The organism is Roseateles sp. P5_E4, from assembly GCF_054049255.1.
Genome location: NZ_JBFUMS010000018.1, coordinates 70,001 through 125,130, shown reverse-complemented (window position 1 = coordinate 125,130; position 55,130 = coordinate 70,001). Strand labels below are relative to the sequence as shown.

Here is a 55,130-nt window from a genome sequence, read left to right as displayed (position 1 = left end):
CCGAACTTCTTGGACAGCACGGTCGCGATTGCCGCGGTCAGCGTGGTCTTGCCGTGGTCAACGTGGCCAATCGTGCCCACGTTCACGTGCGGCTTGGTCCGTTCAAACTTGCCTTTTGCCATTTTCTTGACTCCAGAGAAAGAGCATTGCCAGTCGGTTGGTTTTGCGTTTCCTCGTGAACCGGAAATCCCTGGTGACTGGCAACCCAGGGCGATCCACGAGAAGACGGCGGCGCAAGCCTCAGGCTCGCGCCGGCTTCTGAATCAGTGGGGTCGGAGCTGCTACGCAGGTCCAACCCCAGACCATTACTTTCCGCGAGCGGTAATGATGGCGTCGGCCACGTTCTTCGGAGCTTCGCTGTAGTGCTTGAACTCCATCGTGTACGTGGCACGGCCTTGCGACATCGAGCGCAGGGTCGTCGAGTAGCCGAACATTTCCGACAGCGGGACTTCGGCCTTGATGGCCTTGCCGCCACCGACCATGTCGTCCATGCCCTGCACCATGCCGCGGCGGCTGGACAGATCGCCCATCACGTTGCCGGCATAGTCTTCAGGCGTCTCGACTTCCACGGCCATCATCGGCTCCAGGATCACCGGCGAAGCCCTGCGGCAGCCTTCCTTGAAGCCCAGGGACGCAGCCATCTTGAACGCGTTTTCGTTCGAGTCGACATCATGGTACGAACCGAAGGTCAGCGTGACCTTGACGTCCACAACCGGGAAGCCAGCCAGCACGCCGTTCGGCAGGGAGTCGATAACACCCTTTTCGACCGCGGGGATGTATTCGCGCGGCACCACGCCGCCCTTGATGGCGTCGACGAACTCGAAGCCCTTGCCAGCCTCCTGCGGCTCGACGGTCAGCACGACGTGGCCGTACTGGCCCTTGCCCCCGGATTGGCGCACGAACTTGCCTTCGACGTCCGAAGCCGTCTTGCGGATGGTTTCGCGGTAGGCCACTTGCGGCTTGCCGACGTTGGCTTCCACGCCGAACTCGCGCTTCATGCGGTCGACGATGATTTCCAGGTGGAGCTCGCCCATGCCGGAGATGATGGTCTGGCCCGACTCTTCATCGGTGCGCAGACGGAAGGACGGGTCTTCCTTGGCCAGGCGGCCCAGGGCGATACCCATCTTTTCCTGGTCGGCCTTGGTCTTGGGCTCGACGGCCTGCGAGATCACGGGCTCAGGGAAGACCATCTTTTCCAGCGTGATGATGCTGTCCGGGTCGCACAGGGTTTCGCCCGTGGTGACGTCCTTCAAGCCCACGCAGGCGGCGATGTCGCCGGCCAGAATTTCCGAGATTTCTTCACGCTGGTTGGCGTGCATCTGCAGGATCCGGCCGATGCGTTCCTTCTTGCCGCGGATCGGGTTGTAGACCGAGTCGCCCGACTTCAGCACGCCCGAGTAGACGCGCACGAAGGTCAGCTGGCCGACGTAGGGGTCGGTCATCAGCTTGAAGGCCAGCGCAGCGAACTTCTCTTCGTCGATACGTTGGCGCACGACCGGCTTGTCGTCATCGTCGGTGCCAGGCACCGGCGGGATGTCAGCCGGCGAGGGCATGAAATCGATGATGCCGTCGAGCATGCGCTGCACGCCCTTGTTCTTGAAGGCGGTGCCGCAGAACATCGGCTGGATTTCAGCGGCGATCGTGCGCTTGCGGATGGCCGAGACGATTTCCTCTTCGTCCAGATCACCCGACTCCAGGTACTTGTTCATCAGCTCTTCGCTGGACTCAGCGGCGGCTTCGATGAGGTTTTCGCGCCACTTGACGGCCTCGGCCTGCAGGTCAGCCGGGATGTCTTCGTAGTTGAACTTCATGCCTTGCGAGGCTTCGTCCCAGATGATCGCCTTCATCTTGATGAGGTCGATCACGCCGGTGAACTTGTCTTCGGCGCCGATGGGGATGACGACGGGCACCGGATTAGCCTTGAGACGCAGCTTCATCTGGTCGTAGACCTTGAAGAAGTTCGCGCCGGTGCGGTCCATCTTGTTGACGAACGCGAGGCGGGGCACCTTGTACTTGTTGGCCTGGCGCCAGACGGTTTCCGACTGGGGCTGCACGCCACCGACGGCGCAATAGACCATGCAGGCACCGTCCAGCACGCGCATCGAGCGCTCGACTTCAATCGTGAAGTCGACGTGCCCGGGGGTGTCGATGATGTTGATGCGGTGCTCGGGCCGAGCCAGGTCCATGCCCTTCCAGAAGCAGGTCGTGGCAGCAGAGGTGATCGTGATGCCACGCTCTTGCTCTTGCTCCATCCAGTCCATCGTGGCGGCGCCGTCATGCACCTCACCGATCTTGTGGTTCACGCCGGTGTAGTAAAGGATGCGCTCGGTCGTGGTGGTCTTGCCGGCATCGATGTGCGCAGAGATACCGATGTTGCGGTAGCGCTCGATGGGGGTTTTGCGGGCCATGGTTTGCTCCAGAAGACAGGAGCCGCCAGCGGGTTGGTAGAAACCCGAGGCGGCTGAAAGACAGTGAGTTTAGAAGCGGAAGTGCGAGAAAGCCTTGTTGGCTTCAGCCATGCGGTGAACTTCGTCGCGCTTCTTCATCGCGCCGCCACGGCCTTCAGCGGCCTCCAGCAGTTCATTGGCCAGGCGCTGGGCCATCGACTTCTCACCGCGCTTGCGGGCGGACTCCTTCAACCAACGCATGGCCAGAGCCATCCGGCGGACGGGGCGAACTTCCACGGGAACTTGGTAGTTCGCACCGCCGACACGGCGGGACTTCACTTCGACCATGGGCTTCACGTTGTTCAGGGCGACCATGAACACTTCCAGCGGATCCTTGCCGATCTTCTTCTCGACCTGCTCCAGGGCACCGTAAATGATGCGCTCAGCGACGGCCTTCTTGCCCGATTCCATGATGACGTTCATGAACTTGGACAGATCGACGGAGCCGAACTTGGGGTCCGGCAGGATTTCGCGCTTGGGTACTTCGCGACGACGTGGCATGGGATTCTTCCTTCTGCTTCAGTTGGAGGCGGCGTTTGCCGGACTCCGTTGGACAACCACCGACATCTGGGGTTATCCACTTACTCGGCTGACTGACATTTCAGCAGCCGCAACAACGTTGGTTCAGTCAATGCTGACTGAGCCGAACAAACGATTTACTTCTTCGGACGCTTCGCGCCGTACTTGGAACGCGATTGCTTGCGATCCTTGACGCCTTGCAGGTCGAGCGAACCACGGACGATGTGGTAACGAACGCCGGGCAAGTCTTTCACACGGCCGCCGCGCACGAGCACAACGCTGTGTTCTTGCAGGTTGTGGCCTTCACCGCCGATGTACGAGATGACCTCGAAACCGTTGGTCAGACGCACCTTGGCGACCTTACGCAGAGCCGAGTTCGGCTTCTTGGGCGTGGTGGTATAGACGCGGGTGCAGACACCGCGGCGCTGCGGGCAATTCTGCATCGCAGGCGACTTGGATTTGGTGACCTCGGCCTCTCGACCGTGGCGCACCAGTTGATTGATGGTTGGCATAAACGACTTGTTCCCGTTTGAAGTCTGTGAGCCTTCGCTGATTTTTAGGCACGCAGCAATGCGCCGCCCAAAAGGCAAAGAGCCGAGGATTGTAGACCGGCGGGGAATTCGGCACAAGGGTCTGCCCGGATGCATGCGCCATGCCCTGTAAGCTGACGACATGGCCGCCTCCACCCCGCCCGCCGCCTTACCCAGCTTCCCGTCTTCCGCTGCAGACAAGCCGGCCATCGTCATCGACACCCAGGTCGTGATGGACTGGCTGGTGTTCCGCGACTCACGCATTCAGGCTTTGATCACCGCGGTCACCTCGGGCACGTTGCGCTGGCTGGTAGCGCCACCCATGCGCGATGAGATCCGACATGTGCTGGGTCGCGGCGTCGCGGCGAGCTATGCGCCAGATCTGGTCTTCATCGAGGCACAGTTCGACGCCCACGCGCAGCCGGTCGAGACCATCGAGCCCCAGCCCCTGGCCTCGCGCTTGGTCTGCCGCGACCCCGACGACCAGAAATTCATTGATCTGGCACTCTCGAGCCGGGCGCGCTGGCTGATCTCACGCGACAAGGCCGTGCTGGCGCTGGCCAAGCGCGCCCGGCCGCGCGGGCTGCTCATCGTGACGCCGGAACGCTGGTCGCTCGAATGAGCCCACCAAATAAAAAGCCGCCCGCGGCTTGAACCGGGGGCGGCTTCGGAGGGCAGAACCCTCGGGGGCTTATTCAGCCGAGCTGTCGCCAGCGTCCACGCCAGCCATCTGTGCAGCAGCCAGCTCCTCGGCCTCCTGCAGCGCGATGGCACGGCGCTCGGCGTCGTCCATGGCTTCCTTGACGCGGCGCGCCTCGTGGAAGGCCATGCCGGTGCCCGCGGGGATCAAACGCCCGACGATGACGTTTTCCTTCAGGCCACGCAGCTCGTCGCGCTTGCCCATGATGGCAGCCTCGGTGAGCACGCGGGTCGTTTCCTGGAAGGAAGCGGCCGAGATGAACGAATCGGTCGACAGCGAGGCCTTGGTGATGCCCAACAGCACGTCCGCGTGGATGGCAATCATCTTGCCTTCCTTGCGCAGACGATCGTTGGTATCCAGCAGCTCCGAACGCTCGACCTGCTCGTTGAGGATGTAGGTCGAATCGCCCGGGTTGGTGATCATCACGCGACGCAGCATCTGGCGAACGATCACCTCGATGTGCTTGTCGTTGATCTTCACGCCCTGCAGACGGTAGACGTCCTGCACTTCGTCGACGATGTAGCGCGCCAGTTCCTCGATGCCCAGCAGGCGCAGGATGTCCTGCGGATCTGCGGCACCGTCGACGATCAGCTCGCCGCGGTTGACCACCTGGCCTTCGTGCACCAGGATGTTCTTTTCCTTGGGCACCAGTTCCTCGTGGGCCTTGCCGTCCGGGTCGGTGATCTGCAGGCGAATTTTGCCCTTGGTCTCCTTACCGAACGACACGGTACCGGTCTGCTCAGCGAGCACACCGACATCCTTCGGGCTTCGCGCTTCGAACAACTCCGCCACACGCGGCAGACCGCCGGTAATGTCACGGGTCTTCTGGCCTTCGACCGGGATACGGGCGAGCACTTCACCGGGCAGCAGCTCCTGGCCGTCGCGGATCTGGATCAGCGAGCCGACCTGGAAGCCGATGGCCACCGAGTGATCGGTACCCGGGATCTTGACCTCGTGGCCACCAGCGTCCAACAGCTTGACCTGGGGGCGGATCACCTTGGCCGCACCGCGGCGCTTCGGGTCGATGACGACCAGGGTCGACAGACCGGTCACCTCGTCCACCTGCTTGGCAACGGTCACGCCTTCCTCGACGTTCTCGAACTTCGCCTTGCCGGCGAATTCCGTGATGATCGGGCGGGTCAGCGGATCCCAGTTCGCGAGCACCACACCGGCCTTGATGGTCTGGCTGGCCTTGATGTTCAGGATCGCGCCGTACGGCACCTTGTGACGCTCACGCTCGCGGCCGTGCGGGTCGGAAATGACGATCTCGCCGGAGCGGGAAATCACCACCAGCTCGCCCTTGCCGTTGGTGACGTAACGCATCGTGGCGTTGAAGCCGATGATGCCGTCCGACTTGGCTTCGACGCTGGAGGCCACCGCTGCACGCGACGCCGCACCGCCGATGTGGAAGGTCCGCATCGTCAGCTGCGTGCCGGGTTCGCCGATGGACTGCGCGGCAATGACGCCGACAGCTTCACCGACGTTCACCAGGCCACCGCGGCCGAGGTCGCGGCCATAGCACTTGGCGCAAAGGCCGAAACGTGTGGCGCAGGTCAGCGGCGTGCGGACCTTGATTTCGTCGACACCAGCGGCTTCCAGCACGTCCAGCGTGTCTTCGTCCAGCATGTGGCTGGCACCCAGCAGCGAAATCTGGGTCTCGGGGTGCACAACATCGATCGCGGTGACGCGGCCGAGGACGCGGTCACGCAGCGATTCGATGACTTCACCACCTTCGACCAAGGCACGCATCGCCATGCCGTTGTCGGTGCCGCAGTCATTCTCGATGACCACCAGATCCTGGGTCACGTCGACCAGGCGACGCGTCAGGTAGCCGGAGTTCGCGGTCTTCAGCGCCGTGTCCGCCAGGCCCTTACGAGCACCGTGGGTGGAGATGAAGTACTGCAACACGTTCAGGCCTTCACGGAAGTTCGCCGTGATGGGGGTCTCGATGATGGAGCCGTCCGGCTTGGCCATCAGGCCGCGCATGCCAGCCAACTGGCGGATCTGGGCCGCGCTACCGCGGGCACCCGAGTCGGCCATCATGTAGATCGAGTTGAAGGACTCCTGGTCGACGGTCTTGCCATGACGGTCCACGGTCTTCTCGACCTTGAGGTGGTCCATCATCTTCTTGCCGATTTCGTCGCCGGCCTTGCCCCAGATGTCCACGACCTTGTTGTAGCGCTCGCCGGCCGTCACGAGACCCGAGACGTACTGCTGCTCGATCTCCTTGACTTCCTTCTCGGCGCGCTCGATCAGCGTGTGCTTCTGAGCGGGCACCAGCATGTCGTCGATGGCGATGGAGATACCGGCGCGCGTGGCGAGCTTGAAGCCGCTTTGCAGCAGCTTGTCGGCCAGCACGACGGTTTCCTTCAGGCCGCACTTGCGGAAGGAGGTGTTGATCAGCTTGCTGATTTCCTTCTTCTTGAGTGCTTTGTTGATGTTCGAGAACGGCAGGCCCTTGGGCAGGATCTCGGACAGCAAAGCACGGCCGACGGTGGTGTCCGTTAGCTTGGTCTCGGCCACGAACTCGCCCGTGTCCTTGTCCTTGGTCCACTCGACCAGACGCACGCTGATCTTGGCGGTGATCTCGACGGCACCGTTTTCCAGCGCACGGATCATCTCGGGAATGTCCGAGAAGATCATGCCCTCGCCCTTGCCGTTGGTGCGTTCGCGAGTCGCGTAGTACAGACCCAGCACCACGTCTTGCGACGGCACGATCGATGGTTCGCCGGAAGCCGGGAACAGCACGTTGTTGGAGGCCAGCATCAGCGTGCGGGCTTCCATCTGCGCTTCGATCGACAGCGGCACGTGGACGGCCATCTGGTCACCGTCGAAGTCGGCGTTGAAGGCCGAGCAGACGAGGGGGTGCAGCTGGATGGCCTTGCCTTCAATCAGCACGGGCTCGAAAGCCTGGATACCGAGGCGGTGCAGCGTCGGGGCACGGTTCAGCAGGACCGGGTGCTCCTTGATGACTTCTTCGAGGATGTCCCAGACCACCGGCGTGCCGGATTCGACTTCCTTCTTGGCAGCCTTGATCGTCGTCGCGATGCCCATGGCTTCGAGGCGCGAGAAGATGAAGGGCTTGAAGAGTTCGAGCGCCATCAGCTTGGGCAGGCCGCACTGGTGCAGCTTGAGCGTCGGGCCGACCACGATGACCGAACGGCCCGAGTAGTCGACGCGCTTGCCCAGCAAGTTCTGGCGGAAGCGACCGCTCTTGCCCTTGATCATGTCGGCCAGCGACTTGAGGGCACGCTTGTTCGCGCCGGTCATCGCCTTGCCGCGGCGGCCGTTGTCCAGCAGCGAGTCGACGGCTTCCTGCAGCATGCGCTTTTCGTTGCGCACGATGATCTCAGGGGCCTTCAGCTCGAGCAGGCGGGCCAGGCGGTTGTTGCGGTTGATGACGCGACGGTAAAGGTCGTTCAGGTCGGAAGTCGCGAAGCGGCCGCCGTCCAGCGGCACCAACGGACGCAGGTCCGGCGGCAGCACGGGCAGCACGTCCAGCACCATCCAGTTCGGCTTGATGCCGGACTTCTTGAAGGCCTCCATGACCTTCAAGCGCTTGGAGTTCTTCTTGACCTTGAGCTCGGAGCCGGTCATGTCGTTGCGCAGGCGATCGATCTCGATGTCGAGATCCATTTCCTGCAGCAGGTTCTTGATGCCCTCGGCGCCCATCAGCGCGATGAACTCGTCGCCGAATTCGATGCGCTTGGCGTCGTAGTCGTCCTCGCTCATGATCGAGAACTTCTTCAGCGGGGTCATACCCGGGTCGACGACCACATACGCTTCGAAGTACAGCACGCGTTCGATGTCGCGCAGCGTCATGTCGAGCACCAGGCCCAGACGCGACGGCAGGCTCTTCAGGAACCAGATGTGCGCGCAGGGCGCGGCCAGGTCGATGTGGCCCATGCGGTCACGACGGACCTTGGTCTGGGTGACTTCAACGCCGCACTTCTCGCAGATGACGCCGCGGTGCTTCAGGCGCTTGTACTTGCCGCACAGGCACTCGTAGTCCTTGATCGGGCCAAAGATCTTGGCGCAGAACAGGCCGTCGCGTTCCGGCTTGAAGGTGCGGTAGTTGATGGTCTCGGGCTTCTTCACCTCGCCGAACGACCAGCTGCGGATCTTCTCCGGAGAAGCCAGGCCGATCTGGATGGCATCGAAATGCTCATCGGGGGTGAATTGCTTGAATAGGTCGAGTAGTCCCTTCATGCATCTGCTCCTTAGTTCTTGACCAGTTCAATGTCGATGCCAAGGGAACGGATTTCCTTGACCAGAACATTGAAGGATTCCGGCATGCCGGCTTCGATGGCGTGTTCGCCCTTGACGATGGACTCGTACACCTTGGTGCGCCCGTTCACGTCATCGGACTTGACCGTCAGCATTTCCTGCAGGATGTAGGAGGCGCCATAGGCTTCCAGCGCCCAGACTTCCATTTCGCCGAAACGCTGGCCGCCGAACTGCGCCTTGCCGCCCAGCGGTTGCTGCGTGACGAGCGAGTACGGGCCAGTCGAACGGGCGTGCATCTTGTCGTCCACCAGGTGGTGCAGCTTCAGCACGTGCATGTAGCCGACGGTGACCGGGCGCTCGAACTGCTCGCCGGTGCGGCCGTCGCACAGCCAGGCCTGGGTGCGCGTAGCGGTCAGGCCCTTCTTGGCGGCAATGTCGTCCGGGTACGCCAGCTTGAGCATGCCGCGGATTTCTTCTTCCTTGGCACCATCGAAGACCGGCGTCGCGAAGGGCACGCCCTTGGCGAGGTTCGCGGCCATCTCCAGCACTTCGTCGTCCGTCAGGTCTTCGATGCGTTCCGTCTTGCCACCGCTCTGGTTGTAGAGCTGGTCGAACAGCTTGCGCAGCTCGGCAACCTTGGTGTGCTGCTGCAGCATGTCGCCGATGCGCTGGCCGATGCCCTTGCCGGCCCAGCCCAGATGCACTTCGAGAACCTGACCCACGTTCATCCGCGAGGGCACGCCCAGCGGATTCAGCACGATGTCGGCAGGCGTGCCGTCGGCCATGTAGGGCATGTCTTCGATCGGGGTGACCTTGGACACCACACCCTTGTTGCCGTGACGGCCGGCCATCTTGTCGCCAGGCTGCAGGCGGCGCTTGACGGCCAGGTAGACCTTGACCATCTTCAGCACGCCAGCGGGCAGCTCGTCGCCCTGCGTCAGCTTCTTGCGCTTTTCTTCAAAAGCCAGGTCGAAGCTGTGGCGAGTCTGGTCGAGCGAGTTCTTGATCGACTCGAGCTGGTTGGCGATGTCTTCCTCGGCGGGACGGATGTCGAACCAATGGAACTTCTCGACCGAGGCCAGGTATTCCTTGTCGATGGCCGTGCCCTTGGCGATCTTCTGCGGGCCGCCGTTGGCGAGCTTGCCGACGAGCAGCTTCTCGATACGGTCGAAGGCGTCGCTCTCGACGATGCGCAGCTGGTCGTTCAGGTCCAAGCGGTAGCGCTTGAGCTCGTCGTCGATGATCTGCTGGGCGCGCTTGTCGCGCTGGATGCCTTCACGGGTGAAGACCTGCACGTCGATGACGGTGCCGTTGGTGCCTTGGTCGACACGCAGCGACGTGTCCTTCACGTCCGAAGCCTTCTCGCCGAAGATGGCGCGAAGCAGCTTCTCTTCCGGCGTCAGCGTCGTCTCGCCCTTGGGCGTGACCTTGCCGACCAGCACGTCGCCAGGGTTCACCTCGGCACCGACGTAGACGATGCCCGACTCGTCCAGACGGCCGAGTTGTTGCTCCGACAGATTCGGGATGTCGCGGGTGATTTCCTCGGCGCCCAGCTTGGTGTCACGCGCGTTGACGACCAGTTCCTCGATATGGATCGAGGTGTAGCGGTCTTCGGCGATGACGCGTTCGGAGATCAGGATCGAGTCTTCGAAGTTGTAGCCGTTCCAGGGCATGAACGCGACCAGCATGTTCTGGCCCAGGGCCAGTTCACCGATGTCGGTGGACGCGCCGTCGGCAATGATGTCCTCGGCCGCCACCTTGTCGCCACGGCGCACGATCGGGCGCTGGTGGATGTTGGTGTTCTGGTTGGAACGCTGGTACTTGATCAGGTTGTAGATGTCGACACCGACCTCACCGGCCACGGTCTCGTCATCGTTCACGCGGATCACGATGCGGTTCGTGTCGACGTAATCGACGACGCCGCCGCGGCGAGCCGCGACCACCGTGCCCGAGTCCTTCGCAGCCACGCGCTCGACCCCCGTACCCACGAAAGCCTTCTCAGGGCGCAGCACCGGCACAGCCTGGCGCTGCATGTTGGCGCCCATCAGCGCGCGGTTCGCGTCATCGTGCTCGAGGAAGGGCACGAGCGAAGCCGCGACCGACACGATCTGCGTCGGCGCCACGTCCATGTACTGGATGCGCTCAGGAGACGTCAGCACCGACTCGCCGTTTTCACGGGCCGAGACCAGCTCGTCCGTCAGCTCGCCGGTCGTGTTCAGCGTCGCATTCGCCTGGGCGATGACGTACTTGCCTTCCTCGATGGCGGACAGGTAGTCGATCTGGTCGGTGACGTGACCGTCAACAACGCGGCGATACGGCGTTTCCAGGAAACCGTACTCGTTGAGCTGAGCGAACAGCGCCAGCGAGTTGATCAGGCCGATGTTCGGGCCTTCCGGCGTTTCGATCGGGCAGACGCGGCCGTAGTGGGTCGGGTGCACGTCGCGGACTTCGAAGCCAGCGCGCTCGCGGGTCAAACCACCCGGGCCAAGAGCGGAAACACGACGCTTGTGCGTGATTTCCGACAGCGGGTTGGTCTGGTCCATGAACTGCGACAGCTGCGACGCACCGAAGAACTCCTTCAGCGCCGCGGAGATCGGCTTGGAGTTGATCAGGTCGTGCGGCATCAGGGCTTCGGTCTCGGCCTGGCCCAGACGTTCCTTGACGGCCTTCTCGATGCGGGCGAGGCCCGAGCGGTACTGGTTTTCGGCCAGTTCGCCCACGCAACGCACGCGACGATTGCCCAGGTGGTCGATGTCGTCCACTTCGCCGCGGCCATTGCGCAGCTCGACGAGGATCTTGACGACGTCAAGGATGTCCTCGTTGGACAGGTTCATGTTGCCTTCGGGCGTGTCACGGCCGACGCGCGCGTTGAACTTCATGCGGCCGACACGGCTCAGGTCGTAGGTGTCGGTGCTGTAGAACAGGCGGTTGAACAGGGCCTCGACGGCGTCTTCCGTCGGCGGCTCGCCGGGGCGCATCATGCGGTAGATGGCGACGCGGGCGGCCAGCTGCGTTTCGGTCTCGTCCGAGGCCAGCGTCTGGCTGATGTAGGCACCTTCGTCCAGCTCGTTCGTGAACAGGCACTGGATTTCCTTGACGCCGGCCTGGCGCAGCTTCTTCAGCAGCGCGTCGGTCAGTTCATCATTGGCCTTGGCAATGATCTCGCCGGTGTCGGCGTCGATCATGTTCTTGGCCAGCACGCGGCCGACCAGGAAGTCCTCGGGCACCGAGATGTGCTGCGTGCCGGACTGCTCCAGCTGGCGCGCATGGCGGGCCGTGATGCGCTTGTCCTTCTCGACGATGACGGCACCCGACTTGTCGACGATGTCGAAGCGGGCGACTTCGCCCTTCAGGCGGTCGGCGACGAATTCGAGCTGCGCGCCAACGTCCATCAGGCGGAAGTTGTCGAACACGAAGAAGTGGGCCAGGATCTGTTCCGGCTTCAGGCCGATGGCCTTCAGCAGGATGGTGACCGGCATCTTGCGGCGGCGGTCAACGCGGAAGTACAGGATGTCCTTCGGGTCGAACTCGAAGTCCAGCCAGGAGCCGCGGTAAGGAATGATGCGAGCGCTGAACAGCAGCTTGCCCGAGCTGTGCGTCTTGCCCTTGTCGTGCTCGAAGAACACGCCAGGTGAGCGGTGCAGCTGCGACACGATGACGCGCTCGGTACCGTTGACGATGAAGGAGCCGTAGTCGGTCATCAGGGGCACTTCGCCCATGTAGACCTCTTGCTCCTTGATTTCCTTGACCGTCTTGGCCTGCGGGCTCTCACGGTCATAGATGATCATCTGCAGCCGCGCACGGACGGCGGCAGCGTAGGTCAACCCCCGCTGCTGGCACTCGCGGGTGTCGAACGGCGGCTTGGCAATGTTGAACTCGAGGAACTTCATCTCGACGAAACCGTTGTGCGAAACAATCGGGAACGCCGAAAGGAAAGCCGCCTGCAGCCCTTCGGGCTTGCGTTTGGCGGGGGCCACGTCCTTCTGCAGGAAGGCCACGTAGCTGTCCTTCTGCATCGTGAGCAGATAGGGAACGTTGAGAACGCTCTCGCGCTTGCCGAAGCTCTTGCGGATCCGCTTGCGCTCGGTATAGCTGTAGGGGGTTGCTTGCGCCATAAACACTCCGTGTCGAGCCCACCCCTGGCCGTGGGGCGAGCCGCGTCGGCGACTGGCTGGCTCACTCACCCAGAACGGGCGGCTGCCTAGCTTGGTGGTTGGCCACTACCAACCGCTGGCGGACAACTTCGGCATTGCACCGAAGTCCGACCAAACTGGTTCTCTGCAGTCGGATCAGAGAACACGTGAAAGAACCGCGCATCATACCCGCGCGAGGTCTTTCACCTGTTCTCAAGCAGGATTAACCCGCAAAGACAAAAAAGGGGAAGCCCAAAGGCAACCCCTTTTCTAGTCAGTGGGGCCGGACCTGCTGCACAGGCCCCACCCCAAAGTCTTACTTCAGCTCAGCCTTGGCGCCGGCTTCCACCAGCTTCTTGACTGCAGCTTCGCCGTCGGCCTTGGAAACGGCTTCCTTGACGTTCTTCGGAGCGCCGTCGACCAGGTCCTTGGCTTCCTTCAGACCCAGGCCCGTGATTTCACGGACGGCCTTGATGACGGAGACCTTCTGCGCGCCGGCTTCGGTCAGCACGACGTTGAACTCGGTCTTCTCTTCAACGGCAGCAGCGGCGCCGCCGCCGGCGCCACCGGCGGCCGGAGCAGCCATCGAAGCGGCGGACACGCCGAACTTCTCTTCAATTGCCTTGACCAGATCGTTCAGCTCCAGAACGGTCATGCTGTCCAGCGAGGCCAGGAAAGCGTCTTTATCGAATGCCATGATGAATTTCCTTAAAACAGATTGATTGCGTGTAACGCGTAGTTCGTCGATCAGGCGGCAGCCGGGGCTTCTTCAGCGGCAGCTTCCGTAGAAGCGGCGCCTTCGCCACGCTTTGCAGCCAGGGCAGCCAGCACGGCCGCGGTGCGTTGCACCGGCGACAGCAGCAGGCCTGCGATTTGCGACAGCAGCACTTCCTTGCTCGGGACGGATGCCAGCGCCTTCACGCCGTTCACGTCCAGAGCCTTGCCACCGTACGCACCGCCCTTGATGACGAGCTTGTCGTTGGTCTTGGCAAAGTCAGCGATGACTTTGGCAGCCGCGACAGCGTCTTCCGAAAAGCCGTAGATCAGCGGGCCGACCATGCTCTCCGAAGCAGCCTCGAACGGGGTGCCGGCGACAGCGCGACGCGCCAGGGTGTTCTTCAGCACGTGAAGATACACACCTTGGGCGCGCGCGGTGACGCGCAGCTTGTTCAGGGCTTCAACGGTGAGGCCACGGTACTCGGCCAGCGCCAGCGTCTGCGACTTGGCAGCTTGCGCTGCGACGTCGGAGACAACGACTGCCTTCTCGTTGCGATTGAGACTCAAGGTCTACTCCTCACATTTGCTCTCTCGGCCTTGCGGCTTTGGGAGCGCCAGGGATTCAGCGACCATCTGTCAGGAAACCCACCCCGATGGCTCGGAGCGGCAAACCCTTCAGCGGGACCGCCATCTGCGTTGGTTCTCAACTTGCGTCGAGATTTAAGGGGTCTCCACCAACGGTCTTGGATGACGCGCCACTCCGGCGAACCGGAACAGCGCCCCACCAATCTTGTTGCCCAGGGCCAGACTCGCCCCGAGCAGATTCAGTGCATCAAGCTGCGTTGGCTTGAGCGTTGATCGACGCGATTTCGACGCGGGCGCCGACGCCCATCGTCGAGGACACGGCGACCTTGCGCAGGTAGATGCCCTTGCTCGACGCCGGCTTGCTCTTGTTCAGAGCTTCGATCAGCGCGCGCAGGTTGCCTTCCAGCTTGTCGGTGTCGAACGAGCGACGGCCGAGGGTGCCGTGGATGATGCCGGCCTTGTCGACGCGGAACTGGACTTGGCCAGCCTTGGCGTTCTTGACGGCAGTGGCGACGTCCGGGGTCACGGTGCCAACCTTGGGGTTAGGCATCAGGCCGCGCGGGCCCAGGATCTGACCCAGAGTACCGACGACACGCATCGTGTCGGGCGAGGCGATGACCACGTCGAAGGGCATGTCGCCCGCCTTGACGCGCTCGGCCAGGTCTTCCATGCCGACGACGTCGGCGCCGGCGGCGCGGGCTTCATCAGCCTTGGCACCTTGGGCGAACACGGCGACGCGCTTGGTCTTGCCGGTGCCGTTGGGCAGCACGACGGCGCCACGAACGACCTGGTCCGACTTCTTGGCATCGATGCCGAGCTGAACGGCGACGTCGATAGATTCATCGAACTTGGCCGAGGCCAGGCTCTTGACCAGGTCCAGGGCTTCGGTCAGCGCGTACAGCTTGGTCGACTCGACCTTGCCAGCCAGCGCCTTTTGCTTCTTGGTGAGCTTGGCCATGTCAGACCCCTTCCACGATGATGCCCATCGAGCGGGCGGAGCCGGCGATGGTCTTGACTGCGGCGTCCATGCTGGCGGCCGTCAGGTCCTTGGTCTTGATCGTTGCGATCTCTTCCAACTGGGCGCGGGTCAGCTTGCCGACCTTATCCAGGTGGGGGCGCTGCGAGCCCTTCTCGATCTTCGCGGCCTTCTTGATCAACACGGTCGCCGGGGGCGACTTGATGACGAAGGTGAAGCTCTTGTCCGCGAACGCGGTGATGACCACCGGCAGCTTCATGCCGGGCTCGAAGCCACCAGCCGAAGTCTGGGCGTTGAACGCCTTGCAGAATTCCATGATGTTCAGGCCACGCTGACCAAGCGCGGGCCCCACCGGGGGCGAAGGGTTGGCCTTGCCGGCCGGAATTTGCAGCTTGATGAAGCCGACAATCTTCTTTGCCATGTTTTCTCCAATCCAGTGCCCGGGCGGCAAGCCTGAACACCTGAGTGCTAGCGCATCGGACTCGGACCGAAGTCCTTACCTTTGCTCCTCTTGCCCGCCTCTCGTTGCAGACTGATCACGGGTCGACGTTAGGGGACGCCGGCCGAACCCAGGATTCTACTCTGCTGCTCAAATTTCAGGCTATGCAGCCCTTCACTTGGACGTCAGAGGTGCGCGTCGGACCTTTTGCCTTAGCCCTGCGGGCAGCGGCGAAAAGTTTGACGACGCGTCGTCAAACTTTTTCGACCTGCGAGAAGTCCAGTTCCACCGGCGTCGCGCGGCCGAAGATCGTGACCGACACACGCACCTTGGACTTGTCGTAGTTGACCTCTTCGACCGAGCCGTTGAAGTCGGTGAAKGGGCCTTCCTTGACGCGCACGACCTCGCCGACCGTCCACTCGACCTTGGGCCGTGGCTTCTCGACGCCTTCCTGCATCTGGTTGACGATCTTCATGACCTCGGCCTCCGAGATCGGGGCCGGGCGGTTCTTTGCGCCGCCCACAAAGCCCGTCACCTTGGACGTGTGCTTGACCAGATGCCAGGACTCGTCGTCCATTGCCATTTCCACCAGCACATAGCCCGGGAAGAAGCGGCGCTCGGTGACGGCTTTCTTGCCGTTCTTCAGCTCGACGACTTCTTCGGTTGGCACCAGGATGCGGCCGAACTTGTCCTGCATGCCGGCGCGGTCAATGCGCTCGCGCAGGTTGCGTTCGACAGCCTTTTCCATGCCCGAGTAGGCATGGACGACATACCAGCGCTTGGGCAGGCCCGTCGGGGCTTCGGTCGTGACGACTTGTTCTTCAGACATCAAGATTCCTTGCGATCAGCGCTTCCAGCCCAGGATCAGGTCGTACAGCACCCATTCCAACGTCTTGTCCGTCATCCACAGGAAGAGCGCCATGACGACGACGAAGGCAAACACATAGCCCGTCATCTGGGTCGCTTCCTTGCGGGTCGGCCAGACCACCTTCTTGACTTCACGCGTCGAGTCGCGGCCGTAGGCGATCAGCGCCTTGCCGTGTTCAGACGTAAAGAAAGCCGCCACGCCGGCGGCCAACAACACGAGCAGCGAGGCCCACTGCGCCAGCGGGCCTTGCTTGGACAGGCCGTAGTAGGCCGCCAGCGCGCCAATCAGCAGCAGTACCGCAACGGCCAGCTTGGCCTTGTCGGCGCCGCTGGTCACGGTCTCGACTTGGGGAGGATTCGCCATCACTTCACTTTCACGCGCCGCTTTGAAGCGGCTGTCAGACGCTGCCAAGGTTTGTCGCCATCAGCAGCAAGGCCCGCCGAGATCTCTCTCGCGGGCCGATGCTTGTTGCCAGGAAACCAACCGTCGTGATCAGCGACTGTTGGCAGGGGCAGAGGGTCTCGAACCCCCAACCTTCGGTTTTGGAGACCGACGCTCTGCCAATTGAGCTATGCCCCTGTGGCCTTGAAAAACTTACGAGAGGATCGTGGCGACGACGCCCGAGCCGACGGTACGACCGCCTTCACGGATGGCGAAGCGCAGGCCGGTTTCCATCGCGATCGGTGCGATCAGCTTCACGGTGATGCCGACGTTGTCGCCAGGCATGACCATTTCCTTGTCCTTCGGCAACTCCACGGCACCGGTCACGTCCGTGGTACGGAAGTAGAACTGGGGACGGTAGTTGTTGAAGAACGGCGTGTGGCGGCCGCCCTCTTCCTTGGACAGAACATAGATTTCTGCCGTGAAGTGGGTGTGCGGCTTGATCGAGCCGGGCTTGGCCAGCACCTGGCCGCGCTCGACGTCTTCACGCTTGGTGCCGCGCAGCAGGATGCCGACGTTGTCGCCCGCTTGACCTTGGTCCAGCAGCTTGCGGAACATTTCGACGCCGGTGACGGTGGTCTTCTGCACGTCGCGGATGCCGACGATTTCGATTTCTTCGCCGACCTTGATGATGCCGCGCTCGACGCGACCGGTCACGACGGTGCCGCGGCCGGAGATCGAGAAGACGTCTTCAACCGGCAGCAGGAAGGCGCCGTCGATGGCACGGTCCGGCTGGGGGATGTAGTTGTCCAGGGCGTCGGCCAGACGCATGATGGCTTGCTCGCCCAGGTCGCCCGTGTCGCCTTCCAGCGCCAGCTTGGCCGAACCCTTGATGATGGGGGTGTCGTCGCCGGGGAAGTCGTACTTGGACAGGAGCTCGCGCACTTCCATTTCGACCAGCTCGAGCAGCTCGGCGTCGTCGACCATGTCGCACTTGTTCAGGAAGACGATGATGAACTTCACGCCRACCTGRCGAGCCAGCAGGATGTGCTCGCGGGTCTGGGGCATCGGGCCGTCAGCGGCCGAGCACACCAGGATGGCGCCGTCCATCTGGGCGGCACCGGTGATCATGTTCTTGACGTAGTCGGCGTGGCCGGGGCAGTCAACGTGCGCGTAGTGGCGGTTGGCCGTCTCGTACTCGACGTGRGCGGTGTTGATCGTGATGCCGCGGGCCTTTTCTTCAGGCGCTGCGTCGATCTGGTCGTAGGCCTTGGCCTCGCCRCCGAACTTCTTGGACAGCACGGTCGCGATTGCCGCGGTCAGCGTGGTCTTGCCGTGGTCAACGTGGCCAATCGTGCCCACGTTCACGTGCGGCTTGGTCCGTTCAAACTTGCCTTTTGCCATCTTGCGCTCCTGAGGCGAACCCGTTGAAACGAGTAGAAAAAGAGAAAATCTGTGGTGCCCTTGACGCGGATCGAACGCGTGACCTCTCCCTTACCAAGGGAGTGCTCTACCACTGAGCCACAAGGGCATCGGCACGGGTTTGACGCCAGACGAACTGGCCGGCAAACCGGTGTCGACGCTGACCAACCAAACCGCCCGGATTGGAGCGGGAAACGGGAATCGAACCCGTGTCATTAGCTTGGAAGGCTAAGGTTCTACCATTGAACTACTCCCGCTCTGGGAGTCCTGCCGCAACCGCCAGCAACGGCAGTTTTGGTGGAGGAGGCTGGATTCGAACCAGCGTACGCTATGCGGGCAGATTTACAGTCTGCTGCCTTTAACCACTCGGCCACCCCTCCTGAGGCAAGCCCGCAACTATAGCACAGGGCAAACGGGGTGCAACAGCCGCCTCGCGAAGAAGGCAAGGGCCAAGAGCGCAGCAACGCGCAGCCGGACGGCCCGCTGCGATCCGCCCGTCTCGCCTCACGCGGCGGCACCGAGCACGCCGCGGCGTCATCGACGCAGCCCCGGGGCATCGGACCAATACAGAACCAGATCAAGGCCACCCAGCTACCAGCCAGCAAGCCTTGCTGAGCGACTCCTCGCGCCTTTCGCAAGGGCCGCGTCGCCGGCGCGCAACAGTTTTACACGCGCAAAGATACCAATCAAACACCAATATGCTCGGCTGATTGGCCGACCCAGAGAGGGCGCCGCCCAATGAGCGGGCACTTTTGCACCACCACTCGGGAAACCCCTCAGTAAAAATTGGTAGCAAAGTGGCGTTATCAATCGTTACAGTGGCATGGCACTGGTTGGATGCGCTTTTGAGGGCACACAAGGCATCAACCGGACCGAAGGTGGTATGCAACGCACCCGAAGCAGTCACCGCCGCCCGAATTCATTGGCCACAACGAGGAACAGCATATGAAGGTCAAGCAGACTCCCATCTCGCAGGCGGTATTCATCGCTTTGCTTGGCGCCAGCGGCGCCGCCATGGCGCAGCAAGCCCCGACTCCCCAACAACTGGACACGGTCACCATCACCGGTATCCGCGCGTCGCAGGAGAAGTCGCTGAGCGTCAAGCGCAATGCCGATGCCCACATCGATGTCATCTCGGCCGAAGACATCGGCAAGATGCCCGACAAGAACGTGGCCGACTCGCTGGCTCGCGTGCCCGGCGTCACCATCCTGAACAGTCCGGCCGGGGGTTCCGGTGGCTTCGACGAGCGCGACCGCGTCGGTCTGCGCGGCACCAACCCCAGCCTGACGCAGACCCTGCTCGACGGCCACGGCATCGCCAACGGCGACTGGTTCGTGCTGGACCAGACCGGTGCCGGCGTCGGCCGAAGCGTGAGCTACTCGCTGCTGCCCTCCGAACTCGTGAGCCGCGTCGAGGTGCGCAAGAGCGCCGAAGCCTCCCTGGTGGAAGGTGGCACCGCGGGTTCGGTGAACATCATCACCCGCAAGCCGCTGGACTTCGCCAAGGCGCTGACCTTTGAAGCGGGCCTGGGCGCCGTCTACGCCAGCCTGCCCAAGAAGACGGACCCGCAGCTCAGCGTGCTGGCCAACTTCAAGAACGAGTCCAAGACCTTCGGCGTGCTGGTGCAAGCCTTCTCGGAAAAGCGCAGCCTGCGCCGTGACGGCGTGGAAACGCTGGGCTTCATCAACAAGCTGGACACTACCAACGCACCTGCCCTTGTCGCAGCGCACCCTGACCTGATCGGCGTCTACACGCCCGACCTGATCGGCGCCGCCTACTTCACGCAAGAGCGGGAGCGCAAGGGCGGCCTGGTACGCGCCCAGTTCAAGCCCACCCAGGACATCGACCTGACGCTGACGGGCTTCTCGTCCAAGATGGATGCGGACAACTACAACCGCAACTACCTGATCGCGCCGCGCGCCGGCCTGATCAACAGCGCCACGATCTCGAATTACAAGATCGCCACCGACAGCAAGGGCGTTAAGACACTGACGCAGGCCACCTTCGACTGGGCCAGCTCGTCGACCGCCGGCTACTACGACATGATCTCGCGCAAGGCCTCTGCCGAGAGCAACTTCCTGAGCCTGGATGGCACGTTCAAGGTCAACAGCGCGCTGACGCTGACCGCCAACGCCGGCACGTCCAAGGGCAAGGGCCAGACCGTCAGCCAGGACGTCGTCGAACCGCACATCGCCGCCACGCGCGCTAGCTATGCGCTGCAAGGCAACGACACGGCACCCGCCTTCAGCTTCACCAACCCCACGGTGGGCTTTGACTGGATCTTCGGCGCCGAGCACGTCATCGTGCACGACAAGGAAAGCTGGGCCCAGGTGGACGGCGAGTACTCGCTCGACTCCGGCGTGCTCAAGAGCCTGAAGTTCGGCGTGCGCAGTGCTCAGCACAAGCGCAACACCGATGCGACGCTGAACCAGGGCCCGGGCTGTGCCACCGGCACGCCTTACCGCGTCGGCCCCTGGGACTGGAGCAAGCCCAGCGCCTGCGCCGACGCAAGCGGCAACGATGCGCCCCAGCTCTCGCCCTACACCCTGCCGGCCTTCAGCCAGTCATTCCCGGGCAACTACGGCAGCGGCTTGGGGCAAGGCTTCCCGACCAATCTGACCTATATCTCGGCCGCGGCCCTGGCTGAGTACAACAGCCGCGTCACCAACCGCGATCCCATCGCGCGCCGCTCGCCCATGGACGGCGGCGAATACAGCGTGAAGGAAACCACCACCGCCGCCTACCTGCAGGGCAACCTGGAAGGCGACGGCTGGAGCGGCAACGTCGGTCTGCGCGCCGTGCGCACAAAGCAGTCCTCGGGTTCGTTCCGCCCCAGCTTCCCGGGCGAGAAGGCTGATGTGTCGTCGGCATTCGGTGACTTCACGGCCACCTCCGCTGACCGCACCTACACCGACCTGCTGCCCAGCGCCAGCGTGCGTGTGGACATCCGCCGCGACGTGGTGGGCCGCCTGGCCGTGAGCCGCACGGTGACCCGCGCCGACTACACGGCCCTGTCCGCGTTCACGTCGCTGAGCACGACCGGCATGTTCCTGGACAACAACGCCATCGGTGGCGGCACGGCCGGCAACCCCGACCTGAAGCCGATTCGCTCGACCAACTTCGACGCCAACATCGAGTGGTACTTTGCGCCGCGCGCCTTCGTGTCGATGGGTGCCTTCCACATGCAGATGGGCAGCTACATCACGAACGGCACGTTCACCAGCACCTACCCGGTGCTGCTGGGCAACACCAACCAGCAGGGTGGCGTGCAGCAACTGGTGAACCGTCAGTTCGTCATCACCGGCCTGACCAACAAGAAGGCTTCCGTCACCGGTCTGGAATTCGCGTTCGAGACGCCCATCGCCAACAACTTCGGCGTGACGGCGAACTACACCTTCGCGGACGGTCACGACCAAGACGGCCATGTGCTGCGCGGCGATGTGAAGAACTCGTTCACCCTGGGCGGCTTCTTCGAGAACGACCACTTCTCGGCGCGCTTGAACTACAGCTACACCGATGACATCTTCATCGGCACCGACCGTGGCACGGACTACTTCCAGAAGGGCAACGGCGTGCTGTCGGCGTCTCTGGGCTACAAGATCAACGACAACTTCGCCGTCAGCCTGGATGCGCAGAACCTGAACGACCCGAAGCTGAAGTACTACGCCTCGGAAGTGCAGCCGCGCGCCATCTACAAGAACGGCCGCCAGTTCTACCTGACCGCGCGTGTGAAGTTTTGACCCCTCGCCTGGTCACGCGCCGCTGAACGCGGACGTGCCCAGTCGGTCCCCCGCGGGGACGGCGATGCTTGGCGGATCGACCGCCAAGCACATCGCCAGGCGGGCCGGCTTGGGAGCGGCCCGGCGCTGCGGCCCGCAGCAACCCCGAGGGGAGCGCTCAACACGCTCCCCTTTTCCATTCCAATGCCCTCATGAGCGACACCGCCACCCTCATCGACCAGTACATCGCCGCCCGCCCCCTGGGCGGCAGCACCGATGCGCCGCCGCCGGTCAAGCACATCTGCATCGTTGGCGGCGGCTCGGCGGGCTGGATGACGGCGCTGATGCTGGCCACCACGGCCTATGGCCCGCGGCTGAAGATCACCGTGCTGGAGAGCCCCCAAGTCGGCATCATCGGCGTGGGCGAGGGCTCGACGCCCTGGCTGCGCCGGTTCTTCGAGATCCTGGGCATCGAGGAGTCGGAGTGGATGCCGGCCTGCAACGCCACCTACAAGAGCGGCATCACCTTCGATGGCTGGTCGACCAAGCCCGGCTTCGAGCGCTACTTCCACCCCTTCGTGTCGATGCTGGACAACATGACCATGCATCCCTTCGTCGACAACGTGCACGCGCGGCTCGACGGCGCCGACGTGTACGCCCACCCGGACCGCTTCTTCACGTCCGCGGCGCTGGCGCGCCAGGCCCGCGGCCCGCGCGCGCTGCCCAATTTCCCCTTCGACGTCTGGTACGGCTATCACTTCGACGCCACGCTGCTGGGCCAGTTCCTCGGCCTCAAGGCGGTGGAGCGCGGCGTGACCCACCTGCGGCGCCACGTCACCCAGGTGCTGCTCAACGAGCGCGGTGACATCGACCGGCTCCAGCTCGATGACGGCGAGACGCTGGCCGCCGACTTCTTCGTCGACTGCAGCGGCTTTGCATCGCTGATGATTGGCAAGGCCCTGCAGACACCCTTCATCGGCTTCGGGGAGAACCTCTTCAACGACGCGGCCGTGGCGATGCCGACGCCGCTAGAAGGCCCCATAGAGTCGCAGACCGTGTCCACCGCGCTGCGCCACGGCTGGGCGTGGAAGATCCCGCTCACCCAGCGCCAGGGCAATGGCTATGTCTACAGCAGCGCCCACTGCTCGGCAGACGAAGCCGAGACCGAGCTGCGCCAGCACCTGGGCCTGCTGGATGCCGATATCCCCGCCCGCCACCTCAAGATGCGCGTGGGCCGCATGGCCAAGGTCTGGAACCGCAACTGCGTGGCCATCGGCCTGTCGCAGGGCTTCATCGAGCCGCTGGAAGCCACGGCCCTGCTGTTCGTGCAGGTCACGGCGTCCATGCTGGTGGAAGTGCTGGAGAAGGGCGACCTCGGCGTCGCCTCGCAGGACGCGTTCAACGCCGCCATGCACAAGCGCTTCGAGAACACCCGCGACTACATCGTCGCGCATTACAAGACCAACTCGCGCACCGACACCGACTACTGGCGCGAGAACGCCGCGAACATGCACCTGTCGGACTCGCTGCAAGGCGTTCTGATGACGTGGATGTCGCGCAAGCCCCTGGTCGCCGCCCTCAAGACGGGCCGCTTCGGCGGCGGCTACCCGGCCGTGTCCTGGTATGCGCTGCTGGCCGGCATGGGCATCTTTCCGGATGCGCAGGACCTGCAGCCGCCGACAGAGCACCAGGCGCGCCACCGGCTGGAGGCGGTGGACGACTTCATCCAGCGCAGCGCGACGAACTTTCCTGACCACCGCGAGCTGCTGGCCAACATCCCGCCGGGTGTCGGCGACAAGGCCCTGCAGATCTACACCTGGTGATTCAACCGGTCCAGGATGTCCTTGCGCACGGCGGCATCGGCCGCCGCGTCGATGTCGCCGAACAGATGGCGCTGGCCTGCGGGGATGTGAGCCAGTCCTTCACCCCGCGCGCCGAACACATAGTGCGCGAACAAGGCGCGCCAGCCTTCACGTTCACCGTCGGGCAGATGCCGCAGCGCCAGCATGGCCAGCCGCATAGCCGCCAGGTGCAGGTCATCCGGGCGCTGCGGTGCGGCCAGCGGCCGCCACCAGTAGTTCATCAGGATGTTCAGGTGCGGCGCCAGCGACTCGACCTGATGGAACCACAGCGGCGGCATGTAGATCGCGTCACCCGGCTCCAACTCGGCCACCACGGCGTGCGTCAGGGCTTCAGCTAACAAAGGGAACTGCGCCGGGTCTGCGCGGTGCAGATCAGGCACGACTGACATCGGCGCCGGCGTGGGCGCGTAGTCCGGCGGACCCAGGTAGAGCAGCGGTGCGCAGGCCGGCGGCAGAAGCGTGAAACGGCGGCGGCCGGCTGCCACGCAGGCGATGTTGTGGGAATCGTCGAAGTGCGCGGGCACCGTCGCACGGTTGCCGATCCAGATGCGCGGTGGCACGGCGGCGTCCAGCAGCGGCAAAACATTGGCCAACTCCAGGCCCGGCAAGGCCTCCGACACCAATGCGCTTTGCGCCGCCAGGCTCGGCGGGTCGGGGAAGTGGCTGTAGCGCCAGAGCTGCTCGAACAAGGCGGCATAGGGCCGCTTGTCGCGCATGAAGTTGAAGCCGTCCAGGTCGGGCTTGTAGCTGAAGGCCCGCGTGGGTTCGGGCTTGGCCAGCACGGCGTCCACGGGCTTGCCGCCGTCGAAGCCCATCAGGTATTGCAGGCAGGGATCCAGGCCCGCGCGCCCTTGCGCGACCAACGGCCAGTGCCTCACCGCGCCGCGCATCACGACCGGCTCGTAGGCGGGCACCACCTCGCGCTCGAAGCGCTCCCGCGTGATGTCGTCAACTTCCTTCATGGGCCGCATGGAATCCGTCCTCAGCGTCGCCGCGCCAGCACGCCATGCCAGGCCTCGGGGATGTGTCCCGCCGGCTCCTGCTCGCGCTGCACTACATAGTGCTCGAACATGGCCGCCCAGGCGTCGCGCTGCGTTGCAGGCAGCGCGTTCAGCACCTGGATGGCCTGCAGCAGCGCATGCGCTGGCGCAGGCAAGTCCTTGGCACCGGCAACGGGCCACCAGTAGTTGATCAACAGGTTGACCTTCTCCAACGCCTCGACCTGGTGATACCAGAGCGGCGGGATGTAGAGCGCATCGCCCGGCTCCAGCTCGACAACCTGTGCAGACGCCAGCGCCTTGCGATAGCGCGGGTAGCGCTCGAAATCCGGCGACTTTGGATGCACGACCGAGATGGGCGCCCCCGACGGCGTGTGCTCGAGCGGCCCGATATAGAGATTGCCCACCTGCTGCGGCGCGAACAGCGTGAAGCGCCGGCGCCCGGCCACCACGCAGGCGAGGTTGTAGGGGTGGTCGTGATGCACCGGCACCGTCAGCGCATTGCCCAGCCAGAAGTTGGGCACCACGCCAGGCAGCGCCCGCAGCATGTTCTCGTCGAGGAAGCCCGGGATGACGTCGCTCACCTTGGCGCATTGCGCAGCAATGGAGGGTGCACCGTCGACCGGCAGATAGGCCGCCAGGTTCGCCATGAACTCAGGCAGCGTCATGCGCGCCTTGACGAAGGCGAAGTCGGTCAGGCCGTCGTTGTAGCCCATGACGCCACGCGCCGCGGCGCGCGTCTTGGTGGCCATGACCTCGGCGCCCCGGTCAAAGCGGCGCAAATAGTCGCAGATGCTCAAAGCCGTCTCGCGCCCGGCCTGCACGGCGGGCCAGCCTGCCAGCAGGCCCTTCAGCAGCACGGGTTCGGCCCGCTGCTCCAGGCGCTCCTTGAGCTGCGGCTCGTCGGCCGCCGACCAACTTTCAACCGGGTTCATGTCTGCCACATCGGGTCTTGGAGCAACAGCTCCTGGGCCGCCATTGTCCCGGCTTGCCGCACGCGGGGCGCCTCCGGCAAACCCTGTACCAGATCAAGGCCACTTGCCATGAAACCGCCTAGCTGCCGGCCCGTCGTCGCCACCGCACAACAGGATCGTCGGCCGAGCTCCGGCACCAGTCAGATACCAATTAACCATGCGAGGTGAGCCTCCTACAGGGCAATCTGACCCTGCTTCATAGGCACGACCAAGCCACTCGGGAAACTACCCAGACTCGATTGGTAGCAAAGTGGCGTTATCAAAATCTATAGTGGCATTGCACTGGTTGTACGCAAATCTGAACCAGACAAGGGCGGCAACCGGACTCAAGGTGGTACGCATAGGCCAACGGCGGCCATCCCACCCGAATCATTGGCCACAACAAGGATTAGTTCATGAAGGTCAAACCGACCCCCATCGCGGCCGCTGCGGCCTTGACATTGCTGAGCATGGCTGCCCAGGCACAAGAGGCGGTGGCGCCCGCACTGGCGAACACGCCGGCCCAGCTCGAGCAGGTGGTCGTCACAGGCATCCGGGCCTCGCTGCAATCCGCCGCCACGATCAAGAAGAACGCCAGCGCCGTCGTCGATGCCGTCTCCGCCGAGGACGTGGGCAAGCTGCCCGACTCGGACGTCGGCCAGGCCCTGGGCCGCATCCCCGGCGTGTCCGTGGGCCGTGCCTTCGGCCAGGGCGCCTCGGTGTCCATCCGCGGCTCCGACCCACAGATGACCTACACGACGCTGAACGGCCAGACCGTCGCGTCCACGGGCTGGTATGACCAGCTCGACATCGACCGCTCCTTCAACTACTCCCTGCTGCCCTCTGAATTGATCGGCGGCATGGAGGTCTACAAGTCCTCGCAGGCCGACCTGACCGAAGGCGGCATCGGCGGCACGGTCATCGTCAAGACCCGCAAGCCGCTGGACATGGCGGCCAACAGCGGCTTCGTCAGCGTCAAGTACGGCAAGGGCACGATCAGCGACCCCGAGAAGGAAGTCTCGGGCCTGTACAGCTGGAAGAACGAGGCCAAGAGCTTCGGCGTGCTGGCCGCCGCGGCCCATGCCGACGGTTCCTACATCCGCCGTGGCGTCGAGGCCGACAACCGCTGGTCGGGCGACGTGGCGCCCACCGCCTTCATCCAGGACCGCAAGCGCGACGCCATCAACCTGACGCTGCAGGCCCGCCCGGCCCAAGGCCTGGACCTCGGCCTGAACCTGCTCAAGCTCAAGCTCGTCGGCGACAGCTCCAACAGCAGCGACTACATCTTCCAGGACCCGAACTGCGACAAGCGCAACACGGACGTGAAGTCGGCCTGGAACCCCACCGGCATGTGCGTGCACAGCACGACCACCGCCGCCAAACCGCTGCCTGACCAGTTCTTCCAGGTCTGGGCACGCGCCGCCCAGATGACGTCCGACAGTGTCACCTTCGACGGGCACTACAAGCTCGACGGCGCCAAGTTCGACCTCGTCGCCGGCACGACCAAGGCCAAGGGCGGCACGTCGCTGACGGCCAACTTCCAGGCCGGCAACTGGGATGCGGGCTTCGCGCGGCCGAACTGGCAAGGCACCATCGACGCAACAGGCCACCAGATCGTCATCAGCCCGACGTCCAGCCAGTCCTTCACGGCCGCTCAGCTGCCGTCGCAGCTGGGCCCGCAGACCTGGGCGACGTCACAAGGCCCGAACAAGGACCAGGAGAAGTACGCCCAATTCGACGCCACGTTCGACCTGAACTGGGGCGCCATCAACACCTTCAAGACCGGCGTGCGTTTTGCCGACCACACCTTCGAGAAGCGCGCCTACCGCCCGGTCTGGGCCGCCACCATCGCCACCAGCCCCACGGCCAGCCTGTTCGACGGCACGGTCGACGTGGCCAGCTGGAGCATCCCGCGCCCCAACATCGGCGCCATGGTGGCCGGCACGTTGAAGAACATCAACGGCTGGAACGAAGACCGCTCCGCCTACAGCGAGCTCAACGAGAAGAACCAGGCCCTGTACGGCATGTTCGACTTCGAGGCTGGCAACCTGCGCGGCAACTTCGGCCTGCGCTACATCTCCACGGACGTGAAGAGCACCGGCTACAAGTTCGACGGCACGCCGCTGGCCGCGGGCGACTACGAGGGCAACGAGAACTGGGGCCGCGGCTTCGACGTCAAGAAGTCCAAGTACAACGACGTGCTGCCCAGCGTCAACCTGGCCTTCGACCTGCGCAAGGACCTGGTGCTGCGCGCCGCAGCGTCGCAGGCCATCACGCGCCCGAACTTCGCCAACATGTTCGGCATCCAGGTGTCCGGCTACAACGACGACCGCATCGGCAACGAGACCTGGACGGTCGGCAGCGTCGAGCTCAAGCCCATGAAGTCCAGCCAGATCGACCTGAGCCTGGAGTACTACTACGGCAAGGGCAATGTGCTGTCGGCGACCTTCTTCAACAAGGACATCTCGAACTTCATCACGGCCAATGTGCTGCTGAACCAGAAGATCGGCTTGGTCGACCCGTTCAGCAAGGTCGACAACTGGACGGTGCAGAACTTCGTCAACGCCGGCGGCGGCCGCCTGCGCGGCATCGAGCTGCAGGCCAACCATGCCTTCGAGAACGGCTTCGGCATCGTGTCGAACTACACCTTCACCGAAGGCACGGCGCCCAAGGAGAGCTTCGCCGACCAGCTCGGCCTGTTCACCCAGTCGTCCAAGCACAACGTGAACCTGGTGGGCTACTACGAGACGCCCGACTACTTCGGCCGCCTGGCCTACAACTGGCGCTCCAAGTACATCATTCGCGAGAACGCCTACTGGTACGGCAACCGCATGCACGCCAACTTCGGCACGCTGGATGCGAGCTTCGGCTGGAACATCAACAAGTGGCTGAAGCTGAGCTTCGACGCGGTGAACCTGACCAAGCAGGACGACGTCCAGTACGGCGCCATGTCCACCAGCCTGCCGGCCGACGGCCTGCACAAGGACCCGCTGAAGGCCGGCTACCCAGCCTGGTCCTTCAAGGGCGAGACGACCTACAAGATCGGCCTGACGGCGAAGTTCTGATCGACGCCCCCGGCCATGCAAAAGCCCGGCGAATGCCGGGCTTTCCTTGTTGCGTGAAGCGCAGACCGCAGCCTAGAAGTCGTAGAAGGAATTCGCCGTCAGCCGCCCCGTGCGCGGATCGCTGCTCAGGCTGAGCTGCGGGTTCACGACGGCCGAGTGAAGCAGGCTGCCGCGGTAGATGACGAGGCGGTTGAAGCGGGCAGGCATCATGCCCAGGAACTCGAAGTGCTCGTCGGAGTCGTCGAAGTAGCGCTGCGCGGGCGGGCGGGCGTTGAGCTCGGCGTAGTAGGTGTCGAGGAAGGCTTCGCAGTTGTCCGCCGTGACCTGCTGCAGGCCTGTGGCCTTGTGGCGATAGAAAGCGGTGCCGCCGTGCGCGCCGTCGCAGAGGTAGAGCAGCACGGCCATATGGTGGGGCGTGCTGGCGTCGAAGTGGGGTGTGCGCTGCAACGGGCCGAGTTCGTCGGGCTGCATCGTCGTCAGCGAGAAAGCGCATTCGCTCTTGCGCAGATCGAGCGCTTCGGGCACGCCGAAGTTGAGGCGGATCAACGGCTCCATCAGCGCAGTGAGGTTGGCCGAATAGTCGGCTGGCACCGGTGCGCGAATGCCCGGGTAGCCCTTGCGATCAGCCACGCCGGGATAAGGCGCGAAGCTGACCTTGGCGGCCGCCTCGACCATCGCCAGCGGGTTCTCAAGGAAGTTGTCGATGAAGACGACTTGATGCTCGCCGAGCTGCGCGGACTGGATGTCCGGCGGCATGCGGATGGCGAAGGCGTCGCTCATGCTCGCGTGTCCGGTTCTCAAACCTTCCAGTACCAGCCGCGCTTGTCCAGGGCCCACACGATCACGGCCCAAACCGCGACGAAGGCGAGCGCGAACGACAGCGACTGGCCATAAGGCCCGATCAGCGGATTCAACGGCGCGAACACGGTGCGGTACAGCGGCTCCATCCAGCCGGTGGCCGCCAGCAACACGGTGCACATCCAGGCCCCGGCATAGGCGCCGATGGCGTTCAGCCCAAAGGCGCGACCCAAGGGGCGATGGCCGAGACGATCGATCCACTGATGCGCCGCGGCCAGCGCCACAGCCGCCAGGCCGCCGGTCCACAGCACGAAGGACGGCGTCCACAGCTGCTTGTTCCAGGGCAGCCAGCCCGACCACCACCAACCCACGAGCGCCGCCGCAACACCCGTCAACAGCAGGCCTCGTGTCTGATCGCGGCGCAGCAGGCCGCCGCAAAGCAGGCCGAAGATCGTCGTCGCCAGCGCGCCCAGCGTGGACAGAAGGCCTTCGGGGTCGAAGGCGATGCCGGTCGCCGCATCCCACTCGTAAGCCCACCGGCCCAGCACCAAGGTGTCGATCCGCTGGTTCAGGCTGCCGAGCTTGTCCAGCGTCGGGCTGCCGAACAGCAGCAGCGCGCCGTAGCCGATCAGCAAGGCCAGCAGCAAGGTCCACTGCCCGCGTACACGCAGGTGGAGGGCCGCCACGCCCGCGAACGCAAAGCAAAGGCCTATGCGTTGCAACACACCCAGCACACGGAACTCGGTCTTGTGCATCAACCACCAGGCCAGCAGATGCAACACCAGGCCCAGGCCGACGATGCGCAGGCCGCGCTGGATGACGGCGGCTCGCAGTGGCCCCGGCGCGGCGCCGGCATCCACGCGTGGCCCGAGCGCCAGCGCCGCCGAGACGCCCACGATGAACAGGAAGAACGGGAAGATCAGGTCGGTGGGCGTGCAGCCATGCCAGGCCGCGTGCTCCAGCGGCCAGTAGACCGCCCCCCAGTCACCGGGGTTGTTGACCAGCAGCATGGCCGCCACGGCCAGGCCGCGCAGCGCGTCGACCGACGCGATGCGCCGAGAAGACGGCAAGCCGCTCACGGTTGCATCGCGCTCAGGATTTCGCCGTTGTCCTGGCTGAGCTCCCAGGCGAACACGCCCGCTAGGCCCTGCTTCTTCGCGAACGCGACCTTGGCGCGCACGGCGCGCGGGTCGTCGTAGCCGACGAACCGGCCGCCACCCACCATGGCCCAGGACTGGGTGCGCTTGTCGAAGTGGGCCTTCATGCCCGTCAACGAATCGATGTCCTTGAAAGGCACTGAGCCGTCCTCGTTGGGCCAGGGCTTGGCATAGCGGCCGTCGGCCTTCACGCCGTCGAAGCCGCGGCCATACATGGCGACGCCGGCGACGAGCTTGGCCGCCGGCACGCCCTCGCGCTTCAGGTTGGCGACCGACGCCTCCAGGCTGGTGTCGTCGCTGGGCTTGGCGCTGCGCAGCGCAGTGTGGTTGACGGCCTTCTTGGTCCAAGGACCGGCGAAGTCGTAGGTCATCATGAAGACCAGGTCCAGCGACGGCGCCGCGCGGCCCATGGCCATGCGAGCCAACTGCTCCTTGGTCGTGGCAATCGCGGTGGTCAGCGCGTAGCGCTTGCCGACATCGCGACCCAGGGCATCCAGCCCCACGCGCAAATCCTGCATCAGCAGCACGTAGTTCTCGGCATCGGCCGGGCTGCCCAGTGGCACGCCGTTGACCGAGCCGTTGGAACCGGGATGCTCCCAGTCGATGTCCAGGCCGTCGAAGCCCGGGTGGGCACGCAGCCAGTCCACCGAGGACTTGACGAAAGCCGCGCGGCCCTGGGCTGTCGCGGCCAGGTGGAAGAAGGGATCGGAGCCGCCCCAGCCTCCCACCGATGCCAGCACCTGCACCTTGGGGTCGCGGACCTTCAGGCGCTGGAAGGCGGCGGAGAAGATGTCCTGGTCGGCATGCGGTGCGATGCTGAAATTGGGCTTGCCGGCACAGGCTGTGGCCTCCTTGGCGCGCTCTCCTTCGCCACAAATCAGCAGGAAGGCATAGAGCAGGTGCGTGACGCGGCCGGGCTGCAGTTGCTCGACGACGTCGACGCCGCGTTCGGCCAGGATGTAGGTGCCGACGACGGGCTTCGTTTGCGCCTGCGCAAGGGAGGCAGCCAGCGCCAGGGCGGCGATCAGGGTCTTCTTCATAGATTGCATTCGCTCGTCAGGCCGGCATCCGGCACGGTATCGCGGCGGGTCACGCCCTCTTTGCGCAATTGCGCGGCACGGGTCTGCATCGCGGTGGAGCTCAGCGTCTTGCCGGCCACGTGCAGCACCCAGTCGACCTCGAACTCGTAGTCGCGCGGCGCGCCGGGCTTGGCACCGTCGGAAATCCAATGGTTGAAGCTGATCGCCATCGGCTTGGCGGGCACATTGCGGCCGGTGTGCTCGCCCATCAATCTGCCGTTGACGTAGTGGCGTGTGCGTGTGGCCTCGACCTGCACGGTCAGCACTTGCCAGCCGTCGAAGGAGCCCTGCACGATGGCGGCCTGGTTGAAGGACTCCCAGGGGTCGATGCGCACCGTGTGCCAGCTGACGCCGTAGAGCCGCGTCTCCGGCTCGCCCCAGCCGCCATGCGGCAGGTATTCGAAGTCGACCTCGCTGAAGTCGGGGTCGTAGTCGTGCTTGAGCGGCCCGGCCAGGAAGAAGCTCTGGATGATGGGGTCGCGCGAGCCCGCCGTGTCGCGAAAGCGCACACGCGCCGTCGTCGTGCCAACCAGGAACTTGCGAGCCGCGCAGAGCTGGGCCAGCGAGGTGTTGGCCGGCGTGCCGTCCGTTGACATCTTCAGCTTGAGCAGTCCGCCGTCCAGCGAGAGCTGGGTGGTGGCGAAGCGTGCACCCGGCAGGCCCGGGTGGCCGGTGCCCTCGCGCAGCACCCAGCCGCTCTGGCGGAGCGCGTCCAAGCTGGTCTGCGAGAAGTCGTCGAAGAACTCGCCAGCGGCGAATGCAGGAGCCGCGGCAACCAGCAACAGCGCCGCGGCCTTCATGCCGGCACGGCCTCGGTCGGCGCGGCCTTGCGCGGCATCGGCACCCACAGCAGCAGCAGCAATGCCGGCAGGCCACAGCCAATCGTCCAGGCGAAGAACTGCTGGTAGCCCATCGCGATCTGGATGTCGCCGCTGATGGACTTGGCGAAGATGAAGCCCAGCTGCATGACGCCCGAACCGAGCGCATAGTGGGCCGTCTGGAAGCGGCCCGGGGCCACGGCCTGCATGATGTACAGGATCATGCCGACGAAGCCGAAGCCATAGCCGAACATCTCCACGCCCACGGCGGCGGCGATGTGCGGCATATCGGCCGGCAGCTGGCTGGCGAGGTAATAGAAGGTGATGTTGGGCACACTCATGGCCACCAGCAGCAGCGGCATCGCGCGCTGCAGGCTGAGCTTGCTGGTGACCCAGCCACCCAGCACGGACCCGACGAGGAACGCACCCGTGCCCACCCAGCCGTAGACGTCGGCCACCTGGCCGGTCGTCAGGCCGAGCCCCCCCTTGTCGCGCGCTTCCAGCAGGAAGAGCGGGCCAATGGTCTGCACCTGGCCTTCGGCGAAGCGGAACATGACGATGAAGAGCACGGCGCGCCAGATGCCCGGCTTCTGGAAGAAGTCGACGACAACCTCCTTCAGCATGGCGGCCACACCCGAGGCCGTCAGCTCGCTGTGCTCGGTGGAGAGCGTGCCGGGCAGGAAGCGGGCGTTGTAGGTGGCCAGCACGGCCACCAGGCCGGCCAGCGCCAGGAAGACGGTGGACCAGGCGTTGGCTGCGCCCATCGTGCCTTCCAGATGGCCCGCCAGCTTCAGGATGACGCCGGTGATGAAGAAGCGCGCGCCGTTGAAGAAGGCGCCCTGCCAGCCGGCATAGGCGGCCTGGCGCTTCTCGTCGAGCGAGGCCATGTAGAGGCCATCGCAGGCGATGTCATGCGTGGCCGACGCGTAGGCGATCAGGAAGAGCACGACGATGGCCGCGCCGAACCAGTGCGGCAGATGCAGTGCCAGGGCCATCAGCCCCAAGCCCACGGCGCCGACGTATTGCGCCACGACGACGATCAGCTTCTTGCTGCGCGCGAGTTCCAGGAACGGGCTCCACAGCGGCTTGATGGCCCACGCCAGGCCGAGCACGGCCGTCCAGCGGGCGATCTGGTCGTTCTCGACCCCCAGGTTCTTGAACATCAGGCCCGCGATGAGCATGACGACGAAGAACTGCATGCCCTGCACGAAGTACAGGGTGGGCACCCACCTCATTGGAGTCCGAGCCTGTTCCATCACTGCAGTCCCTGCGGCGCGCGGCCGGTGGCTTGGGTTCGACCTTCCAGCCAGGCCTTCAGGCCGGCCAGCGCACCAGGCGCAAAGCCCCAGCTCAGCACGGTCGGGCCGGCGACGTCCAGGCTCTGGTAGGGGTTCCACAGCGACAGGTGCAGGTCGGGTCGCCACTCGCTCGCGGCCAAGCCGTAGCGGGCGCGGCGCGTAGAGACCAGCACATTGACACGCCCGTCCTTGGGCACGGTGCGCCAGTCGAGCTGGGCGATGTCGTCGACCATCTGGACCTGGGCGTCGCTGAAGGACTCGAACAGGGCCACGGCTTGTCGGCCAGTGGGGCCGGCCTCGGAGACCATGTCGGTCGGCACATCGCCCTGCACGATGACGCGGATGGGTGCATCCAAAGCCGGCGGCCTGGCACCGCGCAGTGCGGTCAGGCCCGCGGCCCAGGCTTCGGACATCAACGCATGGTCGGCGGCGCGGGCAGCGCTGTCGTCCACGGCACGGGCCGGGTAGGCGGCGGCGAGGCGGTCGAGGCGGCGATTGGCCGTCTCGCCCTGCTCGGCCGTCAACCGGCCGCTGGCGAAGGCGTCGCGCAGCGCGTTGATGGCGACGAGCTGCTCGGCCGGCGAGCCCTGGGCCAGCACCATGTCGGCGCCGGCCTCGATGGCCATGACGGCGGACCTGGCGTAGCCGAAGCGCTCGGCCACGGCCTTCATCATCAGCGCATCGGTGATGACGACGCCGTCATAGCCCCAGTCCTGGCGCAGGATGCCGCCGATCAGTTGCGGCGACAGCGTGGCCGGGCGGTCAGGGTCGATCTGCGGGTAGACGATGTGGGCCGTCATCATGGCCGGCGCCTGCGAGGCCAGTGCCTTGAAGGGCGCCAGCTCCAGTGCGTTCAGCTCGGCACGCGTCTTGTCGACGGTGGGCAGGGCGTGGTGCGAGTCCACATGCGTGTCGCCATGGCCGGGGAAGTGCTTCACGCAGCAGGCCACGCCTTCGCGCAGCGAGCCACGCATCCACGCAGCCGCGAGACGGCTGACCTCGACCGGGTCGTTGGAAAAGCTGCGCTCGCCAATGACCGGGTTGGCCGGGTTGTTGTTGACGTCGAGCACCGGCGCGAAATTCCAGTTGATGCCCAGCGACTTCAGCCCGCGCGCCACCGCCGCGCCCACGGCCTCGGCCCGGTCGGCGTCACCGCTCGCGCCCAGCGCCATGGCGGACGGCGGCTGCGGCAGGAAGGTCACGCGGACGACCGCGCCGCCTTCCTGGTCGATACCGATCAGCGCCTCGGGTCCCAGCACGTCGATGAGATCGCGCATCAGCGCCTTGACCTCGCCCTCCGTGCCGATGTTCTTGCGGAACAGGCAGACCGAGCGGATCTTCTGCTCGCGCAGGAAGGCGGCCGTGTCCGCATCGAGCGAAGGGCCGGGGATGTCGACCATCACGAGACGGCCGGGATCAAAGTTGCTCATGATCAATGCGTCTTGGTGACTTTGGCCAGGTTGGGCGGGACGTCAGGGTTGAAGCCACGAGCTCGCGCCAGCGCCTCGACCATGGGATAGAAGCTCTGCACGAGGGCGATGGGATCGAGGTCCTCGTTGCCCGTCGTGACCAGCGGCAGCTCGGCGCCGGGCGTACCGATGGGGGCGGCCAGCAGCACGCGGCCACCACGGCTGCGCATTTCCTCGGCGATGGCCAGCAGGCCGGCCTGGGCCGGGCCGCGCGGCGCGAAGATCAGCAGTGGATAGCCGTCGCGCACCAGGGCCATGGGGCCGTGCTTGACCTCGGCGCCCGAGAAAGCCTCGGCCTGGATACCGCAGGTTTCCTTGAGCTTGAGCGCCGCTTCCATCGCGACGGCCAGGCCCGTGCCACGGCCGAGCACAAAGAGGCGGTCCTCGTTCTGCAGCACCGGCAGCGCGGCGCTCCAATCCAGCTTGGCGGCCCGCTCCAACGCGATGGGCAGCACGTTCAGCGCGGCGCGCAGGGCGCCGTCCTGCTGCCAGGCAGCGACGACGCGGGCGCCGGCCACCAGCTGGGCGATATAGCTCTTCGTAGCGGCCACGCTCTTCTCGGGGCCGGCGTGCAGCTCGAACACGTGTTCCGCCGCGGCCGCGAGCGGCGAGCCGCTGGCGTTGACGAAGGCCACCGTGCGCGCACCTCCTTCGCGGAAGAACTTCGTCGGCGCGATCAGGTCGGGGCTCTGGCCGGACTGCGAGAAGGCCATCGACAGCAGGCCCTGGCAGTGGATGCGGCTCTGGTAGAGCGTGATCAGCGACATCGGCAGCGAGGTGACCAGCCGGCCCAGGCGCGCCATGACGAGGTAGGCCAGGTAGTGAGCCGCATGGTCGGAGCTGCCGCGCGCAATCGTCAGCACGCTGCTGGGCGGCTGCTCCTGCAGCGCCTGGCCCAGGCGGGTATAGCTCAGCGGGTCCGCTGCCAGTTGGCGGGCCACCACGTCCGGCGCACTCAGCGCCTCTTCAAGCATCAACGACGACATCGATCTCTTCACCTTCAACAAAGACGCGCCGCAACTGCAGCGCTGCATCCATCACCACCACATCAGCCCATGCGCCGGCGGCGAGGCGCCCGCGATCGGCCAGGCCCAGGTAGTCGGCCGCGGCGGTCGACACGCGCCGTGCGGCATCCATCAGGTCCAGGCCCAGCACGTGCACGAGATTGCGCAGGGCCTGGTCCATGGTCAGCGCGCTGCCGGCCAGCGTGCCGTCGGCCAGGCGCACACCGCCCAGGCATTTCTGCACCGTGTATTCGCCCAGGCGGTATTCGCCGTCGGGCATGCCGGCGGCGGCGGTCGAGTCGGTCACGCAGAACAGGCCGGGGATGCAGCGCAGCGCGACGCGGATGGCGCCGGGGTGCACATGCATGAGGTCGGGGATGAGCTCGGCGTGTTCGCCATGGGCGAGCGCCGCGCCGACCATGCCGGGCTCGCGGTGGTGCAGGCCGGTCATGGCGTTGAAGAGGTGGGTGAAGCCCGCGGCGCCAGCCTGGAGGGCCGCCACGCCGTCGTCATAGCCGCCATTGCTGTGGCCGATCTGCACACGGATGCCAGCGTCGCGCAGCGGGCCGATCAGCGCCAGGTGGCCGGCCATCTCGGGCGCGATGGTCAGCACCTTGATGGGCGCGAATTCGTTGAGCCGCTGCATCTCTTCCAGCGTCGCGGGGATGGCATGCGCAGGCTGGGCACCGAGGCGATCAGGGCTGATGTAGGGGCCTTCAAGATGCACGCCGAGCACGCGCGCCGACTGGTGGCCTCGCTCGCGGCAGACCGGGCCGAGGGCCTTCAACGCGGCCTCGATCTCGCCCACCGGCGCCGTCATCGTCGTGGCCAGCAGGGCCGTGGTGCCGTGGCGGGCGTGGCGGCGCGCAATCGTCGCGATGGCGTCGCCGCCCTCCATCGTGTCGCGGCCACCGCCGCCATGCACATGGGTGTCGATGAAGCCGGGCAACAGGATGGTCCGGCCGCCCTCGCCGGCGCGCGAGACATCGATGGGCGTGCCGCTGACGGCCGCGATGCGGCCGTGGGCGATGTCCAGGTGGCCGGTGATCACGCCCTGGGGCGTGACGATGTCGCCTTCGAGTCGCATGCCGTCAGTCCCTGCGCATCTCGGCCACGAAGTCGTAGTAGTCACTGCGGCAGTAGGAATGCGTCAGCTCCACGGCCTGGCCTGACGACAGATAGCCCACGCGCGTGATGAACAGCACGGCGGCACCTAACGGCACCTCCAGCAGACCGGCGAGCTTCGCGTCGGCGTTCAGTGCGCGGATGTGCTGCAGCGCACGCACCGGAGCGCGGTCGCCAAGATGGGTGTAGAGCGACGCCTCGACCTTCTGCGGATCGGGCAATACGGTCTGCGGCAGCACCGAGACTTCATAGGCCATGACGACCGAGTCGGCCAGGCGCAAGCGCTCCAGGCGAGCGACGCGCTCACCGCTCTTGAGCTCCAGCGACAGCTGCTCGTCGGGCGCGGCTGGCGTGAAGCCGCGCAGCAGCCAGCGCGAGCTGGGCACGAAACCGCGCTGGTGCAGCTCCTCCGAGAAGCTGGTCAGGCGGGTCAGCGGCTGCTCGAGCTTGGGCGCGATGTAGTTGCCCGAGCCGCGCTTGCGGATGATGAGCCCCTGCTCGACCAACCGGTCGATGGCCTTGCGCGCGGTGACGCGCGACAGCTCGAGCTGCTCAGCCAGCACGCGCTCGCTGGGCAGGGCCTCGTCGGCGTGGAAGACACCCTCGCGGATGGCCGTCGCCAAGCTCTGCGCGAGCTGCATATAGAGCGGCGACGCCGCATTGGGATCAGGCTTGAAATTGAAGACGGCGCTCATGCGTGGTTCATTTCTTGTTGTTGAATCAACCAGAGCGCGCCGATGACCGGCTCGCCCTGAGGTTCGACACGGCGGGACTGCAAGGCCGGGCTGAGGCGCGGCGCCAGGCGCAGCGCGATGCTGCCGGCCAGGGCCAGCGGCAGGGTGGGATGGAGGGCGGCAGCGAGGGCGTCGAGCGCACCCGCTGCCTGCGCCAGTAGCACGCTGGCGGCAGGGTCGTTTTCTTCGTGTTCGAAGACCAGGGGCGCCAAGCTGGCATAGCCCCTCTGCCCGGCTTGGGCACAGAAGCCCAGCATTTCTTCGCGCGTCGCGCCAGTCTGGCGCCAGACGGCCTGCACCAGCGGACCGGCCGGGATGCGGCTGTCGTAGGCGGCTTGAGCAAGCTTCATGGCCTGTTGGCCGAGCCACGCGCCACTGCCCTCATCGCCGATTTGCCAGCCCCAGCCGCCCACCATGCGGCGGCTGCCGTCGGGCAGCAGGGCCTCGGCGACTGAGCCGGTGCCGGAGATCAGCAGCGCGCCGGGCTGGCCGCCGTGAGCCCCAAGCAGGGCCACGAGGCCGTCGGTGACCAGCGTCAAACTGGCAACGCCGGGGTTGGCCGCGACAAAGGCCTGCAATTGCGCCGGCACTCCGGTGCCGGACAGGCCCAGGCCGAGGGCGCAATCCTTCAAGGCCAGCCCCGGCACGCCGGCTGCGGCAATGGCCTCGCCGATGGGGCGCCAAGCCTGCGCCGCGCCCTGGCCGAGGGCCGATGCGCCGGCCTCACCGCGGCCGAGAATCCGGCCCTCGACGTCGGCCACGATGGCGCGGGTGCTGGTGCCGCCCCCATCGATGCCGACCCGGTAGCGCGCAGGGCGGCCAGAGTCGCGGGAGGTCAAAAGTGAAGGATTCAGAACGAGGGGCATGATCGACATGATTCAGTCGATACCACTCTAATACCAACGGCAGGGGCCGTCAATTGGTTTTAAACTGGTCTATGGCCGCTCAAGCAGGCTACGGATTGGCCCCAGTCAGGCCGCACCCGCCCTCGGAATCGACAAGAATACCAGTGAGAAACCAACCCGAAACGGCCGCCGTGTTCATTCTTCATCCTGCCGCCAGCGAGGCCCTGGGCGATCTGCTGGGCCGCATTGGCCGCGTCGCGCACCGCCATCCGCGAGCGGCCGACAGGCTGCTCGAATCGCTCAGCGTAAACGCTTTCACGGCCGGCGACACCGCTGTCGGTGTGGATGCACTCTACGCGCGCTTCGGTCTGCTGGAGCCGCGCGGACGGGCGCTGGAATTGCTGCCGGCCCTTGAACAAGCCGGTGCGCTGGCAGCCGCCGGACATTTCCCGGTGCAGGCCGCGCGGGTTTGCGAGGCGCTCGGGCGTATTGCCTACCAGCAGGGCGAATATCAACTCGCCAGTGAGCAATGGTCGCGGGCACTGGACCTCGCGGAGGTCAGCGGTCATTTGCAGGCCGGCGTGGCCGCGCGCATTGGCCTCGGACAGATTCATTACGCCCAGGCCGACTGGGCGCGCGGCTTGCGCCAGATGCGTGACGCTGGCGAGCAACTCAAGCTCGGCGGCGGCGACGACAGCTACCTGGCCGCCAAGCTGGCACTGAACATCGGCGTCGGCAGTTTTGAGACTGGCGACCTGCCCGCCGCCGAGCGCCATTTCAGCCATGGGCTGGCGGCGGCGCGGCGTGGCGGCCATCGCGTCTTCGAGGCCGAGGCGCATTGGCATCTCGCGCGCGCCGCCCTGGCCCGCCAGCGCATGGACTGGGCCGTGGCCGATTGCCGGCTGGCGCTGGACATCGCCGCCCGTCAAGGCTATCCGTGGCTTGAGGCCGCGGCCAGCCGCACCTGGACCGAGATCGCCCTGGCCCGCGGCGACAACGCCGCCGCCGTGCGCTCGACCCGCCACGGCTTGGCCCTCGCTCAACGCATCCAGGCCCGTGCGCAGGCACGCCAGGCCCATCTGCAACTGGCCGAACTGCTGCAGGCCGAGGGCGATGCCCCCGGCGCGCTGGACCACCTCTGGCAACACCTGGCCCTGCAGTCCGAGATCGAGCGCCTGAGCCTTCCCGCACGCGCAACGGTGGCCGCGCTGCCGGCCGAGGAGACCGACACGCCGGTCACGCCCGAGGAGTTGCTGCTGCACCTGTGCGGCCAGCGTCAGCGCCTGGCTGCTTCGCCGCCGCCCGAGGCGCTGGCCGAGCTGAAAACGGCCAGTGCGCGCATCCTCGGCCTGGCCAATGTGATTCGCTGGCCGGTCGGCCGCGGCGGGCTGAATGCTGATGAGCAGCCGCGTTATGTCGATCTGCTGACCCGCCACGGCGCGCCGCTGGCCCTGCCGGACGCCGCCCTGCATCCCTGCCATGCCGAGCTGTCGGGCCTGACTGGCGCGGCCGAGGCGCGCATCGAGGTGCCGCTGTACGACGGTGCGCAGCTGGCCGGCGCCCTGTGGCTGGTTGACGCCCGTGCGACACGGGCGTGGACGCGCCAGGAGCTGCTGATCGCGAGCCAGTTGGCGCTGCTGTTCGAGGCGCAGGGCAACTAGGGTCACTGGTGCTGCCTGCGTCGCACCAACGGCAATGCAAATCGCTGCATGTGCAGTTGCCGCACGGCCCGCAGATGTATCCGCGGTCGAGTCCTACAGCTCCATCCGCGCTGACTTCCTAGAGTGCTCGGGCACCCCGCCAACACCAGGAGCCACGCATGGCCAAGCCCCGCCGCACCGACACCTCGCCCGCCTCGGTCCAGCGCGGAACCGGGGGCGAACTGCATCACGGCGCCGGCGGCACGCATCCACCGTTGACGACCAACCAGGGCATTCCGGTCACCAACAACCAGACCTCGCTGAAGGCCGGCGCGCGCGGGCCGACTCTGCTGGAAGACTTCATCCTGCGCGAGAAGATCACGCACTTCGACCACGAGCGCATTCCCGAACGCATCGTGCATGCGCGCGGCTCGGCGGCGCATGGCGTGTTCGAGCTGCACACCTCGCTGGCCAAGTACACGACGGCCCGCGTGCTGACCGAGGTGGGCGTGAAGACACCGGTGTTCACGCGCTTCTCCACCGTGGCCGGCGGCGCCGGCTCGGTGGACACGCCGCGCGACGTGCGCGGCTTCGCCGTCAAGCTCTACACGCCCGAGGGCAATTGGGACCTGGTGGGCAACAACATTCCGGTGTTCTTCATCCAGGACGCGATGAAGTTCCCCGACCTCGTCCATGCCGTCAAGATGGAACCCGACCGCGGCTTCCCCCAGGCGGCCAGCGCGCATGACACTTTCTGGGATTTCATCTCGCTGATGCCCGAGAGCCTGCACATGATCATGTGGGCCATGAGCGACCGCACCCTCCCGCGCTCGCTGCGCTTCATCGAGGGCTTCGGCATCCACAGCTTCCGGCTGCTGGACACCAAGGGCAAGAGCACCTTCTGCAAGTTCCACTGGCGGCCCGCGCTGGGCCTGCAAAGCACGCTGTGGGACGAGGCCGTGCAGCTCGCCGGCGCCGACCCCGATGCCCATCGCCGCGACCTGTGGACGGCGATCGAAGACGGCCGCTTCCCCGCCTGGGACCTGGCCGTGCAGCTCTTCACCGAAGCGCAGGCAGCCGAATTCCCCTTCGACCACCTGGACCCGACCAAGCTCATCCCCGAGGAGCTGGTGCCGCTGACCGTCATCGGCCGCATGACGCTGAACCGCAACCCCGCCAACCATTTCGCCGAGAACGAGCAGGTCGCCTACTGCCCCGCCAATCTCCCGCCGGGCGTGGACTTCTCCAACGATCCGCTGCTGCAGGGACGGCTCTTCAGCTACCTGGACACGCAGCTGTCGCGCCTGGGCACGCCCAACTTCGACCAGCTGCCCATCAATGCGCCCAAGTGCCCCTTCCACACGACGACGCGCGACGGTCACATGCAGACGCGCGTGCCGAACGGGCGTGTGGCGTACGAGCCGAGCAGCCTGCAGCCGGACGCACCCTACGAGGCGCCGCGTGGTTTCCAGAGCTTTGCCGCGCCCGGCGAGCCCGACGCCAAGGGCCGCATCCGCCCCGCGAGCTTTGCCGACCATTACAGCCAGGCTCGCATGTTCTTCCGCAGCCAGAACGCGCTGGAGCAGGCGCATATCGCATCGGCGCTGGTGTTCGAGCTGAGCAAGGTGGAGACATCGGCCGTGCGCGAACGCATGGTGGGCCATCTGCGCGTCATTGACGGCGACCTCGCCCAGCGCGTCACCAACGGCCTGGGGCTGGCCGCCCTCCCGCCCGCCGCGAAACCTGCCGCGCCCGTGCAGGACCTGCCACCCTCACCCGCCTTGAGCATCATCGACAAGACCCCGCCCTCGCTGCAGGACCGCTGCGTGGCCATCCTCTTCAGCGACAACTCCGACGCCAAGCGACTGGCTGTTGTCGACAAGGCGTTGCGCAAAGCGGGCGCCAAGGTGCAGAAGCTCAGCCCCCGCATCGGCGGCGCCAAGCTCAGTGACGGCACACTGCAGCCTGCCGACGCCCGCCTGGCCGGCAGCCCCGCCGCGGCCTTCGACGCCGTTGCACTGGTGTTGTCTTCAGCCGCCGCACAGCAGCTCGCGCAGGACGACACCGCCGCCACTTTCGTACGCCAGGCCTATGCCCACCTGAAAGCCATCGGCCATGACGAGGGCGGCAAGGTGCTGATCGAGGCCCTGCACATCGTGCCCGACGATGGCGTCTGCACGCTGGATGCCAAGGCCCTGGTCTTCGTCGAAGCCGCCGCGACGCGGCAGTGGGACCGCGAGGAGCGCGTGCACCCGCTGCCCTGAGAGAAGCGCGCGTCATCAGCATTTCACGTGACGCCGCGACAGTGCGGCGCTCGTGCATGCCACTTCCTCCGCCGCCACCTCGCTCTGCACTGCACGACCTGCCCTGCCGCGCGGCTTCAGCCTCGTCATCGGCGCGCAGTTCGCGTCCGCGCTGGCCGACAACGCACTGCTGATCGTCGCCATCGCCCTGCTCATCCAGCAGGGCTTCGCGCCCTGGTGGGCGCCGCTGCTGAAGGTCGGCTTCATGGCCGCCTACGTGCTGCTCGCGCCTTGGGTTGGCCCGCTGGCCGACGCCTTCGCCAAGGGGCGTGTGATGGCGGTGATGAACCTCGTCAAGATGGTGGGCCTCGCGCTGCTGGCCTTCGGCCTGCACCCGGTCGCCGCGCTGGCGGTCGTCGGCCTCGGCGCCGCGGCCTATGCGCCGGCCAAGTACGGCCTCATCACCGAGATGGCGGCGCCCGAGGCGCTCGTGAAGGCAAATGGCTGGATCGAGATCAGCGTCGTCTCCGCGGCACTGCTGGGCGCGGTGCTGGGCGGCGCGCTGGTCAGCCCCCTTTGGTTGGCCTCGGGCATGGCCGACTTCTGCGATGGCCTGAACCTGCCGGCCGACAAGCTGACGGGCTCGCTCGCGGCCCTGCTCGTCATCTATGCGGTGTCCAGCCTGCTGAACGCCGGCATCGCCGACAGCGGGCGGCGCCAGCGCAGCGTCGCGCACGATCCAGCGACGCTGCTGCGCGAATTCCGCGCTGCCAACCGCACACTCTGGCGCGACCGCGAGGGTGGCTTGTCGCTGGCGGCAACGACGCTGTTCTGGGGCGTCGGCGCGACGCTGCAGTTCGCGGTGTTGAGATGGGCTGGCGAGGCACTCGCGCTGCCCTTGAGCCAGGCAGCCTATCTGCAGGCGGCGGTGGCGGTGGGCGTCATCGGCGGCGCGGCGGCGGCAGGGCGCTGGCTGGCGTTGCACCAGGCGCGGCATGGGCTTTGGGCCGGCATCGCACTGGGCCTGCTGATGCCAGTGGTGGCCGAGGTCAGCGAGGTGGCAACGGCCGCGGTCGTGCTCGCTCTGGTCGGCGCCGTGGGTGGCGCGATGGTCGTGCCCCTGAACGCGCTGCTGCAGCACCGCGGCGCGACGCTGCTGAGCGCGGGGCGGTCCATCGCCGTGCAGGGCTTCAATGAAAACCTGAGCGTGCTGGCGATGCTGGCGACCTATGCCGGCTGCGAAGCCGCGGGTGTGCCGATCGCGGTGACGCTCAGCGGGCTGGGCGTGCTGGTTGCGGGCGCGATTGCAGCGCTGATCTGGGTGGACACCCGCAGCCGCGCCTAGAGGCGCCTCGCGTCAGGCCGCGGCCTGCAAACCCGTCAGTCGGAACACCGGCTCGCCGCGCGCGATGGCGCCTTCCAGCACCGATTCGAAACGCGCCGTGATATCGGCCCAATCCAATCGCCTTGCCGTGGCTCGCGCCGCCTCGGCCACCACCCGGCGGGCGTTGGCGTCCATGGCGGCAACGCCCGCCGCCGCGACAAAGGCGTCTTCCTTGCCCGGACCGGCCAGCCAGCCGTTCACGCCGCTACGGATCAACTCGCCCGCAGCCGCACTCTCGAAGGCGATGACGGCGCAGCCGCTGGCCATGGCCTCGGTCGTCACATTGCCGAAAGTCTCGGTCAGGCTTGCAAACAGGAAGAGGTCCAGCCCTGCGTAATGCGCCGCCAGATCGTCGCCACCGCGCTGTCCTGCAAACACGGCGTCGGGAACACGCGCCGCCAGCTCGGCACGCATCGGCCCGTCGCCGACGAAGACGAGGCGGGCACGCGGTTGCAGCCGCTTCACAGCTTCAAAAGCGGCCAGCACGACGCCAAGGTTCTTCTCGGGGGCCAGGCGGCCGACGTAACCTATGACCAGGTCGTCAGACGCGGCGCCCCAGCTTGCGCGCATCGCAGCGTTGCGTCGCGCCGGATCGAAGCGCTGCGTATCGACACCACGGCCCACCACCGACAGCCGCTCGAAGCCGCGTTCGGCCAGCAGCACGCGCATGGCCTCGGTGGGCACCATGGTTGCGTCGCAGCGGTTATGGAATTTGCGCAGATAGCCCATGATGGGCTTGGACAGCAGGCCCAGGCGGTAGTGCTTGCCGTAGGCATGGAAGTTGGTGCGGTAGTCGGACGTGACGGGCAGCGACAGGTGCTGGGCCGCCCGGAGTGCCGACCAACCCAGTGGCCCTTCGGTCGCGATGTGAACGACGTCGGGACGGCGCAGCGACCACAGCTTCACGAGGCTGCGCTTGCTGGGCACACCCATGCGCAGGTTGGGATACAGCGGCACGGGCAGGCCCTTGGTCAGGACTTCGTCGATCTCGGGCTTGCCGGTGGGCTGCATGCCCATCCGGGCTGGCTGGCGGGGGCGGATGAGCTGCACGTCGTGGTTGCGGCGGTTCAGACCGTCCACGACGCGAGCCATCGACATGGCGACGCCGTTGACTTCGGGCGGATAGGTCTCCGTCACCACCGCGAGCCGACGCGAATGGCGCGGCGCGGGCAAGTCGTCAACCAGGATGTCGTCGGCGTCGGGTGGGGTGTTCATGCGCGCATGGTCAGCAGTTCATGCAACAGCACGATGACAACCGGACCGTCACGCCGATTTCACGCAAGCAGCCCACCATCGCGCCGCTAGCCACCCAAACACGAGGACGGGACGTGAACGAGTTCTTTCAAACCCTGAAGACCCAGCGCTGGGACGACCACCGCTACTACCACCACAGCCGCATCAACCAAAGCCTGCACCTGATCAGCGCGCTGAGCTTCCTGGTGTCGTATGCGCTGTTGTTCGTGAATCCCGCGTGGTCGGCACTGCTGGCTTGGTGCGTATCGATGACGACGCGCCAGGCGGGCCACTTCTTCTTCGAGCCGCGTGGCTATGACGAGGTGAACAAGGCCACCGACGAGTACAAGGAAGAGATCAAGATTGGCTACAACATCCGCCGCAAGATCGTGCTGATGTCGGTCTGGGTGGCACTGCCGCTGGTGCTGTGGCTGTCGCCGTCGCTGGGCGGTTTGATCCAGCCTGCCGTAGGCCTGCAGGGCTTTATCGAGGACGTCGGCATGGCCTGGTTCTGCCTGGGCGTGACGGGCCTGGTGTTCCGCGTCGTGCAGCTGTGGGTCACGCAGAACCTGATGCAGGGCCTGGCCTGGGGTTTCAAGATCATCACCGACCCCTTTCACGACGTGATGCTGTACTGGAAGGCGCCCCTGTTCCTGTTGCGCGGCCAGCTGATCGATCCGATGGACCACGTGGGCCAGCAGGCGCATTGAGCTGATGGACGAGACCCTCACTCTTTCGGCGCTGGCCCTGGGCGTGCTCGCGCTGTTGCCGGCGGTCAAACGGCGCATCGAGCTGTCGCGGGCCAAGCACCGCTCACTGGCCGGGCACTCGCGCATGGCCAAGCGCTTGGCGCGCTGGGTGCCGGGCTATGCCTACGACGAGGCGCAGTTTTTCGCCGCTGACGGCGCACCGACGGAAGTTGCTGCCCAACGGCGTGCCGCACTGCAGCGCCTGGGCGCCGAGTTCGACAGCCGCTTCGCGAAGACGCTCGCGGCCACCGAACAAGCGCGCGACACCATTTCTGATCTGCGCTTCACGGGCCGCTACCGCGTGCCCTTCCAGTTCAGCCCGGTGCTGCGCGAGCGTCTGAAGGTGGGCGCCTTCCTGCAGCACAGCGAAGGCGTGCAGGTTGAGGACCTGGATGGCAATCGCCTCTACGACCTGACCGGCTCCTACGGCGTCAACGTGCTGGGCTACGACGCCTACAAGGAATGCATCGACGAAGCAGCAGCCATGGTCCGTGATCTGGGCCCGGTGCTTGGCGCCTACCACCCCTGCGTGCTGGACGTGCTGTCGCGTCTGAAGGCCATCTCCGGGCAGGACGAGGTGAGCTTTCACATGTCCGGCACGGAGGCGGTCATGCAGGCCGTGCGGCTGGCGCGGTATCACACGAAGAAGAAGCGCCTGGTGCGCTTTGCCGGCGCCTACCACGGCTGGTGGGAGGACGTGCAGCCCGGCCCGGGCAACCCGCTGCCGCCGCGCGAGACTTTCACGCTGCAGGACATGGCCGAGCGTTCGCTCAAGGTGCTGGCGACGCGCCGCGACATCGCCTGCGTGCTGGTCAATCCGCTGCAGGCACTTCATCCCAACGCGAGTGCGCCGGGTGACTCCGCGCTGATCGACGGCAGCCGCCGCGCGAGCTACGACCGCGAGGCCTACACGGCCTGGCTCAAGAAGCTGCGCGAGGTGTGCACGGCACGCGGCATCGTGCTGATCTTCGACGAGGTGTTCGTGGGTTTTCGCCTGGCACCGGGCGGCGCTCAAGCGTACTTCGGCGTGAAGGCCGACCTCGTCACCTACGGCAAGACGCTTGGCGGCGGGTTGCCGGTGGGTGTGGTGTGCGGCAGCCGCGCACTGATGCAGCGTTACCGCGAGGACCGGCCGGTGGACATCTGCTTTGCACGCGGCACCTTCAATGCGCACCCCTACGTGGTGGCCGCAATGGCGGCGTTCCTGAAGCGGATCGAGCGCCCCGAGACGAAAGCGCTGTACGACGGCCTCGACGCACGCTGGAACGCGCGCTGCGCGCAGTTCAACGCCCGCCTGCAGGCGGCCGGCGCGCCTGTGCGCATGGCCAATCTGTCGACGATCTGGACCGTGATGTACGACCAGCCCGGCCGCTACCACTGGATGCTGCAGTTCTATCTGCGCAAGCATGGCCTGGCGCTGAGCTGGGTGGGCACGGGCCGGCTGATCTTCAGCCTGAACTACAGCGACGCCGAGTTCGCCGAGGTTATGAACCGCTTCATCGCCGCGTGCGACGAGATGCGTGCTGACGGCTGGTGGTGGACCGCGCCCGAGCTGACCGCCAAGGCCATCCGCCGCGGCGTTTTTCGCGAGATGCTGGAGCAGAAGTTCTGATGAAAGACCGCGAAGCATCGCCCGCGCTGAGCGTCGGGATGAATGACCACGCGCGGCCCCGCCGGGGATGGTTCAAACGCCTCGTGGCGCAGGAAGACTTGAACTTCCTGCTGACCAACCGCGTGCCGCGGATCGCGCTCACGCAGATGATGGGTCGCTTCTCACGCATCGAGAGCCCGTGGCTGACGCGGCTGACCATTGCCGTCTGGCGGATGTTCACGCCGCTGGACCTGAGCGAGGCCAAGCACCAGAGCTTCCGTTCGCTGAAGGATTGCTTCACCCGCGAGCTGAAGCTCGGCTCGCGCAGGTTCGATCCACGACCGGACGTGTTCGCTAGCCCCAGCGACGCGATCATCGGCGCAACCGGCGTCGTCGAGCGCGGCATGGTCTACCAGGCCAAGGGCTTCCCGTATTCGACCGAAGAGCTGTTCGGGCCGACGCAGGACGCCTGCGCCTTCGAGGGCGGCCGCTTCGTCACGCTGCGGCTGACGTCGGCGATGTACCACCGCTTCCACGCGCCGGCGGACGGCACGGTGGAGCATGTGACCTATCTGAGCGGAGACACGTGGAACGTGAATCCGGTGGCACTGAAGCGTGTGGAACGGCTGTTCTGCCGCAACGAGCGCGCTGTGGTGCGAATGACGCTGTCGAGCGGCCACCCGATTGCGCTGGTACCCGTGGCGGCCATCCTGGTGGCCAGCATCCGCCTGCACTTCCTCGACGTACTGCTGCATCTGGGCCGCAAGGGCGCGAACGAGATGCCTTGCTCCGTGCCACATGCCAAGGGACAGGAGATGGGCTGGTTCGAGCACGGCTCGACCATCATCGTCTTCGTGCCCAAGGGCTTCGATCTGGCCGAGGGCATTGCCCCGGGCGTGCAGATCCGCGCCGGCCAGGCATTGCTCAGGCTGAGCTGACCGTATCCGGTGCCGCGGCCTTCGCGGCTGCCGGCATTGGCAGCGCCACAGGCACGGTCTTCGGCGCAGGCAGCATGCCGGGCAATGCCGCTTCGTCGCCTCGGTCGATGATCTCCAGCCGGCCGTCGAAGTGCTCGACGAGGGCTGTCAGGCTCTCCACCCAATCGCCGTCATTGCAGTAAAGGATGCCGTCGATCTCGCGGATCTCCGCATGATGAATGTGGCCGCAGACAACGCCGTGCGCACCGCGCTTCCTGGCCTCACGGGCAACGGCGTTTTCGAACTCGTTGATGTAGCTGACCGCGCGCTTGACCTTGTGTTTCAGATAGCGCGACAGGCTCCAGTACGGCAGGCCGCATTTGGCGCGGATGCGGTTGAACCAGCGGTTGACCTTGAGCGTGAACTCGTAGGCCAGGTCGCCGGCAATAGCCAGCCAGCGCGCGCACTGGATGACGCCGTCATACAGGTCACCATGCGTGACCCACAACCGCTTGCCGTCGGCCGTCACGTGCATGGCTTCCTCCATCACATCCACGCCGCCGAAGTTGTGCGCGAGGTATTTGCGCGCGAACTCGTCATGGTTGCCGGGGATGAAGATGACCCGTGTGCCCTTGCGTGCCTTGCGCAGCAATTTCTGCACGACGTCGTTATGCGCCTGCGGCCAGTACCAGGAGCGGCGCAGCTGCCAGCCGTCGATGATGTCGCCGACGAGGTAGAGCGTCTCGCACTCGACGTCGCGCAGGAAGTCGAGCAGGGCCTTGGCCTGGCAACCGGGGGTGCCCAGATGCAGGTCAGAGATCCAGACGGTTCGCACCGACAGCGTGGGCGTGTCGGCGGCAGCGGAGTCTTGCGTCGTCGGCATGGCGGGCATGCTGCCCGTATGTCATGACGCGAGCGTGAACATCCTCAGGCCAGTCCCTTGAACGGGCCGCTGCCCAGCCAACGCTCGATCTGGGCCTGGCGGTCGTTGCCCCAGAAGGGCTCGCCGTCGACGATGAAATAGGGCGCACCGAACACGCCGGCAGCGACTGCCGCGTCGTTCTCAGCCCTGAGCCGGGCCTTCCAGGCGGGGTCGCTCCAGGCGGCAACCGCCGCATCGGTGTCGATGTCGGAGTCGGCCAGCAGGCCCTTCAACGCCTCGGCGTCGCTGAGTACGACGCCGCGCGTGAAGTAGGCGCGCAGCCCAGCGTGAGCCCAGACAACGGCGCGGGCCGGATCTTGATCGTGAAGCCACCAGAACACACGCGCGGCGTTCTGCGTCGCGATCGGGAAAGTCTCGGGCTGGCGATAGGGCAGCCCAGCGAAGCGGGCAGAGCGCTCGAAATCGCGCAGCGCGTAGTCGCGCTTGATCGGGTGGGAGACGGGCGGCTTCAGCTCAGCCGCCAGGAAGGTTGCACCGAGCAGGACAGCATGCCATCGCACGCGCCGGCCGTGGCGGGCGGCGACAGCCTCGATCCACTCCGAGGCGATGTAGGAATAGGGCGAGGAGAAGTCGAAATAGAACCGCACCGGCGCGCGCAGCACGGCGGTGTTGTCGGCGAGAAAGCGGTCGTCAATCATGACGCGACCTTAGCCGCGCCCAAGCGTGCACCGCAGCGGTGCTTACGCCGAGTGCAAGCGTGCTGCAAGCCGAGGTGTCGCGGCTTCGATGGGCTCGAGCAGGCGCGGCCAAAGCTTGGCACCCAGGTCACGTCGGAAGGGGCCGAAATGCTCGATCTTGCTGACGCCCAGATCGGCCGGAGCGACGGCATGGCGCTGCACGCGCGCGGCGCTGAAATGGCCGGCCAGCGCGTCGACGGCGGCGGCCGGACCGAAAAGATGGTCGTCGGTGACGCTCCACAGATGCGCCGGGCCGGTAAACCGGTGGTAGCTCCGCTCGCGCGCCAGGCTTTCGTCGCCGAACAGGAAGCCGGGCTTTCGCCCCCACGCGGCCCATTCGAGCGCCGCGGCAGCAGGCAGCTTCTCGGCGCGCGGGCCGAGCATGCGGCCGGGCGCATGGCCGAACAGCCTCACTGCGACCGGCAGCATCAGATGGAAGAACAGCCAAGCCTGCAGGCGCGCGAAGCCTGACCAATGCCCCAGGTAGGCCACCTGGGCCGCAACGCCAAGCAGCGCATCCACCTTGTCCTCGAAGCCGGGCACGAGGCCGACCGAGTTGCCACCCAGCGAATGCCCGACCCACAGCAGGCCGAGTTCGCGGCGCTGGGCCGCAGCCTCGTCGCGCCGACGCTTGTCTGCCGCGTGCAAGGCTGCGCCCATGTCCACCCGAGCCCAATCCCGCAGGCGCACGTCCTCGCCGGGCTGCAAAGCCTCGCGCGAGGCAGCGATGCCTCGATAGTCGAAGCTCAACACGGCATAGCCGCGCCTGGCCAGCCACTCCGCGAAGTGGCGGTAATAGCTGGCCGGCACCGCCGTTGCGGCCCCTATCACGGCCACCGCGCGCACGCCGACGGCATGCGGGGGCTCAAACCACTGCGCCGCAAGCAGGCGGCCATCGCTGCAACGCAGCGGCGTCGGACAGACACGCACCTGCAGGTCGCGGGCGTGGGTGTCGTCCAGGTCCAGTGCACTTGTCGCCGGAATGGGCAGCGGCAGCGCATCGGCGGGGGTCAAGGGAAGGCTGTTCATCGGAACCTCGGGTCAGCGCGCTTGTGGCGGCGGTGGAGGCAGTCTAGATTGGCAACTTTTCAAGCAGTAGATCGTCCACAAGCCCCAGATCGTCAACGAAATGTCGACAAATAACCCCGTCCCGCCTGGCGTCGGCCGACGCCGCCAGACCGCTGCCGAAGAGGCTTTGGACGCGAATGCGCTGGAGCTTTTCGCACGCATTGCCCAGGCCGGCAGCTTTGCCCAGGCGGCGCGGGACCTCGGGCTGACACGCGCGGCGATCAGCCGCCGCATTGCGGCTATCGAGAACGCAGTCGGCCTGGCGCTGTTCGCTCGCAGCACGCGCAGCCTGGGCCTGACGGAGGCCGGCCGGCGCCTCCACGCCCGTGCCCGCGCCGTTCGTGATGCGGCAGAGAGCGCCCGCCTGGCCCTGCGGCACGCGCGCGACCAGCTCGACGGCACGATCCGCATCAGCGCCACCGCCGGGTTCGGGCGGCACGTGCTCGCGCCTTTGCTAGCGCGCTTCCAACTGCTGCACCCGGCCGTGCGCTACGAACTCTTCTTCACGGATCGCCGCGTGGACTTGATGCGCGAAGGGCTGGACATCGCGTTCCGCGTCACCAGCAAGCCACCCGAGCAATGGGTCGCCCAGCCGGTGCTGCCGTTTGTGGTCCGCGTCTACGGTCGCGGCCGACACCCATCTGCGCAAGAGCCCCAAGATCTCGCCAACGCACCCCTGCTGCTGCTAGGCCAGGGAGAGGAGCCCGTCGTCACCGAGTGGCAGCACGACGATGGACGACGGCAGAGCGTGTCGCTGCAGGCGGTGGCCTGGGGCAGCGACCTGGACGGGCTTGTTGCTCTGGCGCGCCACGGCGCCGGATTGGTCATCGCACCGGATTTCTGCGTGGAGCCGCAGCGGGCGCTGCAGGATGAGGACGACGCTGCGGCCGGGACGCCGAGCTTGGGCTCGTTGACGGCAGCTGCGCTGGTCGACGTGCTGCCCGGATGGCGCATGCTGGCCGGTATTGACACTGTGCAAGCGTTGACCCTGCCGCTGCCTAGCGGCTCGGAAACCGCACGTGCGTTGGTTCGCTTCGTGCGGCAGTCGCTGGGCGGCGGTCGCGCGTGAGGGACTAAGGTGACTGAGCGGACGCCACCGATTACAAATCGTCTTGATGAGAGGCGGGGGACCCGATGAGCCGGCCGCGCTACCTGTTCATGGCCTGCCCATCGGCTGACGCAGGAGACTGCATCGAAACGGCAATTCAGGGACTCCATTTGGACCGGCGGTTGCGCACCTTGCTGGTTGCGCGCGCCAACTGGCATCAGTCACTGTCGGGTCGCTATTGGCCGGACGAGATGCCGGAGGTGGAACAACTCCTGCTGCGGGCGGGTGGCTTGATCGCGGCGCACGCTGTCACCATGACGCTCAGCTGGATTGTCAGCAACGAAGGCTATTCCGCATTGAAGCCGAGAGGGATGCCGGCCGGATTCGTCGATCTGCTACGTGCCATCAACGCCGCGCTCGCAAAGCAAGGGCTCAGCGCGTCGGCGCAAGACGCGCCGCACATCACCCTCAGCTATCTCGCCGCAATCGCCGATGCGCCCATCGCGATAGAACCCATCGACTGGACCATCGATCGCGTGCTGCTTGTCCGCAGCGAGGGTGACGGGGCGGGCTACCGCTACAGCGAAGTCGCGAGTTGGGAACTGCCTGCGGCGCCCCTGGCTCCGCAAATTGATTTGTTTTGAGYGGGCCTGAATTGGCGCCACCAATTCAATACGGCAACAGCACACCCAACGGGCATCCGAAATCTGCCCATGTCGGCAGGCGGCAGGCGGCATTGCTCATCACCGCCCGATTCGKKYGCCGCGCACTCTTGAATCCGGCTGAATATTCAGATCACCCAAAAACAAAACCCCTCACAGCCTGAGCTGGAGGGGTTTTGAGGGGTAAATAGCCTGACGATGACCTACTTTCACACGGGAATCCGCACTATCATCGGCGCTGGCTCGTTTCACTGTCCTGTTCGGGATGGGAAGGAGTGGGACCAAGTCGCTATGGTCGTCAGGCTTGACTGGTTGGTTCATTGACATGGTCAATAAACCCAATTCGTAGAGTCAGCAGAACTTGGTTTTATCCAATCTGCACGCTGCAAGTTTTATCGCTTGGCAGCGGAATCAGCTTAATTTGATTGCGTCTTCGTAGCTTCGAAGAACGACATAACTTGAACACTCACCTTGAGACGTGCTGCGCACAGACTCTCAAAGTTATAGGGTCAAGCCTCACGGGCAATTAGTACTGGTTAGCTTAACGCATTACTGCGCTTCCACACCCAGCCTATCAACGTCCTGGTCTCGAACGACCCTTCAGGGGGCTCTAGGCCCCGGCAAGACTCATCTTGAGACGAGTTTCCCGCTTAGATGCTTTCAGCGGTTATCTCTTCCGCACTTAGCTACTCGGCAATGCCACTGGCGTGACAACCGATACACCAGAGGTGCGTCCACTCCGGTCCTCTCGTACTAGGAGCAGGCTCTCTCAATCTTGCAGCGCCCACGGAAGATAGGGACCAAACTGTCTCACGACGTTTTAAACCCAGCTCACGTACCTCTTTAAATGGCGAACAGCCATACCCTTGGGACCGGCTACAGCCCCAGGATGAGATGAGCCGACATCGAGGTGCCAAACACCGCCGTCGATATGAACTCTTGGGCGGTATCAGCCTGTTATCCCCAGAGTACCTTTTATCCGTTGAGCGATGGCCCTTCCATACAGAACCACCGGATCACTTTGTCCTACTTTCGTACCTGCTCGACTTGTCAGTCTCGCAGTCAAGCACGCTTATGCCAATGCACTATCGACACGATTTCCGACCGTATCTAGCGTACCTTCGAACTCCTCCGTTACACTTTGGGAGGAGACCGCCCCAGTCAAACTGCCCACCATACACTGTCCCCATCCCGGATAACGGGACAAGGTTAGAACCTCAAACACACCAGGGTGGTATTTCAACGTTGGCTCCATCAGATCTAGCGACCTGACTTCAAAGCCTCCCACCTATCCTACACAGATCTGTTCAAAGTCCAATGTAAAGCTACAGTAAAGGTTCATGGGGTCTTTCCGTCTTTCCGCGGGGAGATTGCATCATCACAAACATTTCAACTTCGCTGAGTCTCTGGAGGAGACAGTGTGGCCATCATTACTCCATTCGTGCAGGTCGGAACTTACCCGACAAGGAATTTCGCTACCTTAGGACCGTTATAGTTACGGCCGCCGTTTACTGGGACTTCAGTCAAGAGCTTGCACCCCATCATTTAATCTTCCAGCACCGGGCAGGAGTCACACCCTATACGTCGACTTTCGTCTTTGCAGAGTGCTGTGTTTTTAATAAACAGTTGCAGCCACCGATTCTCTGCGGCCTCATTGGGCTCACCAAGTAAATGGATCACCTACTAAAGGCACACCTTCTTCCGAAGTTACGGTGTCAATTTGCCGAGTTCCTTCTCCAGAGTTCTCTCAAGCGCCTTAGAATACTCATCTCGCGCACCAGTGTCGGTTTGCGGTACGGTCGTCAATAGCTGAAGCTTAGTGGCTTTTCTTGGAAGCAGGGTATCACTCACTTCGTCTGCAAGCAGACTCGTTATCACGCCTCATCTAATCCCCCCGGATTTGCCTAAGGGGCACGACTACACGCTTGAACCAACATATCCAACAGTTGGCTGAGCTAACCTTCTCCGTCCCCACATCGCACTATTGATCGGTACAGGAATATTGACCTGTTTCCCATCAGCTACGCATCTCTGCCTCGCCTTAGGGGCCGACTCACCCTACGCCGATGAACGTTGCGTAGGAAACCTTGCGCTTTCGGCGAGGGG

At 65.3% G+C, this 55,130-nt stretch carries 41 protein-coding genes, 4 tRNA genes and 2 rRNA genes (1 of these 47 cut by a window edge); 12 read left to right on the top strand and 35 right to left on the bottom strand.

Annotated elements, in window-relative coordinates; translation table 11 throughout:
* The 4 genes from ACXJLH_RS27185 to rpsL all read right to left on the bottom strand — a co-directional run.
* On the bottom strand, nt 1-122 hold a 122-nt coding region (locus ACXJLH_RS27185; protein ID WP_017454492.1), incomplete at its 3' end, for a GTP-binding protein.
* A gap of 183 nt (nt 123-305) precedes the next feature.
* Entirely contained in the window at nt 306-2,408 is a 2,103-nt protein-coding gene (gene fusA, locus ACXJLH_RS27180; protein WP_056194779.1) for an elongation factor G, read from the bottom strand.
* 69 nt (nt 2,409-2,477) lie between these two features.
* Nucleotides 2,478-2,948 carry a 30S ribosomal protein S7 gene (gene rpsG, locus ACXJLH_RS27175; protein ID WP_056194782.1) on the bottom strand — a complete coding sequence of 157 codons (471 nt, stop codon included), beginning with the start codon at nt 2,946-2,948 and terminating at the stop codon, nt 2,478-2,480.
* A gap of 155 nt (nt 2,949-3,103) precedes the next feature.
* Nucleotides 3,104-3,478, bottom strand: a complete 375-nt coding sequence (gene rpsL / locus ACXJLH_RS27170; RefSeq protein ID WP_056194784.1) for a 30S ribosomal protein S12 — start codon at nt 3,476-3,478, stop codon at nt 3,104-3,106.
* Between the two features lie 160 nt (nt 3,479-3,638).
* Here rpsL and ACXJLH_RS27165 point away from each other — a divergent pair, with 160 nt between their 5' ends.
* Nucleotides 3,639-4,118 carry a putative toxin-antitoxin system toxin component, PIN family gene (locus ACXJLH_RS27165; protein WP_056194786.1) on the top strand — a complete coding sequence of 160 codons (480 nt, stop codon included), beginning with the start codon at nt 3,639-3,641 and terminating at the stop codon, nt 4,116-4,118.
* A gap of 69 nt (nt 4,119-4,187) precedes the next feature.
* Here ACXJLH_RS27165 and rpoC read toward each other — a convergent pair whose 3' ends face one another.
* The 13 genes from rpoC to ACXJLH_RS27100 all read right to left on the bottom strand — a co-directional run bounded on the left by rpoC (nt 4,188) and on the right by ACXJLH_RS27100 (nt 18,324).
* Nucleotides 4,188-8,405: a DNA-directed RNA polymerase subunit beta' gene (gene rpoC / locus ACXJLH_RS27160; protein WP_056194789.1), complete on the bottom strand. Its 4,218-nt coding sequence runs from the start codon at nt 8,403-8,405 to the stop codon at nt 4,188-4,190.
* Between the two features lie 11 nt (nt 8,406-8,416).
* Nucleotides 8,417-12,538 (bottom strand): DNA-directed RNA polymerase subunit beta, encoded by a 4,122-nt coding sequence (gene rpoB / locus ACXJLH_RS27155; protein WP_457447470.1) that lies wholly within the window; start codon nt 12,536-12,538, stop codon nt 8,417-8,419.
* A 334-nt stretch (nt 12,539-12,872) separates the two neighbouring features.
* Nucleotides 12,873-13,253, bottom strand: a complete 381-nt coding sequence (rplL, locus tag ACXJLH_RS27150) for a 50S ribosomal protein L7/L12 (RefSeq protein ID WP_056194794.1) — start codon at nt 13,251-13,253, stop codon at nt 12,873-12,875.
* 50 nt (nt 13,254-13,303) lie between these two features.
* Nucleotides 13,304-13,840 carry a 50S ribosomal protein L10 gene (gene rplJ, locus ACXJLH_RS27145; protein ID WP_056194797.1) on the bottom strand — a complete coding sequence of 179 codons (537 nt, stop codon included), beginning with the start codon at nt 13,838-13,840 and terminating at the stop codon, nt 13,304-13,306.
* Between the two features lie 265 nt (nt 13,841-14,105).
* Entirely contained in the window at nt 14,106-14,816 is a 711-nt protein-coding gene (rplA, locus tag ACXJLH_RS27140) for a 50S ribosomal protein L1 (RefSeq protein WP_056194799.1), read from the bottom strand.
* A gap of 1 nt (nt 14,817) precedes the next feature.
* Nucleotides 14,818-15,255, bottom strand: a complete 438-nt coding sequence (rplK, locus tag ACXJLH_RS27135) for a 50S ribosomal protein L11 (protein ID WP_056194802.1) — start codon at nt 15,253-15,255, stop codon at nt 14,818-14,820.
* A 271-nt stretch (nt 15,256-15,526) separates the two neighbouring features.
* Nucleotides 15,527-16,102 carry a transcription termination/antitermination protein NusG gene (gene nusG, locus ACXJLH_RS27130; RefSeq protein WP_057297385.1) on the bottom strand — a complete coding sequence of 192 codons (576 nt, stop codon included), beginning with the start codon at nt 16,100-16,102 and terminating at the stop codon, nt 15,527-15,529.
* 15 nt (nt 16,103-16,117) lie between these two features.
* Entirely contained in the window at nt 16,118-16,504 is a 387-nt protein-coding gene (secE, locus tag ACXJLH_RS27125; protein ID WP_056194808.1) for a preprotein translocase subunit SecE, read from the bottom strand.
* Nucleotides 16,505-16,644: 140 nt separating this feature from the next.
* Nucleotides 16,645-16,720, bottom strand: a tRNA-Trp gene (locus ACXJLH_RS27120).
* A 15-nt stretch (nt 16,721-16,735) separates the two neighbouring features.
* Nucleotides 16,736-17,926, bottom strand: a complete 1,191-nt coding sequence (gene tuf, locus ACXJLH_RS27115; protein ID WP_457447468.1) for an elongation factor Tu — start codon at nt 17,924-17,926, stop codon at nt 16,736-16,738.
* 52 nt (nt 17,927-17,978) lie between these two features.
* Nucleotides 17,979-18,053, bottom strand: a tRNA-Thr gene (locus ACXJLH_RS27110).
* A gap of 74 nt (nt 18,054-18,127) precedes the next feature.
* Nucleotides 18,128-18,201: transfer RNA gene (locus ACXJLH_RS27105), tRNA-Gly, on the bottom strand.
* Between the two features lie 38 nt (nt 18,202-18,239).
* A tRNA-Tyr gene (locus ACXJLH_RS27100) sits at nt 18,240-18,324 on the bottom strand.
* Nucleotides 18,325-18,889: 565 nt separating this feature from the next.
* Between ACXJLH_RS27100 and ACXJLH_RS27095 the strand changes: the two genes are divergently transcribed.
* Both ACXJLH_RS27095 and ACXJLH_RS27090 read left to right on the top strand, forming a co-directional pair.
* The gene (locus ACXJLH_RS27095; RefSeq protein WP_457447466.1) at nt 18,890-21,685 is read left to right on the top strand and encodes a TonB-dependent receptor; all 2,796 of its coding nucleotides are present in this window, start codon (nt 18,890-18,892) and stop codon (nt 21,683-21,685) included.
* A 191-nt stretch (nt 21,686-21,876) separates the two neighbouring features.
* Nucleotides 21,877-23,487, top strand: a complete 1,611-nt coding sequence (locus tag ACXJLH_RS27090; protein WP_457447464.1) for a tryptophan halogenase family protein — start codon at nt 21,877-21,879, stop codon at nt 23,485-23,487.
* Here the strand turns inward: ACXJLH_RS27090 and ACXJLH_RS27085 are convergent.
* Entirely contained in the window at nt 23,475-24,488 is a 1,014-nt protein-coding gene (locus ACXJLH_RS27085; protein ID WP_457447463.1) for a cupin-like domain-containing protein, read from the bottom strand. The two genes, ACXJLH_RS27090 and ACXJLH_RS27085, sit on opposite strands and share 13 nt — an antisense overlap.
* A 20-nt stretch (nt 24,489-24,508) precedes the next feature.
* Complete coding sequence (locus tag ACXJLH_RS27080) at nt 24,509-25,459, bottom strand: cupin-like domain-containing protein (protein WP_457447461.1); 951 nt, start codon at nt 25,457-25,459, stop codon at nt 24,509-24,511.
* A 434-nt stretch (nt 25,460-25,893) separates the two neighbouring features.
* Here ACXJLH_RS27080 and ACXJLH_RS27075 point away from each other — a divergent pair, with 434 nt between their 5' ends.
* On the top strand, nt 25,894-28,542 hold the full coding sequence (locus ACXJLH_RS27075; RefSeq protein WP_457447459.1) for a TonB-dependent receptor: 2,649 nt from the start codon (nt 25,894-25,896) through the stop codon (nt 28,540-28,542).
* Between the two features lie 72 nt (nt 28,543-28,614).
* Here the strand turns inward: ACXJLH_RS27075 and ACXJLH_RS27070 are convergent, their stop codons facing one another.
* Genes ACXJLH_RS27070 through ACXJLH_RS27025 form a run of 10 tightly spaced genes read right to left on the bottom strand, consistent with a single transcriptional unit; the run spans nt 28,615 to nt 38,863 of the window.
* Nucleotides 28,615-29,322: a DUF6445 family protein gene (locus ACXJLH_RS27070; RefSeq protein WP_457447457.1), complete on the bottom strand. Its 708-nt coding sequence runs from the start codon at nt 29,320-29,322 to the stop codon at nt 28,615-28,617.
* A gap of 17 nt (nt 29,323-29,339) precedes the next feature.
* Nucleotides 29,340-30,419 (bottom strand): acyltransferase family protein, encoded by a 1,080-nt coding sequence (locus ACXJLH_RS27065; RefSeq protein WP_457447456.1) that lies wholly within the window; start codon nt 30,417-30,419, stop codon nt 29,340-29,342.
* Nucleotides 30,416-31,537 carry a glycoside hydrolase family 18 protein gene (locus tag ACXJLH_RS27060; protein ID WP_457447455.1) on the bottom strand — a complete coding sequence of 374 codons (1,122 nt, stop codon included), beginning with the start codon at nt 31,535-31,537 and terminating at the stop codon, nt 30,416-30,418. Before ACXJLH_RS27060 ends, ACXJLH_RS27065 begins: the two co-directional genes overlap by 4 nt.
* The gene (locus ACXJLH_RS27055) at nt 31,534-32,424 is read right to left on the bottom strand and encodes a glycoside hydrolase family 16 protein (protein ID WP_457447453.1); all 891 of its coding nucleotides are present in this window, start codon (nt 32,422-32,424) and stop codon (nt 31,534-31,536) included. Before ACXJLH_RS27055 ends, ACXJLH_RS27060 begins: the two co-directional genes overlap by 4 nt.
* The gene (locus tag ACXJLH_RS27050) at nt 32,373-33,629 is read right to left on the bottom strand and encodes an MFS transporter (RefSeq protein WP_457447451.1); all 1,257 of its coding nucleotides are present in this window, start codon (nt 33,627-33,629) and stop codon (nt 32,373-32,375) included. Before ACXJLH_RS27050 ends, ACXJLH_RS27055 begins: the two co-directional genes overlap by 52 nt.
* Nucleotides 33,630-33,649: 20 nt before the next feature.
* The gene (gene nagZ / locus ACXJLH_RS27045) at nt 33,650-35,122 is read right to left on the bottom strand and encodes a beta-N-acetylhexosaminidase (protein ID WP_457447449.1); all 1,473 of its coding nucleotides are present in this window, start codon (nt 35,120-35,122) and stop codon (nt 33,650-33,652) included.
* 2 nt (nt 35,123-35,124) lie between these two features.
* Nucleotides 35,125-36,147: an SIS domain-containing protein gene (locus tag ACXJLH_RS27040; protein WP_457447448.1), complete on the bottom strand. Its 1,023-nt coding sequence runs from the start codon at nt 36,145-36,147 to the stop codon at nt 35,125-35,127.
* Nucleotides 36,128-37,252 carry an N-acetylglucosamine-6-phosphate deacetylase gene (gene nagA / locus ACXJLH_RS27035; protein ID WP_457447446.1) on the bottom strand — a complete coding sequence of 375 codons (1,125 nt, stop codon included), beginning with the start codon at nt 37,250-37,252 and terminating at the stop codon, nt 36,128-36,130. The genes ACXJLH_RS27040 and nagA overlap by 20 nt, the downstream gene beginning before the upstream one ends.
* A gap of 4 nt (nt 37,253-37,256) precedes the next feature.
* Complete coding sequence (locus tag ACXJLH_RS27030) at nt 37,257-37,985, bottom strand: GntR family transcriptional regulator (protein WP_056194626.1); 729 nt, start codon at nt 37,983-37,985, stop codon at nt 37,257-37,259.
* Nucleotides 37,982-38,863: a BadF/BadG/BcrA/BcrD ATPase family protein gene (locus ACXJLH_RS27025; protein WP_457447444.1), complete on the bottom strand. Its 882-nt coding sequence runs from the start codon at nt 38,861-38,863 to the stop codon at nt 37,982-37,984. The genes ACXJLH_RS27030 and ACXJLH_RS27025 overlap by 4 nt, the downstream gene beginning before the upstream one ends.
* 197 nt (nt 38,864-39,060) lie before the next feature.
* On the opposite strand from ACXJLH_RS27025, the gene ACXJLH_RS27020 reads away from it, so the two are divergent.
* From ACXJLH_RS27020 to lplT, 3 genes are all read left to right on the top strand, one after another.
* Nucleotides 39,061-40,530 (top strand): hypothetical protein, encoded by a 1,470-nt coding sequence (locus ACXJLH_RS27020; RefSeq protein ID WP_457447442.1) that lies wholly within the window; start codon nt 39,061-39,063, stop codon nt 40,528-40,530.
* Nucleotides 40,531-40,688: 158 nt separating this feature from the next.
* A complete protein-coding gene (locus ACXJLH_RS27015) occupies nt 40,689-42,773 on the top strand; it encodes a catalase (protein ID WP_457447440.1) in 2,085 nt (694 codons plus the stop codon).
* Nucleotides 42,774-42,825: 52 nt separating this feature from the next.
* Entirely contained in the window at nt 42,826-44,097 is a 1,272-nt protein-coding gene (gene lplT / locus ACXJLH_RS27010; RefSeq protein ID WP_457447438.1) for a lysophospholipid transporter LplT, read from the top strand.
* 12 nt (nt 44,098-44,109) lie between these two features.
* Here the strand turns inward: lplT and ACXJLH_RS27005 are convergent, their stop codons facing one another.
* The gene (locus tag ACXJLH_RS27005) at nt 44,110-45,351 is read right to left on the bottom strand and encodes a glycosyltransferase family 4 protein (RefSeq protein WP_457447436.1); all 1,242 of its coding nucleotides are present in this window, start codon (nt 45,349-45,351) and stop codon (nt 44,110-44,112) included.
* Nucleotides 45,352-45,464: 113 nt separating this feature from the next.
* Between ACXJLH_RS27005 and ACXJLH_RS27000 the strand changes: the two genes are divergently transcribed.
* The 3 genes from ACXJLH_RS27000 to asd are packed head-to-tail and all read left to right on the top strand — an operon-like array spanning nt 45,465 to nt 48,647.
* On the top strand, nt 45,465-46,079 hold the full coding sequence (locus ACXJLH_RS27000; RefSeq protein WP_056194663.1) for an Mpo1-like protein: 615 nt from the start codon (nt 45,465-45,467) through the stop codon (nt 46,077-46,079).
* A gap of 4 nt (nt 46,080-46,083) precedes the next feature.
* Nucleotides 46,084-47,730, top strand: coding sequence for an aminotransferase class III-fold pyridoxal phosphate-dependent enzyme (locus tag ACXJLH_RS26995; protein WP_457447434.1), 1,647 nt, complete (start codon nt 46,084-46,086; stop codon nt 47,728-47,730).
* Nucleotides 47,730-48,647: an archaetidylserine decarboxylase gene (gene asd, locus ACXJLH_RS26990; RefSeq protein ID WP_457447433.1), complete on the top strand. Its 918-nt coding sequence runs from the start codon at nt 47,730-47,732 to the stop codon at nt 48,645-48,647. Before ACXJLH_RS26995 ends, asd begins: the two co-directional genes overlap by 1 nt.
* Here the strand turns inward: asd and ACXJLH_RS26985 are convergent.
* The 3 genes from ACXJLH_RS26985 to ACXJLH_RS26975 are packed head-to-tail and all read right to left on the bottom strand — an operon-like array spanning nt 48,634 to nt 51,275.
* Nucleotides 48,634-49,518 (bottom strand): UDP-2,3-diacylglucosamine diphosphatase, encoded by an 885-nt coding sequence (locus ACXJLH_RS26985; protein ID WP_056194611.1) that lies wholly within the window; start codon nt 49,516-49,518, stop codon nt 48,634-48,636. The genes asd and ACXJLH_RS26985 overlap by 14 nt on opposite strands.
* Nucleotides 49,519-49,553: 35 nt before the next feature.
* Nucleotides 49,554-50,207, bottom strand: coding sequence for a DsbA family protein (locus ACXJLH_RS26980; RefSeq protein ID WP_457447431.1), 654 nt, complete (start codon nt 50,205-50,207; stop codon nt 49,554-49,556).
* A gap of 42 nt (nt 50,208-50,249) precedes the next feature.
* Nucleotides 50,250-51,275, bottom strand: coding sequence for an alpha/beta hydrolase family protein (locus tag ACXJLH_RS26975; protein WP_457447429.1), 1,026 nt, complete (start codon nt 51,273-51,275; stop codon nt 50,250-50,252).
* A gap of 166 nt (nt 51,276-51,441) precedes the next feature.
* On the opposite strand from ACXJLH_RS26975, the gene ACXJLH_RS26970 reads away from it, so the two are divergent.
* Both ACXJLH_RS26970 and ACXJLH_RS26965 read left to right on the top strand, forming a co-directional pair.
* The gene (locus ACXJLH_RS26970) at nt 51,442-52,383 is read left to right on the top strand and encodes a LysR family transcriptional regulator (protein ID WP_457447427.1); all 942 of its coding nucleotides are present in this window, start codon (nt 51,442-51,444) and stop codon (nt 52,381-52,383) included.
* 65 nt (nt 52,384-52,448) lie between these two features.
* Entirely contained in the window at nt 52,449-53,006 is a 558-nt protein-coding gene (locus tag ACXJLH_RS26965) for a 2'-5' RNA ligase family protein (RefSeq protein ID WP_457447425.1), read from the top strand.
* Between the two features lie 208 nt (nt 53,007-53,214).
* Here ACXJLH_RS26965 and rrf read toward each other — a convergent pair.
* Both rrf and ACXJLH_RS26955 read right to left on the bottom strand, forming a co-directional pair.
* Nucleotides 53,215-53,327 (bottom strand): 5S ribosomal RNA (rrf, locus tag ACXJLH_RS26960).
* 202 nt (nt 53,328-53,529) lie between these two features.
* Nucleotides 53,530-55,130 (bottom strand): 23S ribosomal RNA (locus tag ACXJLH_RS26955); it runs 1,278 nt beyond the window's last position.

Bases quoted from the DNA above. Each gene is read 5' to 3' on its own strand.
- ACXJLH_RS27095 (WP_457447466.1), top strand. From the start codon at position 18,890: ATGAAGGTCAAGCAGACTCCCATCTCGCAGGCGGTATTCATCGCTTTG.
- fusA (WP_056194779.1), bottom strand. From the start codon at position 2,408: ATGGCCCGCAAAACCCCCATCGAGCGCTACCGCAACATCGGTATCTCT.
- ACXJLH_RS27075 (WP_457447459.1), top strand. From the start codon at position 25,894: ATGAAGGTCAAACCGACCCCCATCGCGGCCGCTGCGGCCTTGACATTG.
- ACXJLH_RS27060 (WP_457447455.1), bottom strand. From the start codon at position 31,537: ATGAAGAAGACCCTGATCGCCGCCCTGGCGCTGGCTGCCTCCCTTGCG.
- ACXJLH_RS27080 (WP_457447461.1), bottom strand. From the start codon at position 25,459: ATGAACCCGGTTGAAAGTTGGTCGGCGGCCGACGAGCCGCAGCTCAAG.
- rplK (WP_056194802.1), bottom strand. From the start codon at position 15,255: ATGGCAAAGAAGATTGTCGGCTTCATCAAGCTGCAAATTCCGGCCGGC.
- rplL (WP_056194794.1), bottom strand. From the start codon at position 13,253: ATGGCATTCGATAAAGACGCTTTCCTGGCCTCGCTGGACAGCATGACC.
- ACXJLH_RS26965 (WP_457447425.1), top strand. From the start codon at position 52,449: ATGAGCCGGCCGCGCTACCTGTTCATGGCCTGCCCATCGGCTGACGCA.
- rplA (WP_056194799.1), bottom strand. From the start codon at position 14,816: ATGGCCAAGCTCACCAAGAAGCAAAAGGCGCTGGCTGGCAAGGTCGAG.
- ACXJLH_RS27070 (WP_457447457.1), bottom strand. From the start codon at position 29,322: ATGAGCGACGCCTTCGCCATCCGCATGCCGCCGGACATCCAGTCCGCG.
- ACXJLH_RS27050 (WP_457447451.1), bottom strand. From the start codon at position 33,629: ATGAGGTGGGTGCCCACCCTGTACTTCGTGCAGGGCATGCAGTTCTTC.
- ACXJLH_RS26985 (WP_056194611.1), bottom strand. From the start codon at position 49,518: ATGCCCGCCATGCCGACGACGCAAGACTCCGCTGCCGCCGACACGCCC.
- secE (WP_056194808.1), bottom strand. From the start codon at position 16,504: ATGGCGAATCCTCCCCAAGTCGAGACCGTGACCAGCGGCGCCGACAAG.
- ACXJLH_RS26980 (WP_457447431.1), bottom strand. From the start codon at position 50,207: ATGATTGACGACCGCTTTCTCGCCGACAACACCGCCGTGCTGCGCGCG.
- nagA (WP_457447446.1), bottom strand. From the start codon at position 37,252: ATGCGACTCGAAGGCGACATCGTCACGCCCCAGGGCGTGATCACCGGC.
- ACXJLH_RS27030 (WP_056194626.1), bottom strand. From the start codon at position 37,985: ATGAGCGCCGTCTTCAATTTCAAGCCTGATCCCAATGCGGCGTCGCCG.
- ACXJLH_RS27165 (WP_056194786.1), top strand. From the start codon at position 3,639: ATGGCCGCCTCCACCCCGCCCGCCGCCTTACCCAGCTTCCCGTCTTCC.
- ACXJLH_RS27005 (WP_457447436.1), bottom strand. From the start codon at position 45,351: ATGAACACCCCACCCGACGCCGACGACATCCTGGTTGACGACTTGCCC.
- ACXJLH_RS27015 (WP_457447440.1), top strand. From the start codon at position 40,689: ATGGCCAAGCCCCGCCGCACCGACACCTCGCCCGCCTCGGTCCAGCGC.
- ACXJLH_RS27085 (WP_457447463.1), bottom strand. From the start codon at position 24,488: ATGAAGGAAGTTGACGACATCACGCGGGAGCGCTTCGAGCGCGAGGTG.
- nagZ (WP_457447449.1), bottom strand. From the start codon at position 35,122: ATGAGCAACTTTGATCCCGGCCGTCTCGTGATGGTCGACATCCCCGGC.
- rpsL (WP_056194784.1), bottom strand. From the start codon at position 3,478: ATGCCAACCATCAATCAACTGGTGCGCCACGGTCGAGAGGCCGAGGTC.
- ACXJLH_RS27040 (WP_457447448.1), bottom strand. From the start codon at position 36,147: ATGTCGTCGTTGATGCTTGAAGAGGCGCTGAGTGCGCCGGACGTGGTG.
- ACXJLH_RS26995 (WP_457447434.1), top strand. From the start codon at position 46,084: ATGGACGAGACCCTCACTCTTTCGGCGCTGGCCCTGGGCGTGCTCGCG.
- rpoC (WP_056194789.1), bottom strand. From the start codon at position 8,405: ATGAAGGGACTACTCGACCTATTCAAGCAATTCACCCCCGATGAGCAT.
- ACXJLH_RS26975 (WP_457447429.1), bottom strand. From the start codon at position 51,275: ATGAACAGCCTTCCCTTGACCCCCGCCGATGCGCTGCCGCTGCCCATT.
- rpoB (WP_457447470.1), bottom strand. From the start codon at position 12,538: ATGGCGCAAGCAACCCCCTACAGCTATACCGAGCGCAAGCGGATCCGC.
- ACXJLH_RS27090 (WP_457447464.1), top strand. From the start codon at position 21,877: ATGAGCGACACCGCCACCCTCATCGACCAGTACATCGCCGCCCGCCCC.
- rpsG (WP_056194782.1), bottom strand. From the start codon at position 2,948: ATGCCACGTCGTCGCGAAGTACCCAAGCGCGAAATCCTGCCGGACCCC.
- asd (WP_457447433.1), top strand. From the start codon at position 47,730: ATGAAAGACCGCGAAGCATCGCCCGCGCTGAGCGTCGGGATGAATGAC.